We start from the raw sequence: 57,671 nt of genomic DNA on the forward strand, positions 1-57,671 counted from the left end.
TCCCCGATCCAGACGAAATCGCTTTGCATAACCAGATCGCTCCACGGCTCCTTGTTCATTTCTTCCAGCTTCAAATACATGATCGGGCCAATCGTATTAATGGAAGGCGGAGCCCCGATATACACATGGATGCTGTCGATGACAGGCGAGCTGAACGCGGCGCGAAGCAGCGAAGAGGTTACCCGCTCCTCCAGCGTATGGCGCTCGTACGGATCGGCCGGATTGCCGAGCAAATTGATCATATCCTGGTTGCGGGAGGCGGACAGGGAGATCGATTCGATAAAATTGAACTGCGACTGCAAATGATCGTTCAGCCCTACCAGCATCTTCTCCTGGTAAGACGCGGCGGTTTTCACAATCGATTTCATCGAGAAGTGGTAGCTCGTCCAGACAATGATCATAAGCAGCAAAATAACGAACACCGTAAAGCTGCCGAAATATAAATAGCGAATCGGATATTTTTTGAACAATCGCTCCATTGTAGTCACCTCTGCAGCTTGTGCGGTACTGGTACGCTTAAGGCATAAAACGCGAAAGACCGAAACATACCGCATGAGCGGCACATTTCGGACATCGTGTGAATCAGCCTTTGAGGCCGGAGGTGGCGATCCCTTCTACAATATAGCGCTGGGCTACGAAGAAGATGATCGTTCCCGGCATAATCGACAGGAAAGACATGGCGAACAATTGACCCCAAGGCGTGCTGGACTGCGCATCGACGAATACTTTCAAAGCCAGTCCCACCGTATATTTATCGATCGATTGAATGTAAATCATATGACCCAGGAAATCGTCCCAATTCCACAGGAAGCAGAAGATCGACATCGTCACGAGCGCCGGCACGAGCAGCGGCATAATGATCCGCCAGTAAATGCCAAACGACGTGCAGCCGTCCATCTTGGCCGCTTCGTCCAGTTCATGCGGAATGCCCCGAATGAATTGAACGAGCATGAAGATGAAGAAGGAGCCGCCGATTCCGCCCGCCAGCGCATGGGGAACGATGAACGGCAAATACGAATCGACCCAGCCGAATTTGTTAAACATGACGTACTGCGGAATAATCGTCACCTGGTTCGGCAGCATCAGCGTCAGCAAGACGATGGAGAACCAGAAGTTTTTGAGCGGAAACTTCATGCGGGCGAAGCCGAACGCCACCAGACTGCATGACAAAATCGAGGTAAAAAGCACGCTCAAAATCAGTTTAAACGAGTTGATATAGAAATGTCCGAACGAATAGCCGGTAATCGCGTTCCAGCCGCCGGGAAAATTGTCCAGCGTAGGATGCTTCGGCCAAATATCGGGAGAGGTCAGCTCCGTATTCGTCTTGAATACGGCGCCGAGCCACCAAAATACAGGATAAATGATAATGACGCAAAGAACAACCAGAACGATATGGGAGAGCAGCTTGCCGTTTTTCCGCTTCATCCTATTTGCCCCCTTCCGTCTCGTAATGAACCCATTTCTTCGAAGTCGCAAAGATCAGAAGGGTAACGATGGAGATAATGACCAGCAAGATCCACGCGAGCGCGGAAGCGTACCCCATCTGGTAGCGGCTGAACGCCTTCTCGAACAAGTACAGCGCGTACATATACGTCGATTCCATCGGTCCCCCGTGCGTGATGATGAACGCCTGCGTGAACATTTGGAACGCGCCGATCGTCTGCAAAACAAGATTAAACAAAATGATCGGAGAGAGCATCGGCAACGTCACCGAGAAGAACGTTCTTACCTTTCCCGCCCCGTCCACCGCCGAAGCCTCGTACAGCTCGGAAGGAATCTGCTTGAGCCCCGCCAGAAAAATAACCATCGACGAGCCGAACTGCCACACCGCCAGTATGATCAGCGTCGCCAGCGCGGTTTGCGGGAGGCCGATCCAGTTCTTCCCCTCAATGCCTATCTGAAGCAACAGCTGGTTGATCAATCCGTCCTTGCCGAACAAGTTGCTCCACAGAATGGCCACGGCCACGCTCGCCCCGATCAACGAAGGAAAATAGATGACCGTCCGGTAAATGAACATCCCCCGCAGCTTCATATTCAGCATGATCGCAATCAGCAGCGCTCCCCCCAGCTTTACCGGAACTGCGATAAGAACAAAGAGCAGCGTCGCCTTCAAGGAATTTGTAAATGAAGAGTCGTCGAGAAAAATTTTCTTGTAATTGGCAAGTCCGATCCATTTCTCCGCCTCCAGCAGCGAATAATCGGTGAAGGAGAAATAAAGCGACTGCAGCATCGGCCAAAAGGTCAGAAGAAAGAAGCCGATTAACCACGGAGAAATAAACGCATAGCCTTGCAAAGAAGTAAACCATTGCTTTTCCATTTTCGAAGCTGTTGTTTTCATCTGGTCACCGCCATTTATGTCTTGTTTGTATCTTAAGTATAAAAGGCATGACCGCCGCAAAAAACTAGGTAAACTAATGAATGTTTTAAGAAAACAACAAGTTCGGAAATTCTGCCCTCGTATCTTTCGCTTCTCTAGAAAACGAAGGACCGCCATGATCATATGAATGACCGGCGGTCCTGTAATCGATAATTCCCTGCTATGCCAAGCGCCTGATTTCGTTATACGCCATCAGAAGCGGCGCTACGCCGTGGCCGTTATTATCGGCGATCTGTTCGCCGGAGATGTAGTACTCGAAGCTTCCGTCACGGACAATGCCCGTGTCCGGATTGCGCCCGACACCCGCGCTCTTGCAAATGCCGCCGAGCAGCACCTCGCCGTTCTCCTCGCGGATGTACTGCCGCACGGTGCCGTCGAAAGCGCGCCTGCCGTACACGGCATATTCCTTAGGCAGCATGCCGAGCCGGACGCCCTTCAAGATGCCGTAAGCCATCATCAGCGTCCCGCTCGATTCCAGATAATTGCCGGAGGCATCCCCCTTGTCGACGACCTGGTACCACATCCCGCCGCTATGCTGATACGGCAGCATGCCGTCGACCGTCTCCTGGAGCAGCGCTTTAAGCGGCTCGATATCCGCTTTCTCTCCCTGCAGCAGCTCGTACACGTCGGTCAAGGCCATCGCCCACCAGCCGACGGCGCGGCCCCAGACGTTCGGCGACATGCCGCTTTCCTTGTCGCACCAGAAGATTTCCCGGCTTTCATCGTAAGCGTGATAATAGAGCCCGTTCGCTTCGTTATAAAGAAACTTCCGCACATTGGCGATTTGGTTCAACGTGTCGGAATAATCCTTGGTTTCGGCGAATTGCTTCGTATATTCCGCATAAAACGGCTGACCCATATACAGACCGTCCAGCCAAATTTGGTTCGGATAGTTCTCCTTATGCCAGAAGCTGCCGGAAGGCGTTCGCGGATAAGTCTTCAGCTGATCGTACAGCTGGTCCATCACGAATTTATATTTCGGGTCGTTCTCCTCGCGGTACAGCGGGAACAGCGCCGACGCCATTCGGATCTGATCGATGCTGTAATACGCCGGATCAATCTCGGGAATCCGGCCGTTCTCGTCGTACAGCCGGTCGATAAATTGCTTCGCAAAGCGGTATTCCGCCTGATTGCCCGTTTGCTCGTAGCTGTCCAAATACGCCTTCAATATGCAGCATTCGATATAATGCCAGCGGAGCGAATACCATTTCTCTTCCGCCATGTACTGCTCCTTCAGTTTCTCTACTAACTCGTACGCCACCTGTAACGCACCTCCATCATTCATTGCCGTCTCCGGAAGCGCAGCGTGCAGAAGACGGCTTCCCTTGCGGAAGCGTCTGCCTGTCGGCTGCGCATCCGGATGAACTTCTTTTATTATAAAATAGGGCGGAGGCCGCCGGATGACGGACTTTTTGCGATAAACAATAAAATATTGCAGAAACTAACGATTTGCTCTCTTACAGCTCTACGACCGCCTTGATCACGCCGTTTGCCGGGTTCAGCCAATCCTCGAACCGCTCGATCATCGTATCGAAGCCGGCGCGATGCGTAATGTACGCGTTAATGTCCACCGCGCTGCCAGACAGCGCTTTCATTACAACCTCGAAATCTTCGCGCGTTGCGTTGCGGCTTCCCATCAGCGTCATTTCCCGCTTGTGAAACTCCGGATCGTTAAACCGAATGTCCGCACTCACGAGCCCGACATAGACCAGCTTGCCTCCGTGGGAGACGTATTGGAATGCCGACTCCATCGACTTGGCGTTCCCTGTAGCGTCGAAGACGATCGACGGAAACTCGCCGTCCGTCAGCTCCCGCAGCTGCTCCTGCGGGTTATCCCGCACGTTCACGACCGCGTCGGCGCCGGCCCATTCCCGGCAGAACGCCAGCCGGGCGTCGTTCATATCCATCGCGATGACGCGGGCGCCCCGCTGCTTTGCGATTGCCATAACTCCCAGCCCGATCGGCCCTGCGCCGATGACAAGCACGTTCTCTCCCGGCTGGGGATCGGCGCGTCTGACCGCATGAGCCCCGATGCTGAGCGGCTCCAGAACGGCGGATTGATCCAGCGTCAACCCGTTCGTGACGATCAAATGATCGGCCGGCACGGCAATGAATTCCCGCATGCCGCCGTCGGTATGTACGCCGAGAACGCGCATTTGCGTGCAGCAGTTCGTTTTGCCGCTGCGGCAGGCGATGCAGCTTCCGCATTCCAAATACGGAATGACGGCGACCTGATCGCCGACGGCAATCCCGCGCGCTTCTCCTGCGATCGCTTCCACCGTACCGGACAGCTCATGTCCCAAAATGCGGGGATACGTAAAATACGGCTGATTCCCCTTAAACGCATGCAAATCCGTGCCGCAAATGCCGATTCTTCGGATGCGCACTAAGGCTTCCCCCTGCTGTGGAACGGGCGCTTCCGTTTCCGTTTGGTAAAACTCGTTAATTTCTCTGCATATGATCGTTTTCATCATCCCGGTCTCCCTTCATTTCGCGGTGCTGATTACATTCCTCATTATATTCGTTTAAATCGATTACGTAATTTCGAATTTTGACCCAAACCTAACCGATTTTGATATACAATGGTAAAGGTGATAAACATGCATACGATAATCAAGCAATTTCCCGAGAGCGGCGATTTTCCGTTTCATTTCGTTTACAAAGATACGAAAAGCCCGCAAAACGAGCTGTCCGACCATATGCACGAATGGTATGAAATCGTCTATGTTCACCGGGGCGAAGGCCTCTTTTTTATCGATCAGGCGTTCTATCCGATGGCGGAAGGTGACGTGTTTCTCATTCCGGGCGATACGATACACCGGGCGATGCCGGACAAGCATCATCCGGTCACTTCCTCGATCGTCTATTTCGGCGAGCGGCTGCTTCCCGATATTTCGCTCGGCGAGTCGTTCTCTCTCCCCTTACTGTTCCGTCATATCCAGCATCGTCAAAGCTACAGAGCTTCCCTAGACTTTCACGACCGCAAGCGCTGGGCCCGGCATATCGAGGAAGTGAAGGAGGAATCGGACCGCCGCGGTCAAGGATACCGCTTCGCGCTGCGGCTCATTCTGCATCGCATGCTGCTGGAGCTGGCCCGAAGCGAACGGATGAGCTTCCAGGAATCCGTCCCTCCCGCGCCGACCCGATACCCGTGGCTGCACGAGATGCTGGGGTACATCGACGCGCACTTGGACCGGCCGCTCAGCCTGTCGTCTTTGGCCAAGGAAGCGCTGGTCAGCCCCGAGCATTTCACGCGCGTCTTCAAGCAAATGACCGGTCTGCGCCTGACCGATTATATTCACAGCAAACGCATCGTGAAAGCCAAAAGACTGCTGCGGCACTCGGCGCTGCCTACCCACGAAATAGCGGTGCTGTGCGGCTTCGAATCGCTGCCCCATTTTCACCGCATCTTCAAAAAGCATACCGAGTCGACACCCGCGGCCTGGCGGCGGGCGTCGCGGGGCTGACCGGCTGAGGGAGCCAGCCCGATGGTCTGCCAGAAATAGCGAAGAGCAGGCGCGTAAGCTGCCTGCTCAATCTCAATGTATGGAACTACGTCTGCACAGACGAATGCCATGCTTCTTCAAATTGTTCTCGCTTGGCGTCGAGAACGGCTCTCCGGCCAGACGCTACCCTTAATATCGCGCCACAACCATTTTCTTGCGCGTATAAAATTCGACGCCGTCCTTGCCGTTCGCATGCAGATCGCCGTAGAACGATTTCTTGTAGCCCGAGAACGGGAAGAAAGCCATCGGGGCCGGTACGCCGACGTTGATCCCAAGCATCCCCGCGTCGATATGCTCTCTGTAATGCCGGATCGCCTTGGCGCTATCCGTATAAAGGCAGCCGCCGTTGGCGAACTCGGAAGCGTTGGCGATGTCGATCGCTTCATCCAGCGTTTCCGCCCGGACGATGGACAGCACAGGAGCAAAAATTTCATCCGTCCAAATTTTCATGCCTTGCTTCACATGGTCGAAAATCGTCGGGCCGACGAAATAACCGCTGCCGCCCGCCGCGGGCGCCTCGCGTCCGTCCAGAAGCAGCTGCGCCCCTTCGGCGTCCCCCGCTTCGATATACTGAAGCGTGCGCGCTTTGTGGGAGTCGCGGATGACCGGCCCCAGGAAGACGCCGGCCTGCGAGCCGTCGCCGATCGTCAGCGCCTTGGCGGCCTCGGTCAGACGGCTCACGAGCTCGTCCGCTACGCCGCCTACCGCTACGACGACGGAGGTGGCCATGCAGCGCTCGCCGGCGGAGCCGAAGGAGGCGTTGATGATCTCCTTGACCGCGAGATCGAGGTTTGCATCCGGCATGACGATGGAATGGTTCTTCGCGCCGGCCAGCGCTTGCACCCGTTTGCCGTGAGCGGCCGCCGTCTTGTATACGTACTCGGCTACCGGCTGGGAGCCGACGAAGGAAATCGCGCTCACGCCCGGATGCTCCAGCAGGCCGTTCACGACATCATGCGCGCCGTGGACGATATTGAACACGCCGTCCGGCAGCCCCGCCTCGGTCAGCAGCTCGGCCAGCCGGTTCGCGAGCAGCGGCGTGCGCTCCGACGGCTTCAGCACGAACGTATTGCCGCAGGCAATGGCCAGCGGAAACATCCAGCAGGGCACCATCATCGGGAAGTTGAACGGCGTAATCCCGCCGACGACGCCGACCGGATAGCGATGCATGTTCGACTCCAGTCCTGTAGCAATATCCGGCAGAGTGCTGCCCATCATCAGCGTCGGAGCCCCTGCGGCGAATTCGACGCATTCGATGCCGCGCTGCACTTCGCCGTAAGCTTCGCCGTAGCTTTTGCCGTTCTCCTTCGTGACCAGCTCGGCCAGCGCCTTCCAGTTATCGACCAGCAGCTGCTGGTATTTGAACAAAATGCGCGCTCTTCTCGGAACGGCGACCTGCTTCCATTCTTGGAAAGCTTCCGCGGCTGCCGCCACCGCCCGGTCGACGTCTTCCCGCGTCGACAGCGGTACGGTCGCCAGCGTCTCGCCCGTCGCCGGATTCGGCACGGTCTCGTACCTAGAGGATGCCGATTCCACCCACCGGCCGCCGATAAAATTGTGTAATGCGGGCACCGCCGCTATATGTGTAGGTTGTGTCATCACGAATCTCTCCTTTGTTTAGAAGCCCAAAATGGTAAACTTGCCGAGCGCCGCTTCCTGAACGGCCGCCATCGGCCGCTGGAACAAGCCGATCCGGTCGAACGCCTTCGGCTTCTGCTCCATCTCCTCGCGCAGCGTTTGACCGAAGGCCATGCGCAGCGCCGTGCCGATATTGATCTTGGCGACGCGCGCCGAGGCGAGTCTGCGCAGCTGATCGTCCGGCACCCCGCTGGAGCCGTGGATGACGAGCGGCGTGTCGACCAAGCTCTGGATGCGCTCCAACAGCTCGAAGTCGATGCTCGCCTCCTGCGTCTCCATCCGGTGCACGGTTCCGACCGATACGGCCACCGCGTCAATCCCCGTCTCGCGTACGAACTGCCGGACCTCGTCCGGGTCGGACAGCTGATGCTTCATCGCAATCGACGGATCGCTGTAGCCGACGGAGCCGATCTCCGCTTCCACCGAGATGCCGCGTTCATGCGCGTAATCGACGATTTCCTTCGTCCGGCGGATGTTCTCCTCCAGCGGCAGCTGAGAGCCGTCGTACATGACGGAGCTGAAGCCGTGCTCGATCGCCGAGGAGCAAACCTCGAAATCTTTGCCGTGATCGAGGTGCACGCAGACCGGAACGGAAGCGCTGCGGGCCGCCTGCAGCATCAGCGGCGCCAGGTAAGCGAGCGGCATATGCTGAATCGCCGGAATGTTGGCGGCCAGAATGACGGGAGCTCCTTTGGTCTCCGCCGCCCGAATGACCGGAATGATATCCTCATAGCCGAATATATTGAACGCCGGCACCGCATAATCCTTGGCTGCGGCTTCGTCGGCGAGCTGTTTCAATGTGACCAGCATGGTCGTATCTCCCCTTCTTGATCGTTTCGATCTCTCCAACGGACGCGCCGCTGCCGCTATTTAGGCCTATACCGGCCCTGTAACGGCTCTTAACGGCTCGTATGCTTGTCGATTACGGCTTGAATTTCTTCCGCCGTCGGCATCGCGTCCGAGCAGCTGTGGCTGGAAACAACGATGGATGCGGAAGCCGCCCCGAACTGCTGGCTGCGCGAAATGTCCCAGCCGTTCATCAAGCCGTAGATGAAAGCTCCCGCGAACGAATCGCCGGCGCCGAACGTCTTGACGACATTGGCCGGGAAGGTCGTGCCCGTGAAGCTTTGCCCGTCCTTCGTGAAGGCGACCGAGCCGTCTCCGCCGTGCTTGACCAGCACGATCTTGGCATGATGCGCAAACCAGCGGTCGGCCGTCGCCTGATCGTCTTTTTGCAGCGGCCCGTAAGGCGCTTCGAGCAGATCGAACTCTTCTCTGCCGCCCAGAATGACGTCGCTCTTCTCCGCCACGAGAGCGCAGTAGATGCCGGTTTCTTCACGGGATGACCACGAATAAGGGCGGTAATCGATATCGAAGAAGACGACGACCCGATGCTTTCTCGCCAGCTCCACCGCTTTGAACACGGCTTCCCGGGAAGGGCTCGCCGCAAGCGCGGTGCCGGAGATCATGATCGCTTTGGCGTTCTTGATATATTCCTCGCGGATATCGGCGGGCTCCAGCTTCAAGTCGGCCACATTATCGCGGTACATCAGAATGCTGCAATCGGTAGGCGATTTGATCTCGGTAAAAGCAAGCCCGGTCACCGTGCCCGACTTGTCGGTAATGACGTTCGACGTGTCGATGCCGCGATCCTCCAAATACTTCGTAATGAAGCGCCCGTGCTGATCGTCGGACACGCGGCCGATAAAGCCGGAGGCTTTGCCCAGTCTCGCTACGGCAATCGTAATATTGGCGGGCGAGCCGCCGACATATTTGGTAAACGTTCTCGTCTCTTCCATCGGACGGTGAATTTCGTTCGCGTTCAAATCGATGCACAACCGGCCCAAGCCGATAAAATCCATCGGACGGCTCTCTTCAAACGTAATCAAGCTCATATTCGGCCTCCTCGTTCACTCGTTTATCGTTACTTCCAGCTTTCAAAAATCCATTCATGATCGGTATCGTTCTTGAATTTCCACGTTCTGACCGGCCCGGCCATGACGTTCAAATAATACAGGTCATAGCCCGGAGGCGCCGAGACCGGATGATAGCCCCTCGGAACGAGCACGGCATCCCCGTTGCTTACAGCCAGCGTTTCGTCCAGCGAACGGTCGTCCGTATATACCCGCTGGATGGCAAAACCGTGCTCGGGCTGTACTTTATGATAATACGTTTCTTCCAAATACGACTCTTCCGGAAGCCGCTCCTCGTCATGCTTATGCGGGGGATAGCTCGACCAGTGGCCGCTTGGCGTCAGCACCTCGACGACGAGCAGACTGTCCGCCGGCTCCTGCTCGGGGAGAATTTGATGAATGCGCCGCTCGGCGCTGCCTTTGCCGCGAATTTCGACCTCAATCTGCGACGGGGCGATCAGTCTCGCTGCGTACGTTCCTTTGCCGGGAGCTCTGCACACGGCCAGCTCCAGCGCCGTCAACGCTTCAACCTCGTAACGGTCGCCGGACGGGACATAGACCGCATAAGGCGGAATTTGCTCGAATACGCTCATCCGCTCGCCGATGCTCTCCCAGCGCTCTTGCTCCGTCGAGACGTTCCCCTTGCCGCCGATGAGCACGAGGCATACTTCCTCGTCCCCCGTCTCCTGCTGCAGCCGCTGTCCGGCCTCCAGCCGGAACACTTCAAAGCCTACATACCGCCAGCCCGCCGATTCAGGCGTAATGCGCAGCACGCTACCGTCCGATGCGGGTGCCGCGCTGCTTACGATCAACTCGCTTTTTGCCATTGCCGTCTCCTCCTTCATTCCGGTGCTCCATTGTCCGTATCCTTCCGTCCCGCACATCTATCCGTTTTTTTGGCGAACGCTTAATAACATGGTGAAAAACGCCCGCTTCGCATGCGAAAGCATCCTCCGATCGCTCTTGTCCCCGGATTTCTTGAATAGGTAAGCCCGTGTAACGGGTGAAATCCGAGAACAAAGGCGAACGCTTCGCTTCTCCGGATTGCTCTCGCTTGCTTCGCTCGCTTGTTCACCCGCCGTTTAAGGCTCGCCGTTTCTCTAATTCTCTAATGGATATTAACCAACACTGACCTCGATCTCGCTCAGCTTCACGGGTCTGCCTTCCGTCAGCGATACTTTGGCCGCATAGGCGATCTTTTCCGCCTGGAAAGCGTCGTTGCCGTCTACCGGCACCGGCTGTCCGTTCAAGACGCTGTCGATAAACTGGCGCGTCTCGTCGATATACGAATCGTGATACCGCTCAAGGAAAAAATATTTCGGATTGTCGCGGACAACGCCGTCCTTCGTGCTGATCTCCGCCGTCGTCGGATGATCGTTCTGCACGCCTATGCTCCCTTCCGAGCCGAACACCTCGACCCGCTGATCGTAGCCGTATACCGCCTTCCGGCTGTTGTCGATAACGCCGAGCGCGCCGCTCGCAAACTTCAGGCTGATGACCGCCGTGTCGATATCCCCCAGCTCCCCGATCACCGGATCGACGAGCACTGCGCCCTGCGCGTAAACCTCGGTCACCTCGCTGCCCGACAAATAGCGGGCCATATCGAAATCGTGGATCGCCATGTCCATGAACAAACCGCCGGACACCTTGATGTAGTCGCTGCTTGGAGGCGCCGGATCGCGCGACGTAATTTTGATCAAATGCGGATCGCCGATGCGGCCGGCTTGCACCAGTTCGCGCACCCGTTTGAAATTATGATCGAATCTGCGGTTGAACCCCGTCTGCAAGACGACGCCCGCCTGCCGCACCTCTTCCAGCGCCGCCGCCGTTTGACGATAGTCAAGACTGATCGGCTTTTCGCAAAAAATATGTTTGCCCGCTCTGGCCGCTTCGGTAATAAAAGGAACATGAGTATTGGTCGATGAGCAAATAAAGACGGCTTGAATTTCCGGGTCCTGCATAATGTCCTTATAATTGTCCGTAACGGCCGCAATGCCGAGACCGGCGGCCCAGCCGCGCAGTTCGTCCGTCACATAAACGTCCGAGATAATGCGAATGTCGGCGCGGCCGTTGCGCGTCAGATGCTCCGCATGCAGCCGCCCGATTCTTCCGGCGCCGATAATGCCAATGATTAGCTTCTCCATAGTATGACCTCACTGTCGTTCGAATGGGGTTAAGCGCTTAATCTTTCTGCATAAAGCAATAACTCGTTATCTTCCCTTGTCGTTCCCCGGCAGGCTCCGCCTTGTTTATACAGGCATCGCTTGCAAGTAATCCTTGGCCTTCTGAGCGTATTCCACCGGATCGGCGATCGCCGGGTCCTGCTCCGCCTCGATAATCATCCAGCCTTCATAGCCGCGGGCCGCCAGCTCGCTGAAGATCGGTTTGAAATCGATGCAGCCGTCGCCGGGTACGGTGAATATGCCTCGGCGCACCGCTTCTCTGAAGCGAATGCCCTCCCGGCGCTTCCAATCCAGCACATCCTGACGAATATCCTTCAGATGAATATAGCGAATCCGGTCGTAATACGTGCGAAGGATGTGCAGCGGATCGCTGCCGCCGAAGTAAGCGTGACCCGTATCGTACAGCATATGGACCAGCTGCGGATCGGTCGATTCCATCAACCGGGCAATTTCTTCCCCGCTCTCCACCACGGTTTCTCCGTGATAGTGGTACACGAGCTGCATCCCGTTATCCCGGCAGTAGCGTCCCGCTTCGTTCAGCCCTTCGGCCATATGCTTCCACTGCTCGTCGGTCAGCGGCTCGATACGGACCGAGTTGTTCTTCAGATCCTCGAAGGCGTTGCCCGTTTCGCAGGTGACGACGTATCGGCAGCCCATCGCTTTCAGAAAATCCGCATGCTCGCGGAACGATTGCAGCTCCTCTTCCCGGCGCTCCGGCTGGCTGAAGTGGACCGATTTCCACTGCGACGTCAGCACCATATGATGGCGGTCCAGCAGCTCCTTGAGCTGCTTCGTATCGCGCGGAAACTTGCGGCAAAACTCCGTTCCTTCAAAGCCTAGCCGGGACATGTCTCCAAGCACCTGCTCCGCCGTGTAATGATCGCCGAGCTCCATAATATCTTCGTTGACCCAGTTGATGGCCGAGATCCCGTACTTCACATTCATGGAAAAAGGCTCCTCTCTTTGATTGGCAACCGCGGGCGAACCGCGTCCGCACTGTTTCACGTTTCTAAGAAATGTGACGATCGATTGGCGTCCTGCGGTCGGGTCGATAGAGACTTCTGCTTGCGGAAACCTCTGCCGATCGCCGACCATCCTCTTATCCCGACCGCTTTACCATTTGGGCACCGTGCTCAATTTTGCCTGCAGCTCCTCGTAAGACCGCTTCACGCCGTCCATCTCGGATACTTCGGCCACCCCTACATGCCACCACGATTCGTAGCCGTCCGTATTGGTGCCCGGCAGCACTTTAATATCGATCAGGGTCGTGACCTGCCCTCCTTTGGCTTTCTCCAGCGCATCCCGCAGCTCTTCCACCGTTCGCGCCGAATACGACTTGGCCCCGAGACTGCGGGCATGCGCCGCAAAATCAATCGGCATATAATCGCCGCTCAGCTGCGCCGTCTCCTCCGAGCGAGAGCGGAATTCATTGCCGAAGCTGCCGCTGCCGTGTCCCCGCTGCAAGTTATGAATGCATTGGAAACCATGATTGTCGAACAGCACAATCGTAATCTTCCGTCCTTCCTGCAGGCTCGTCACCAGCTCCGAATGAAGCATCAGATAGCTGCCGTCGCCGACCAAAGCGTATACTTCGCGGTCCGGCTCGGCCAGCTTAATGCCGAAAGCGCCGGCGACCTCATAGCCCATGCAGGAGAAACCGTATTCCATATGATACGTCTTCGGCTGCGTCGTTCTCCAGACGCGGTGCAGGTCGCCCGGCAGACTGCCCGCGGCGCAGACGATAACGTCGCGTTCACCAAGGAAGCCGTTGATTTCTCCCAGCACGCGGGTTTGCGCCAAGCCGTCCGCCCGTTCGATACTATACAGCCGGTCGACTTCACCGTCCCACTCCCGCTTCCAATCGGACAGCTCCTCCGGACTGTAAGCCGAAGCATAGCCTTGCGCCTTAAGCTCCGCAGCAATCGCCTGCAGCGCCTCGCGGGCATCGGCCGTCACATAAGTGCCGTCCAGCTTGTAAGCGTCCAGCCCGCTTACATTGATATTCAGAAACTCGACGCCCTCCCGGGAAAACGCCGTCTTCGACGCCGTAGAGAAGTCGGACATCCGCGTCCCTACGCCGATGATCAGATCGGCCTCAGCCGCCAGCCGGTTCGCCGCCAGCGTTCCCGTTACCCCGACGCCGCCGAAGCTAAGCGGATGCTGCCAGGAGATCGCGCTTTTGCCTGCCTGCGTCTCGGTTACGGGGATGCGGAACGCTTCCGCGAACTGCCTCAGCTCCTCGGTGGCGAGCGAGTAGTGAACGCCGCCTCCGCACACGATCAGCGGCCGCTTCTTGCCGCGGATCAGCTCCGCCGCGCGGGCGACAGCCGACGCCGCCGCGGGCTTGCGGTCGATATGATGGACCCGCTTGGCCAGAAATTCCGCCGGATAGTCGTAGGCTTCACACTGCACATCCTGCGGCAGGCACAGCGTGACGGCCCCCGTCTCCGCCGGATCGGCGAGCACGCGCATCGCCTGGAGCGCAGCCGTCATCAGCTGCTCGGGACGATTGATGCGGTCCCAATATTTGCTCACCGGCTTGAACGCGTCGTTCGCCGTCACCGTATAATCCAGCGGATACTCCACCTGCTGGAGCACCGGATCGGGCTGCCGGCTGGCAAATACATCCCCGGGCAAGAGCAGCAGAGGAATCCGGTTCACCGTAGCTACGCCTGCAGCGGTAACCATATTAAGCGCGCCCGGCCCGATCGACGACGTGCAGGCGAACATCTCCAGCCGGTTTTTCTGCTTTGCGTAAGCGATTGCAGCATGAGCCATACCCTGCTCGTTTTTCCCTTGAATAAACGTTATTTCATCCTTGTACTGCTCAAGCGCCTGGCCGAGCCCCGTCACGTTGCCGTGGCCGAAAATCCCCATAACGCCCTTGAACATTTTGTGCTCGGTACCGTCGATTTCGATGTACTGGTTATTCAAAAACTGAAGCAACGCCTGGGCCATCGTTAATGTGACCGTTTTCATAAACCGCTCCTCCGCCTTGTTAAATTAAGCGCTTCACCTAAACAATATATTGCATAACGACAGTAAACATTCTTGAAAATAATGAAAATCGAACTCCATCAGGTTAAGCGCTTTCCCTTAGTTCAAATTTATACCATAATCAGGTTCGTTGTCAATGAGAAATTAGGCCTTTCTTTATCGTCATGACAGAACAAATCCCCCAAAAGTGACGTGATGCACTGAAGCTTATTCCGTCCGCATCCAGCCTAAGCTGGATCGGCGTCTAACAATTCCTCTGGGCTGTGCATCATTTCCTAAACATTAAAAAAAGCACCCTCCCGCATAGGCGAAAAGGGTGCTTCGGACTTCGCTTTGTTACTGTTTGCTTGCCGCTTCGGCGCTAATCCGTTCTATGAACTGCCCGATACTCATCGCACCGAGATCGCCGCCAATGCGGCCCCGGACCGCGGCTTGCCCGCTCTGCTTCTCGCTTTCCCCGAGCACGAGCATGTACGGCACCTTCTCCAGTTGGGCCTCGCGGATTTTGTAACCGAGCTTCTCGCTGCGGACATCGACCTCGACGCGTATACCGGCGTCTTCCAGCCGTTTTTTCACCTGCAGCGCATAATCGATGTAATTGTCGGACACGGGCAGCAGCTTCGCCTGAACCGGCGCCAGCCACACCGGGAACGCCCCGCTGAAATGCTCCGTCAAAATGCCGATAAACCGGTCGATCGAGCCGTATATCGCCCGGTGAATGACCACCGGTCTATGCTTCTGATTGTCTTCGCCGATATAGCTCAAATCGAATTTCTCCGGCATCTGGAAATCGAGCTGGATCGTCCCGCACTGCCAGCTGCGTCCGATCGCATCGAGAATATGAAAGTCGATCTTCGGCCCGTAGAACGCGCCGTCGCCTTCGTTCAAACGGTACTCGATGCCGCGGTGCTCAAGCACGTTCCGCAGCGACGTTTCCGCTTGCTGCCACAGCTCCTCCGAACCCATCGAGTCGTCGGGGCGCGTAGACAGCTCGATTCTGTACGCAAAGCCGAAGACGGCGTACATCCGGTCGATCAGCGCGATGACGCGGCCGATCTCTTCTTCGATCTGATCCGGCCGCACGAACAAATGCGCGTCGTCTTGGCAGAACGTGCGCACGCGCATCATCCCGTTCAAAGCGCCGGAATATTCATGCCGATGTACTTGGCCGAACTCCGAAATCCGGATCGGCAGCTCGCGGTACGAATGCAGGCTGTTTTTGAAAATAAGCATATGCCCCGGGCAGTTCATCGGCTTGAGCGCAAATCTCGTATCGTCGACTTCCGTAAAGTACATGTTTTCATGGTAGTGATCCCAATGCCCCGACTGCTCCCACAGCCTCTGGTTCATCATGAACGGCGTGCGGACCTCGTCGTAGCCGTGCTTCTGCTGCATCTCCCGGGAATAGTCTTCCAGCTGCGTGCGGATCGCCATCCCTTTGGGCAAGTAAAACGGCATGCCCGGCGCCTCCTCCGAGAACATAAAGAGCTGAAGCTCCTTGCCGAGCTTGCGGTGGTCGCGCTTCTTCGCCTCTTCCAGCAGATGCAGATGCTCCTCCAGCTGGGCTTTCTTAGGGAAAGCCGTTCCGTAAATGCGCTGCAGCATCTTGTTGTTCGAATCGCCGCGCCAATAAGCGCCGGCTACGTTTTGCAGCTTGAAGGCTTTAATCCGGCCTGTCGACGGCAGATGCGGCCCGCGGCACAAGTCGAAAAACTCCCCTTGATCGTATATCGAGATCTCCGAATCCTCCGGCAAATCGCGAATCAGCTCCAGCTTCAGCGGGTCGCTCAGCTCCTCGAACGTGCGGATCGCTTCCTCCCGGCTCACTTCGCGGCGGACGATCGGCAGATTTTCCTCGGCAATCCGCTCCATCTCCCGCTCGATTGCTTCGAGATCGTCCGTCGACAGCGGCTTCTCGATATCGATGTCGTAATAAAATCCGTCCGCGATAACCGGTCCGATACCGAGCTTCACGGCCTTCTGTCCGTAAATCCGCTTGATCGCCTGCGCCATCAAATGCGCCGTGCTGTGCCGGTACACTTCAAGCCCCTCGGGGCTGTCCAGCACAACGATCTGCACCTCGCTGTCCTCCTCGATCGGCCGGTTCAAATCGACCAGTCTGCCGTTCAGCTTGCCTGCCACGGCCTGCTTTTTCAAGCTTGAACTGATGGATTCGGCCACTTGCTCGATCGTGGTCCCCCGTTCAAACTCCTTAACTGCTCCATCCGGCAAAGTGACTTTCATCCTCATGGCATAGCCTCCGTTCATTTTGATAAGATTTTTTCACCGCACTTGTATATGTGAACGCAAAAAAACGCATCTCTCCCAAGGGACGAGTGCGTTCAAGCTCGTGGTTCCACCCTGATTCGAACTTGTACTTTATCCGCCGTGCCGCCCGTACGCTGCCGCAATCATGCGCATAAAAAGTGCAAGTTCCTCAAGCATCCGGTAACGCGGATGAGACGGTAGTGCCTACTGCTGCAAATCAGGGGGACCGCAGGGTTCGGCATCACGGCTGCAAAGGGGTAATTTACGCTTCCGGTCGCTGAAGGAGCTCGCACCTAACCTCCTCTCTCTGACAGCCCTTGAAGGAAACCATGTCTTTGGTCATCGCCTGAATATGATATTGGTTCATTATTATACGGACCGAATTTGAAAAGGTCAAGCGGGGCATACAATTTATTTTATGGAAACCGCGCCGAGCCCCATCCAATAAGAATTTAAATTGAAGGTAAATATTCCCAAACACCGGCCGTTATAGTATTCTAAAAACAAGCTTCACATTCATGCCGTAACCTATAACCGCTTAGGAGGTGCCTTCCCATGAAGCCGCAATCCGACCGCCTGAACCAGGCTGTCCGTAAGATACAATCTTTCATCCGCCGGCTAAGGCAGATGACGATCGACCTCGGTTAATACAGGTACGGCGGCGGCAAGCTTGCTCATCGCCGGTCTGGCCCGCACATCATCGCATTGGATAACGAGTGGCGATCCAAACAAGCTGCCGCCCTTTCGCCGCACGCATCCTAAGCCACCGCACTATGAGGTTACGGCCGCTTCGGCGTCAGAATCCCTTACGTCAACGCCGCGGTTGAGCCGCGGACGACCAGTTCCGGCATCAGCACGACCCGCTGCCGCATCGACTTCTCTCCCTTGATCTCCTGCATGAGCAAATCCATCGCCTGACGGCCGATTTCCTGAATCGGCTGGGCTACCGTCGTCAGCGGCGGATCGATGATCGTCGCCAAAATCGTGTTGTCGAAGCCGACGACCGAGAGCTGCCGCGGCAGCTGCAAACCGCGCTCGCGGGCGGCTTGAATCGCGCCGATGGCGAGCAGGTCGTTGCAGGCGAAGACGGCCGTCGGCGGCTCGCCCAGTTCAAGCAGCCGGCGCATCGCTTCCTTGCCGCTGTCCACGGTAAATTCGCCGGCGGCGATCAGCCGCTCGTCCGAGGCGACGCCCGCCTCCGCCATCGCCTGCTTGCAGCCGCGAATCCGCTCTCGGTTGCTCATCGTGTTCACGTCCTCCGCCAATATCGCAATGCGCCTATGCCCCAGACCGGTCAGATGGCTCCCCGCCTGGTATCCGCCGAGAAAATCGTCCACCATCACCGTATCGACGGCAAGCGCCGGCATTTCCCCGGTAATCAGCGTGATCGGCACATGCTGCTGAATCAGCTTCTTGAGAAACAGATCCTTCTCCGTACGGGTCGCCACGATGACGCCGTCCACCCGCTTTTGCGTCAGCAAAGAGAAATATTTGATCTCCCTGTCGGGATCGTTATCCGTGCTGCAAATAAACACGTTGAATCCGTACTCATGCCCCCGGTCTTCCACCGCCCGGGCAATTTCCGCAAAAAACGGGTTCGCCAGATCGGGCAGCGTGAGTCCCACGGTAAACGTGCTTTTGCCGGTCAGCGCGGAGGCCACCATGCTCGGCTGATATTTCAGCTGCTCCATAATATTCGTAACATGCTTTCTAGTTTTATCGCTGATGCGGCCCGTGCCGTTAATCACCTTCGACACCGTTGCAATCGAAACCCCGGCGGCTTGAGCGACATCATAGATGGTCGGCTTCATTCGCTGCTCCTTTCAAGCTCTCCGTACAATACAAGCTCATGCTTTACGTTTTTATTGTCTATCATACGACATGAGGACAAGCGCTGTAAACGCCAAGGTGAGCGCTTACCCTAATTTTCCTTGAACCGGCGGAATCAGCGCAACAACAAAAGGCAACCGTATGACAAGAAGTCATATGATTGCCTTGATTTTATTATGTAAAAATTTTACATTTATCCCGTGGGGCGTACTCTATCCTCAGAATAAACGATCCCAAAGAAAAAGTCTACTCTTTTTTATCCATTTCTTTTATAGTGAAGCTGCCGCTTCCGCGGGGCGGCCAGTGCTTAGTCAAATACACGCCTCTGCCACAAATCGTATAAAAAAAGGAGCAACCGTTATGCAGACAAGAAATCTCGGAACGCTGCAAGTATCCGCCATCGGCCTCGGCTGCATGGGCATGTCCGAATTTTACGGCGCGGCCGACGATACGCAATCCGCAGCCGTCATTCTTCAAGCTCTGGAGCATGGTATCCATATGTTCGATACGGCGGATCTGTACGGCGTCGGCGGCTCGAATGAACTCCTTCTGGGCGCGGCTCTCCGGGGCCGCCGCTCCGAAGCAATCATAGCGACCAAGTTCGGCGTTATGCGCGACCAGCACGGCCGCGTGCTCGGCATGAACGGGCGGCCCGAATATGTCAGGCAAGCGGCCGAAGCGAGCTTGCGCCGGCTGGGAACGGATTATATCGATCTGTATTACCAGCATATGCCCGATCCGGACGTACCTATCGAAGAAACGGTAGGCGCTATGAGCGAGTTGGTTACGGAAGGGAAGGTGCGTTATCTTGGACTCTCGAATGTCGATGCGGATACCCTGATAAGGGCGAGCCGCATTCATCCCATCGCCGCGCTGCAATCGGAGTATTCGTTATGGAGCCGCGAGATCGAAGCGCTGCTTCCGGCGGCGCGCAAGCTGGGGACCGGTATCGTAGCTTACAGTCCGCTCGGCAAAGGATTTTTGTCCGGACAGATCAAGCGGTACGAGGATTTCGCCGAGGACGATATCCGGCGTCATTTTTCCAGATTTCAAGGAGATAACTTCCGCTATAATCTGGAGCTTGTTTCCGTACTGGAGCAGATTGCCCGGGAAAAGGACGCCACTTCCGCGCAAGTCGCGCTAGCCTGGATTCTGCGGCAAGGACATGACATCGTACCGATACCGGGAACCAAACGGCCGGCTTATTTGCTGGAAAATATAAAATCGCTGGAGCTCACGCTGGAGCCCGGAGATTTGGAGCGGATCGACCGGATGGCCGGCCGGATCAAAGGAGATTTCGACGTTACGGGCGACACTCTGGATACGCTCGAAGCTGCCGACGCTTCGGATAACGAATAACCCGGCACATACAGCTTCCCGCCCCGCCCGCTTCGAACGCCATAAAGCCATGCGGCACAATTAGGGACGGCTTCTGTACTCTACAGACAGTGCCGTTCTTCCTTGCTGCATGGCCTTTTTTAGGCGAACGATAATGCTACTGCTATTTTCAATCGAAATAAATCGGGTTCGTCAGCGCAGCCACCAGCAGCCGGCCCGCCTCGGCAAAATACCTGCGCACCTCGACGCGGCAAAACTTCAACCCCGCCGCATCCAGCGTTAGCGCGGCCGCATCGCCGTCATCCGCCGCGTACGTCTCCTCCTTCACAAGCCCCTGCTCGCCGATCCAGCGCACAAGGTCTCCGGCCTGAAGGCCTCGCGCATGCAGCGCGACGCAGCCCGCCTGCTCCCGCTCGCCCGCCGGAACCGCGTCCCCGGTCCGGTACGGCCCGCAGCGCAGCTCCAGGAACGGCCCGTCCGGCGCGAACGACAAGCATACATGCCCGCAGCCGGCGGCATCCAGAATCCCCTGCGCCGTCCTCGTCTCCGCGTACACCCATGTGCACGGCATCGCGTGCCGCACGTGCGGGTCGGGGCGGTGCACGTCGCTGCCTCCGACCGCGACCAATCGGCGGCCGCTCGCCAGCTGCCGCTGCCACCACTGCAGCGCCCGCTCGTTGCGCTCGGCCCACGGGCCGTTCCACACTTCGACCCAATCGTAGTCGACGTCGAAATCCCATTCCCACGGACAGTACTCGCAGTGGGGATGGTTCAGCACGATCCGCGCCCCGCGCTCGCGGGCGGTGCGCAGCCGCTCGTTGACATCGGCCTGATCGCTCACGCGGAAATCGTCCAGCGGATCGGCAACGCCGAGAAAGTTGCTGTGGCCGTAATTGGTCGTGAACTCCATCCCCGGAATCATCACGACGGACGCGCCGCGCGGGTAAGCCTCATTTTGACTGCATGTATTATGATCGGTCATCGCGATGAAATCGCAGCCGAGCCGCTCCATGATCGCGGCATTGTCCTCCAGCGTATATTTGCCGTCGCTGTGTACGCTGTGCGTATGCAGATCGCCCTTCAGCCAGCGCGGCGCAGACAAGCTGACGGTCACCGTAACCGTCACTTCGCAGCCTTCCTCCGGCACCCGGTAGGCGTTATGCAGCACCGCCCAAGCGCCGGGCGCAAGCTTGCCGGGCATATACCCCGGCGTCGCCCGTTCGAGGCCGATCCGAAACCCGGTGCGCGCGCCGCCGCTCCAGCCCCGGACTCTTGCCGCATCCCGCACGCCGAGGTCAATGACGGCTTTGGCCTCGCCGAACGATTCGACCGAATAAGCGACGGTCAGCTCCTCCGCCCGTTCCGGCATTTCGAACGGAATCTCGATATAGGCTCCCTGCTCGCCGGGGGCGATTCTGCGTTGGATGACGCGCCGTACCGTGTGCTCCCCGGCTGTAGCTTCCGTATGATGCTCTGCCATAAGACCTGTCTCCTCTTCTTCCCATTTGCTCTAAAAGGGTGGTGAAAAGTCCGCTGCGGCTTCCAGTTGATCCTCCATCCGCCGTTGAAATCGGATTACTTGGATTATTTTCCCATATTCCCATAGAGAGAATCCGTTTTCAAAGGCGAACGCTTCGCTGGCTTTTTCACCCTGTTTCTAATCCATCCGCACGACGGCGACGATCGGATAATGGTCCGACGGATAAGCGCCGTCCACCTGCGAGCGCTCGACCAGCGTCCTTACGACCTGCGCGTTCGGGGAGACGAAAATATAATCAATCGGCTCGCCCTCCGAGCCGCCCCGGAAGCTGTGCGCCGTCAGGCCCGGCTGCCCGTCCAGCGCCGTATAAGCGTCGGTAAGCCAGCCCTTCGGCCCGTCTTCCTCCGTCTGCCCCCGCAAATAACGGATCGGCCGATCGCCCGGAGCGCTGTTCATATCCCCCATCACGATCACGGGTGCGGAGCTGCCTGCTCTATGCTTGGCGACATAATCCCAAATGACCTTCACCCCGTTATCCCGCGCTTCCTGGCTGTAATGGTCGAGATGGGTGTTGAACACGGCGAATTCGCGCCCGTTCTCCCGGTCCCGAAAGACCGCCCAGGTGCACATTCTCGGAAAATAGCTGTTCCAGCTCTTCGAAGCCGCCGTCTCCGGATTCTCCGACAGCCAGAAGTGCCCCTGCTGCTCCGCCGTCAGCCTATCCTTACGGTAAAAGATCGCGCAATGCTCGTCCTCACGCCCGCCGAACCGGCCCATGCCGACCCAGTCGTAATCCTCCAGCTGCCCGTGCAGCTCGGTCAGCATCGATGCATATCCTTCCTGCGTCCCGACCACAACCGGTGCGTGCGCCTTGATCATTCCGGCCGCGCGCTCTATCCGGTTCGGCCAGGCGTTATCCCCGTCGCTCGGCGTATTGCAGCGCAAATTAAACGTCATCATCGTATAGTCCATGGAATGCTTCTCTCCTTTTTCAAAGTCCGCTGCGGCCCCTTGCGATATGGACCGCCGGAGTTATTCCTTCACCGATCCGAGCATAATGCCGTGAATAAAATATTTTTGCAAAAACGGATACACCACCAGAATCGGAACCATGGAGACGACGATTTTGGCGGCGTTCAGCGTCTTATCCGACACCTTCATCAGCAGCTCCGCCTGCGATGAATCCAGCTCCACGATGTTCAGATTGACGACGAGCTGCTGAATATACGTCTGCAGCGGATAATTTTCCGCGCTGCGCATAAAGATCATCCCGTCAAAAAACGCGTTCCAATGCCCGACGATGCTAAACAGCGTCACGGTGGCGAGCGACGGCAGAGACAGCGGCACGAATACTTTGACCATCATGTACCACGGCCCCGCTCCGTCCATATATCCCGCATCGCTCAGCTCCTTGGGCATGTTGCGGAAGAAATTCATCAGCAAAATGACGTTGAACACCGGCACCGCTCCGGGCAGCACCAGCGCCCAAATCGTATTGAACAGCCCGAGCCCTTTCACCGTCAAATACAGCGGAATGATGCCCCCGCTAAACAGCATCGTGAAGAGCATAAACCACATGTACACGTTGCGGTGTGGGAATTCCTTGCTGCTTCTCGACAGCGGATACGCCATCAGAATCGTCAGCGCGAAGTTGATCGCGCCGCCGACCAGCACTCTTTTGACCGAAACGAAGAACGAATTGAGAAAATGCGGCTCCTCCATAATTCTCCGGTACGATTCCACATTAAAGCCTACCGGCCAAAATTTGACGAAGCCCCCGGCCGCAGCCGCATTGTCGCTGAACGATACGGAGAACGTATGTAGAACGGGCGCGAGGGAGACGATCGAGATCAGCACCATAACAAGCAGCAGCAAAGCTTCGGCCAAGCGGGCCGAAACGGTTTTATTCCGAACCATCAATCATTCACCTGCTTTATCTAGAAGATGCGGTAATTGGCGTATTTATAAGCGACGCGGTAGGAGACGATGATCAGCATGAAGCCGATGACCGACTTCAGCAGGCTGACGGCGGTAGCGAAGCCGTATTGGGCCTGCACGAGTCCTACCCGGTACACGTAAGTGTCGATAATATCCCCGGATTCGTAAACGAGCGGGTTATACAAGTTGAAGATTTGATCGAAGCCCGCATTCAGCACGTTGCCGATGCTGAGCGTCGCGAGCAGCACGACCGTAGGCACAAGAGAAGGCAGCGTAATGTAGAACAGCTGCTGCAGCCGGTTCGCCCCGTCCATTTCGGCCGCTTCGTACAAGGAGGGGTTGATGCCCGCCAAGGCGGCCAAATAAATAATGGCGGCAAAGCCGAATTCCTTCCAGATGTCGCTGCTGACGATAATCGCCGGAAACCACCGGTTGCTGGCGAGAAACAATATCGGCTCGTGCCCCGCCGCCTTCACCAGCTGGTTGAAGAAGCCGTCGAGCGACAGCATATCGATGACGACGCCAGCCAAAATAACCCAGGACAAAAAATGCGGCAAATAAACGATCGTTTGCACCCAGCGCTTGAACATCATAAAGCGGACTTCGTTCAGCAAAATGGCGAAAATAAGCGGGATGACCAAATGCGCGACAATTTTGCAGACGGCGATAAACACAGTGTTGTAAAAGATCAGCCCGCTGTCCTTAATTTGAAACATGTAGGTAAAGTTTTCCAAGCCGATCCACGGCGAATCCCAAATGCCGCGGCCGATCTTGAAATCCTGGAACGCGATAACGACCCCGAACATCGGCACGATATGAAAAACGATCAGAAACAAAACGCCCGGCAGCAGCATCAGATGATAATGCTTGTAATACGATTTAATGTTCATGTCTCACCTCGGGTGATTAGAAAGAAAGCACCGCCGTTCGCAGGAGGTGCTTCTTTCCCAGTCAGGAATGTTATTTCTTCGCCTTATTGATTTCGTCGACGACTTCTTTCGTAATCTCGTCGCCGCCTTGCGATTTCCAGTCGGTGACGAACTGGTCGAACGAGTCGAGCGGCTGCTCGCCCATCACGATTTTGAAGAACGTTTCCTTCTCCAGCTTTTGCAGGTTGGCCCATTTACGTTCCATCGTCTTCGTCACGGCCGTGTACTCACCGTAAATTTTGTTCATATTGGACTTGAGCAAGTCGGCGGGAGCCGTATATCCGTAGTAGCCGGACCAATCCTTCAAATCGGCCTTCGGATTTTTCTTATCGCGCATCGCCTTGTCGTACAGCTCTTTCATCTCCGGACTGAGCTCTTCCGGCTTCGTCGTGCCGTCAAGCGCTTTCTTAAGCGTATCGGCTTTGCGCTCCACCGCATCGGCGTAATCGAAGGTCGCATTGCCGATCGGCCAGTATTCCGCGCTGACGGAGAAGTCCAGCTTGAGCGCGTCCGGATCGGCCTTGCGCTGGGCGGCGATAAACGTATTGGCGTAAATCATCGCAGCTTCGGGATTTTTCATGCCTTTCTTGACGACGATGAACGAGTTACTGACCGGAATCATCAGCGTGTTGACCGTTCCCTTGGCGTCCGGGATCAAATAAGGAACGAAATCAACCTTCGGATCGTTCTTGATCGCATCGGCGATCAGACCGCCCGACCACCACGGACCGAAGAAGATGCCGGCTTTGCCGCCGACGACCACCTGGTTCGGGTCTTTGCGCAGCGCGAACTCCTTGTCGATGAGGCCCGCGGAATACATCTCGCGCAGCTTGCCGAGAGCCTGCTTCGTCTCCGGCAGTATCGACGCATAGACGATATTGCCTTTGCTGTCCTTGATCCAGTTGCCCGGGTAGGCGTCATACGCCTGGAAGAAGCCTTTGAAATCGATCCGCTGCGCCTTGGCGGGCACCGTCAGCGAGCTTTCCGAGCCGGCCAGCCCGATCGTATCCGCTTGGCCGTTGCCGTCCGGGTCCTTCTCGACGAAGGCTTTGGCGATGGCGATGACGTCATCCATCGTTTTGGGCGGCTGCAAGCCTAATTTGTCCATCCAGTCTTTGCGCACCCATACCATGCTGGCGGCGTCGGCCTGAACGCTAATGTTCGGAATGCCCATCAGCTTGCCTTTATACGTCGCCTTCTCCAGCGCCTTGTTGCCGGTGGACGCATACAGCTCCTTGGTCAGCGGAGACGCGTACTGCTCGTATACCTTACTGAGATCTTCGATTTGGCCCGCGTCGGCCAAGGCGAGGAACATCTGCTCGTTGACCAGCATCACATCGGGCAGATCGTTGCTGGCAACGGCCAGCTTCATCTTTTGATCGTAATCCTGGCCGGACGCATACCATAAAATTTTGAAATTAATGTTCGTCTTGTCCGAAATATATTTCATATACTGGTTGCTTTCCACCGTATCGCCGGCGGGGAGCTTGGCGCCCGCGCTGACGCTCTTGAAGGTGGTTACCTCGATCGGACTCGGCATTTTGAACGGATCGGCTTTGGCCCCGGCAGCCTGATCCGCCGGTTTATTCGTCTCCGCAGGTTTGCCTGTTCCTTCGTTATTGCCCGAGCATGCCGTCATGACCAGCGTCAAGGCCGCTATCGCGAGCACAGCTTGTTTCTTTCTCATACTTCCCCTCCTCAGTAATGTTCTGCCCCTTGAATATCCGACTTCCTCTTTAATCATAAAGAAAAAAGAAGACGACCAGGTCAGATTGTGTCTCGCATTGAGGCACAAATCATCTCTGGATCGTCTTCTCCGGCACAGCCTAGTAGACGAAATTGCACTTTATGGGAGACGATTTGCGACCTCGTGCTCCATTTTGCGAAATTCGCTCGGCAGCACGCCGGCAATATCCCGGAATACTTTGCCGAAATATTTCTCGTTGGGATAACCCGATTGCGTAGCGATCCAGCCGATCGTCTTCTCCGTGCGCGCGAGCAGCTCCTTAGCGCGGTTGACTCTCATCTCCCGGATATAGTCGTTGAACGTCTTGCCTACGATATCGCGGAAGCAGCGGCTGAAGTAGCTGCGGCTCATATTGACCCGGCGCGCCACGTCCGGCAGATGCAGCTCCTCCTGCAGCTCCTCGTGGATGATCTGCACGGCCTTGGTCACGCAAGCCTTCACCTCGGCGGAATACGGCCCTTCCTCTTCGCCATCCTCCTTCAAGGCGCCGGGCAGCTCCAGCCTGTCGGCGGCAGGCGCAAGCTCCTTCATCTTGCCGACGATACGCTTTAGCACTTCGCCCATATGCTCATGCTCCAGCTCGACCTTCGTAATATAATCCAGCGCGCCCAAGCGGAGCGCCTCCTGAATGAACTCGAAATCCTGATGAAACGTCAGCACCACCATCGCTACGTCGCGGTACCGCTCCTTCACCGCCCGCATCAAATCCAGGCCCGACATCACCGGCATCGCCAAATCCGTAATCAGCAGGTCCACCTGGGTATGCTCCAGAAACTCCAACGCTTTTCGGCCGTTGCCCGCTTCCCCGACAACCTCCAGGCCGTAATCGCTCCATGGCATCATGGAAATAAACCCTTTGCGCACCAAATGATCGTCGTCTACAACCAGCACTTTCATCATTGATCCCGCACCTCCTGTTAGTGTCCTGTACATGACGTCTGCTTCCCCGGCAGCATGCTCACCGATCGAACCTGCGGCCGAATACGCTTTTACTTCGCAAGAGCGGTTGCCGCTTCCGCTGCCGGAAGACGCAGCCGGATCGTCGTCCCCGCCCCTTTGGCGCTTTCGATATGAAAGCTCGCCTCCGGCCCAAACTGGAACTTCACCATACGGTACACATATTGCAGCCCGATGCCGAGCCCGACCATTCTACGCTCCGCGTTGTCCTCCTGCATGAGCCGGTCGATGTCCTCTTGGGCCATCCCTTCCCCGTTGTCCTTAACTTCAATGACGATATGCGCAGGTCCGTCTTCCCGGACAACGACCTCAATGGCCCCTTGATCCTCCATGCCGTGGTACAGCGCGTTCTCAACCAGCGGCTGCAAAATAAACCGCGGGATCGGCAGCTCCAGCACATTCGGATGGGCCCGGATATGAACGTCGAATTCAAAATGATACCGGATTCCCTGCAGCTCGACATATTGCTTCAGAGCATCGATCTCGTCGCGTATGCGGGCGGGACCTCCCTTGCCGAGATTATAATAAAGCACTTTATTGAGCATCGATACGAGCCGGTCGATTTCCTTCTGCCCGTTGGCGCGGGCCAGCCAGCGAACCGTATCCAGCGTATTGTGAATAAAGTGCGGATTAATCTGCGTCATCAGCTTCTCCACTTCAAGCAGCGCTTTGCTCTTCTCCTTCCGCTCCACCTCTCCGATCAGCTCGAAGATGCGGCTGCGCATATCGGCGAACTCCCGGTAAATGACCGCGAATTCGGTAATACGGGACTGTCTTGTCGGGAAAAATTCGTAATTATGCTTCACATTGCGGATATCTGCGTTCAATGTATTCAAAGGGCGGTAAACGGCGCGCCAGATCAGCCAGGCCAGCAACCCGCTCACAGCCAGCGTTAGCACGGCAAACAGGGCGAACTGCTTGATCCAGCGGTTAATCTCCTGCTTGTAAACCGATTGAGGGACGGCCGCCATCACCTTCCACGATTGATTGCTTGTCTCTTCGAACATATAATATTTGCCGGAAGGCGCTTCCTTCATCTTGGCCGACAAGGCGCTGGAGCCGATGGGGAAATCCTCCGTATTTTCGCTGTAAACGACCTTCCCGTTATTGTCCACGATCAGGTGAACCAAATGGCCGCCGAACTGGTCGTTGTCCTTAATAATGCTCTCGGCCAGCTTGAAATTGGTTTCTATATAGACGTACACATCGTCGCGGCCCGGCAGCTCGACCTTGCGCAGAATCGACAGCACTTCATTGCCGTCGATCGGATTCAACGACCGGTGCGGGCCGTAATACGTAATTTTATCGAAGCGAATCAGCACCGGAAGCTTCAAAATATCCACGTCGCGGACATTAAAGTTCTCGAACAGCTTCTGATCGTCGTCGGCGAAATAATAGAACATCAGCCCAAGCGTCGGATTCGTAAAATGAATCAGGCTCAGCTCGCTGCGAATATCGTCGTTCAGCCGTTTTTTCTCGTAGGTGTCGGCGGATAAATAGCTTTCCAGGCTTTTGCCCACCCTCCCGTCAAACGCAAGCTGCTGGGAAGTATGATTGAGCTGGCCTATCGTATCCTCGAGCGAAATCCGCACCTGATGCAAATTGCTCTGCACGCCGCCTTCCGCCTTGTTCTGCAAAATGGCGTACATGGAAAAGTAAGAAATGCTGCCGATTAATATAAGCGGCGTCAGCGAGCTGATAAATAAAATAACGATCAGCTGGTATTTCAGCGAATAAGGCTTGGAATAGTCGTTGCGCCATAAAGGGAATCTCATCGATGTTCAGCCTCGCTTTACGAAACGTTAATAAAGCGCTTTCATAATCGCTTTATTATGCTCTTTACTTGCCGCAGCCCGAAATTACCGGGGCCGCTTCTTGCACGACTCCCGGAAGACTAGCTTCGCCCGGACCGTATGCTGGCGCACGACATCGGCATTCTCCATTTTCTCCATCAAAATTTGCGCCGCCTGCGCGCCCAGCATTTCGGCCGACAGCTCGACGCATGTGAGCGGAGGCGTCATCTCCTGCGCCAGTCTCGCGTCATTGCTGAGCGCAATGACTGACAAATCGTCGGGCACGTTCAGCCCCAGCTCCCTCGCCGCCCTCAGCACGCCCAGCGCCACCCGGTCCGTATCGGCTACGACGGCCGTATAGCTCCGGCTCTTCATCGTCTCCAGAACCGCGCGGTATCCGTACTCCGTAGGGCTGCGATGCAGCTCGCGGGAATAGTTCATCACCTGCTCGGGCGGCAGCGGCATGCCTTGCTCCGCCAGCGCCGCGGCAAGCCCGCGCTCCCGGTCGAAGGCTACCGTCATATCCGACGAGGCATTCAGGAACAAGATCGACTCATGGCCGATCGAGAGCAAGTACCGTCCCACTTCGCAGGCCAGTTCGGCATTGTCGTTATCCACATAGCTGACGCCCGGGTCCATCGGGTCCGGCCGTCCCACCAGCACAAGCGGCATCCCGATCTGACGGTACATCTCGATGCGCAGGTCTTCCCTGCGCGGATTCAGCATGATGACCCCGTCCACCGGGTCTACCGTGAATTGGTTCGGATCGTCATGCTCGGGCAGCGTATCCAGCAGCACCCGAAACCCGTGCTTGGCGCATTCGTTCAAGACGCCGTTGATCATTTGAATTTCAAACTGCGACATCATCCCTTCCTTCGGAATCGGCATCCTGAGACCGGCGATCATCGTCTTGCGGATCGCCAAGCTTCTCGCTATATGATTCGGATAATAACCGAGCTGTCGGGCCGCCTCGAATACGCGTTTGGTCGCTTCGGGACCGATCGGCCGTTTTTTGCTGAACACATTCGATACCGTCCCTTTGGAAACCCCTGCCAGCTTGGCGACATCGTCAATGGTGGCCATCCTTGACGCACCTCCTCTCCGGGTCGGCCGGATGCGCCGTCCCTATTAAACCGGTTTAACCTTTCTCTACTTTATTATATAGAGCCCAAAATCGGCTTACAACCGTTTTTGCCGGGCTGAAGATTAAGTTTCGGTAAATCTCATACTACCATAGTTTTGGCGGCGGCCGCCTCCATATGTACAAAAAAAATGACCTCCTATGGAAATGGAAGTCATTCGAAGTCATGTTTGATGCCGAATTTGCGCGGCCTTAAGCTTCCGGCAGCACGCGGTAGCAGGAGGGGGCCATGCCGGCAAATGAGATCGCATCTTGCAAGCAGCGATGCGGGGCCGGATTTCCAGCCGCATCCTCTATCCGCACCGGCTGCTTCGCCCGGATTCATATCTCTCCCGCTCTGGTCGTACGGACCGACGCCTGTACCAGCTCGCTCTTCTCCCAGGCGATGTCGATCTCGAAGCCTCCGCGGGCTTTCAAGCCTTTGACGCTGCCGCTGGGCCAAGCGGCCGGAAGCGCGGGCAGCAGACGGATCACTCCCTCATGGCTTTGCAGCAGCATTTCGGCGATGCCCGCCGCGCCTCCGAAATTGCCGTCGATTTGGAAGGGCGGATGGTTATCCAGCAAATTCGGCAGCGTCGATTTCCTCAGCAGCTCCTTCACGTGGAACCAGGCTTGCTCCCCGTCCGCGAGCCTCGCCCAGAAATTAATGATCCACGCCCGGCTCCAGCCGGTATGCCCTCCCCCGTGAGCCAAGCGCCGCTCCAGCGTGGCGCGGGCGGCCGCCGCCCATTCCGGCGTCCGATCCGGACTGATCTGCGTGCCCGGATGCAGCGCGAACAGCTGCGATATATGCCGGTGGCCGGGATCTTGTTCCTCGTAATCCTCCAGCCATTCCTGAATTTGCCCGTATTGGCCGACGCGAATCGGCCCAGCTTGCGCAGCGCCTCCGACAGCTCGGAACGGAAGGCTTCGTCGACGCCGAGAATCCGGGAGGCATCGACGCACGCGCTGAACAGCTCATGCAGTATTTGGCTGTCCATGGCCGATCCGCAGCAGAGCGTGCCGGATTCGCCGTTCGGCAACATATAACGGTTTTCCGGCGAAACCGAAGGCGAAGTAACCAATTGTCCTTGCGCGTCTTCGATCAGAAAATCGAGAAAAAACTGCGCGGCTTCCTTCATCGTCTCATAAGACCGCTTGAGAAAAGCGCCGTCTTGTGTGAAGCTGTAATGCTCCCATAAATGAAGGCAGAGCCAGGCCGCGCCCATCGTCCAATACGCGGCAAAAAAGCCTGCAACCGCAGGCTCTTTGCCGGACGCCGCCTAAATCGCTTTATGCCGGCAGCTGAATATGGAATACCGTTCCTTTGCCTTCGTGGCTCTCCACATGAATATGGCCCCCGTGCTCGTGGATCGTCGTGAACACCTGAGTGAGCCCCATGCCGATGCCGTCGTCCTTCGTTGTGAAAAAAGGCGTCCCGAGCAGTCTGATCTTCGATGCCGGAATCCCCTTGCCCGTATCGCTGATTTTAATATGGACCATATCGTTTTTGAAAAAATGCTCGATCGTAATCTCGCCTTTGCCGTCTATCGCTTCTATCGCATTTTTTAGCAGGTTGAAAAACGCCTTCAATATCAGGTTCTTCTTCCCGCGAATCTCCCTGTCGGTGTCGCTGAACAGTTTATGCACCGTCACCTTGTACAGCTTCTCCTGGAACAGGAAAATGAGAGATTCCAGCTCGGAGCACAGATGAATCGAGACGTCGGGCTCGTTGTTCAGATCGGGCTTCGCCACCTGCAGCAGGTTGTTCAGCGTCTTGATCGCGTTGTCCAGCTCGTCGACGATGACCGGCAAATACGAATGGTTCAGCTCCTTCTCCAGCAGCTGGACGAAGCCCTTGACGGCCGTCAGCGGATTGCGCACCTCATGCGCGATGCCTGCCGCCATCTGCCCGATGGAAGACAGCTTCTCCAGATTGTGCAATCTCCGTTCCGTCAGCTTCCGTTGGGTAATGTTTCTGACAATGACCTGGGCAAGCCTCTGCTGTTCCATATGGTACGGGGCGAGCATAACCTCCACATCGATCAATTCCCCGTCCGCCCTGACCATGCGCTGCTCCATCAGCTCGCTCGCTTCGCCCCTCAGCACGCTTTCCAGTTGATTGCCGATACTATAATGATAATCGGGATGCAAAAACCGGTGAAACAATTCGCCGATAATTTGCTCAGGATATTGCAGTCCCAGCAAGTCGAAGCCGGCTTGATTGACGTAGATGACTTTATGATCCTGCAGCACAAAATAGCTGTCCAGCGAATACTTGACTAGTTGATAAAAGTCCAAATTCGATTTTCCAAAGGTCAATGGGTTCAGCTCCTTATGAGCAGTGAAGCCAAGCTTTCGCTGCTCCAACTCATTCTCCAAAATAAACCTAAAGTCATCGCCTAAATTCTCTTGTATGCATTTCGAATATACCTCAACTAGTTCTTGGTCGCTAAATTTCCTGAGCATGATCGAATCCCCGCTTACTCACAATCTTCGGATAGATACTATATTATAGCATATTCCCCGCTGTTTATTGAGAGATTAACAAGATTACCCTATGGAAAAAAATGATATAAATCCCACTTCGCTTTGCAGCGATCCGGCTGGCAGAACCAATCCCCCAAAAGTGACGTGATGCTCTGAAGCTTATTCCGTCCGCATCCAGCCTAAGCTGGATCGGCGTCTAACCCTTCCTCTGGGATCGTTCTAGGGGTAGACTTTCCTTTCGGGGGAGAACCCGGATTTCCACAGGAACTTGCTGTGCATCATTTCCTAAACAACGACAAAGAACCTTGCGGGGATGCAAGGTTCTCTGCAGTTAGCGGCCGCTTTTAGAATTGCGCATGAATCAACTGCTCCAGCAAGTTTTGTTCTTCCTTATTCTGCTCTACAAGCTTGCCGAGCAGCTCTTGATCCGCTTTCCCCGCCCTGGCAAGCGCCGCCAGGTACCAACGGGCGATCGCCTGCTGAATCGGCTCCTCCAGCCGCCCGTCCATCCCCAGCTTCAATGCTGCGGCCGCTTCCGTATATTGCCCCTCTATGTACAGCATCTGCCCTGTAGAAATCGCCATGGCCGGAGTAACCTCGAAGGATTTGCCGAGGTTGATCGTTTTGGGCATATCGTCAAGCTGCTTTCTCTTCAGCAAAAATTGGCGGAACAGCTCCGTCCCTAGCGTGCGGTGCCGCTTTGCGGCAGCCTGATCGTGATGCTCAAGCCGCTCCTTCTCGCTTAATTGAAACCGGAGCTCCATGGCTCTTTCATACATCGTTTGGTCCCACGGAAAACGGCCCAGCGCTTCATCCGCAATCGTCAAAGCTTGGTCGAGATCCTGTTGCCGCACGGCGCGGTTCCATCTTGCTTCAAGCAGCTCCTTGGACAACGGCTCCACTCTTTGCAGCTGCGCCATCCAATTACCGGCTTCCTGATCGAAGCGCTCATCCTTGGTTTGCTCATAACCGAGCTCCAGCAAATTCATGAGCAGCAGCATATACCCGGGATTGTCGGGCTGCTTGCGCAATGCTTCCTGCATCAGTCCCGCCGTCTCCTTGACGTCGATCTCGCTTTGACCCGACAAGCTGTTCACCGCGCTCTGCATCGTCCGTCCGCCGGATACATACGACGCCCCCGTGATCAGCACAAATATCGCTGCTGCGGCCAGCAGTACGCTGTAGGCCGCAGCCGGCTTCGCGTTGCCGACACTCCAACGTCTGACCCGCTTGTCCGTTGCAGAGCTTTCTCCGAGCCTCTCTCCCCCAATGGCGGCCATGCCGCCCAAGCAAAGAAAAACGACGGAAGCGAGATAAACAAAGCTTAAATCGAAATCTATCGCACTATGCAAGAGCAAGGCTCCGGCGGCGATCGCATAGAACAAATGCGGCTCTTGCCAAGCTCCCAAGCGGCTTATCGCCCGTATGTAACGAATCGCCGTATAGAGGAATAACGCGAGGAAGGCAAGCACTCCCGCCGTCCCCTGCTCGACCCACAGCTGCAAAATAAAATTATGCGCCTGACGGCTTGTGTACGGATAGCTCTGATACGTCGGATATAACGCGGACCAAGCGCCGCCTCCGGCACCGAATACGGGGTAGTCGCGGATGATTTTGAGCGAATCCATATAGAACACGCCGCGCTCCAGAACGCTGTGCTGCTGAAAGTCGATGCTGCGAATCCGCTGTTCCAGCGTACGGGGCAGCAAATTCAGCAGCGGGCTGTCCGACGCCGCCAGGAACACAGCGGCAGCGCCAAGCAGCGCAAGCGCGGCCGGAAGCGTCCAACGCCGACTCCATAAGGGAGCCGGCTTATGTTCTTGCTCGCCGCCGGCGACGATCGCGTCCCCGCCCGGCCGAAGCTTCGGCAAACGCAGCAAAACGACATGCTGCAAACCGACGCTGACGAGCGCCGCCGCCAAGGATGCGCCGAGCAGCATGCCCCAGCTTGGCCATAGCGGCGCCGGAGCGGCATGCTGCTGAACCGTTAACGCCGTCTCGGTAACGGAGGTCAGCAGGCACAGCATCCCTATCGCCGCCGCGCCCGCATGCAGAAGCAGCAGCAGCTGTCTGGAGACCGGCAGCAGAAACAGCAGCAGCCAGAGAATGAGCGGCAGCATCAATAATGCGCCCCGCGACAATGTCAGCATAAGCGACAGCAGGGCGGGAACGAGCATAACGGCGTGGAGCAGGGATACCCATTGATTCCTCGCCGTAACCGCTCCGTACGCGGCGCAGGCAATGACAAGCAGCAAAAATCCCGCATTGGCATTCGGATATTGAAACACGGAGCTTAGCCTTAATCCGTACGATTCCACCATTACGGCTCCGTTGTAATGCACGTTGCCGAATAAATTAAGCAAGCCGTACACGACAATCGCATAGCTGCTGAACGCCACAAACTGCGGCAGCAGCTTGCGGCCAGCGGGATGGAGCGTAATGAGCAGCCCGAGCAAAAACATCGCCGCATACAAAACCTGCACCTGGATCAGCAAAAAACCGTAATGTAAAGACACCGCTTGAAAATAAGAGCACAGCGCGCTGACAGGCAGCAGCCATACTAGAATCACGGCGGCCGTATGCTTGCCCAGCTGATCGCGGTATTTCCATACATATACGGCCATGGCCAGCATGACAAACGAGATCAGCAGGAGCGTGCTTTGAATCGGCAATTCATACGACAAATTCACCCGCGGATCGCCCTCGACGCGCGCCGCCAAAAACAACCCCCTCTGAAATGGCGCTGCCAGCAAATACAGCCCGGCAAACAAAATTAACAATCCGTACATCATGACGCTTCGCTCTTCACCGCGGCGTGACGGCACAGCCAGCCCCCGGCTGCGGTATTTATGCTCCGTTAACATCAGACGACAACCCCCAACCATTTATGAACCTGTTCGACGGTTCGATTCTACATAGTTAGACGCTGCGTTTTGCGTTTCAGTTTCCTTATTTACCAAAATTTTATAACCGTCGCCATTTAACGACTAAGCGAGAACAGAGCCCCCCATTATTTGCCGTGCTACGGTTTCTTGCCGCAAAAAATCGGCCGTTCCTAGGGAACGACCGATTCGGTAAGAGGATATGATGGAGTTATTACGGCTTTACATCGTAAATTTTGTACAGATCGTCAAGCATAAGATTGGCTGCCTTTACGCCGCCCGCCGTATTCCAAGTCGTATCGCTGACTTTCGTCAGTTTGTTGTTTTTCACGACTTTCAGATTTTGCCAGAGAGGGTCGTTCATCCATTCCTGCTCCTGCTTCGTCCCTTTGCCGTCGCCGGTTTCGTAAGTGAAGTAGAAGACGCGGTCGGCGGCGTCCAGCTCAGGCAAACGTTCTTTGGTAATATCCTCGAACGCCTTCTCGTCGCTCTTCGGATCGGAACGAGGAAAACCGATTTGTTTGAAAATAACCCCGGAGAACATATCGCCGTAATAGAATCTCGTCTTGCCGCCCATAAAACGAACGACGGCTATTTTTTCCTTCAGCTTGTCGCCGGCTTTGCTCTTGAAGTCTTCGATACGCTTGTCGAAAGCGGCGATAACTTGATCGCCTTCTTGTTTCTTATTCAGCGTGTCGGCGTACAGCTTGAAATTCTCTTTCCACTCGCCGCGCAGCGTCTCGGAGTAGACGGTTGGGGCAATCGCCTTCAATTGATCGTAAATTTTCTCGTGGCGCATTTTGTTGCCGATGATCAGATCCGGCTTAAGCGAAGCGATCAGCTCGAGGTTCGGCTGGGATTCCGCACCCAAAACAGTCACGCCTTCCATATCGGCTTTAATATGATCGAACCACGGATTGCCTACATACGATTGTACCGCCCCGACAGGCTTGATGCCCAGCGCCAGCAGCGCTTCCGTTCCTTCGTCCGTCAAAATAACGACCTTCTTCGGATGCGCCGGAACTTCCGTTTCGCCCATCGCATGTTTAATTTTACGCGGAGCGTCCGAAGCCGCCGCTTGCGCTCCTTGCTTATTGTCCGCAGCGCCTTGCTGAGCCGGCTCCTTCGAGCCGCAAGCGGCAAGAAAAACGGACAGCATTAAAATAACAGCAAGCAACGTTGCTGATCTCATCCGAAATGATTTGTTTTGGTAAAGCATTCTGTCTAGACCTCCTGTAATCTCATCATCTGATAATGATTCTCATTAACATTGTCAATAGTACTTGAATGCCGGGTAGTTGTCAATCTCTTTTTCAGACGCGTGCCCCTTCCCTGTGCCGCGAACGGCAAATCCCCCGGCTCCTGCATCAGGAAAACCGAGGGATTCGCTTGCGTCAACCAACCGTATTTATTTGCTGTACATGCGGTAAACCAGTACGGCCGCTTCGGCGCGGGTCGTCGGATCGAGCGGATGAATCCGCCCGCCGCTGCCTTCAAGCAGCGACTCGCGAGTCATCGCGCTGACATCGGCCGCGGCGTACGAAGCGACGTCGGCCTTGTCGGCGTACATCGATAAATCCGCAGAGTCCCCAGCGGCGCCCAGCTTGCCTGCGGCCCGCAGCGCCCGGGCGGAGATAACCATCATGTCCTGCCGCGTGATGCTCTGATTCGGATTAAACTCTCCGTTAGCCTGTCCTTCTACGATACCGAGCGCCTTCGCCGCCGATACCGCTTCATAGTAATAATCCGCAGGCCGCACATCGTCGAACGACGGGCCCGGCTGGGCCGTAAGCCCGAGCGCTCTCATCAGCAGCAGCGTGAAATCGGCTCGGGTAACGCGGCTGCCCGGTTCAAACGTCGTATCGCTCGTGCCATCGATCACGCCTTTGGCCGCCATCGCTTCAACCGCTTTTTGCGCCCATTCGTATCCAGTCATGTCGCTGAACGATTTGGATACCCAAACAACCGCGAATAGGCTGAAATGGTTCGTTGTAAATACGACTTGACCGGAAGCTGCGTCATAACGGCCGCTCGGTACCGGAATCGGCGTTCCCGCTCCATCCAGATACCACACCGTAAGATGCTCGGGACTGCCCAGCTCTTCGGCCGCAGGCTGGTAAGGCAAAGCGATCCGTACCTTCGCCGCCGCGCTGCTCCATGCCAGCTGCTTGCCGCCGACCCACAGGCTTACGTCAACCGCAGGACGGCCGCCGATATGACGCTGCACGTCAGCGGACAGCTTGGACGTATCCGCCTGAGCCAGGCGGATCGAAATCGTCTGCGCACTGCCGGTATCGGTGCCGGCGAGCATATTGCCCGGGAGAGTGATCGTGCCGAATTCCGTTACGATCACAATGCTTGTCGAAGCTCCTCCCTCGGTCAGAACAGCCTTGGGCAGCTCCTGCATATAAGCTTCGGCTCCCTCCACCTTCGGCAGTTGGATGGTAACGACGGTTTGGCCCGCAGCTTCCAATAGTTTCTCTAGCTCTTCTTGGCTTACCGAAGCGACAGCCGTGCCGGTTGCCGGGTCGAGCGTAGGCTGCGGCTTCAGAACGCCGTCCGCCTCCGCTGCGCCTTCGCCCGTCGTGACGCCGCCCGATCCGCCCGATCCGCCCGAGCCCGTTCCTCCGGAGCTTCCTTTATTCGCAAGAACGACGGACAATCCGAAGCTCTTGCTGGCGGTTAGCGTGCCGTCGCTTACCGTGACCGTAACGTTCGTCTTGCCGGTTACGCCCGAAACGGGAGTAATCGTCATCGTGCGTTTGGCCCCCTCACCGCCGAAGGAGAGTCCCATATCCGGCACGATCTCTTTATTATCTGCGGAAGCGGATAGTACAAGCGCCGCCGGATCGGTCTCGGCATCGCCGACGGTCAGTTCCAACTCCAGCGACGACTGCTTCGTGGTCATCGTCTGATCGGCCAAGCCCGACAGCGTCGGCGCCGTATTCTCCGGCTGCGGCTCATCCTTTTTCAACACGTTCAGCTTGAAGCTGCCGCTTGTCGTCAATTCGCCGTCGCTTACGCTAATCGTGATGACGGCTACACCCGACCTGTCTTCATTAGGCGTGATTTTCACCGTACGTTGACCGCCGTTTCCTCCAAGTGCAATGCCCGTATCCGCTACTAGTTCCTGGTTATCCGAAGTTGCCTTGATTGCCAGCTTCTCGGCGGGCGTCTCTGCATCGGATACTTTAAAACTTATAGACGCAGTGCTCTCGTTCATATAGATCGTCTGATCGGCCAAGCCCGACAGCGTCGGCGCCGTATTGGCAAAGCCGAATTCCGTTTGCGCTTGCAGAGTTCCGTCGGAAGCGCTGACCTTATAAAGCCCGGGCAAGCTTTTATCCTTGAGCCGGAACGACAACTCCAAACGACCGTCCTCTCCTGCCTGTACCTGATCTACATATTCGACCGCTTGCGCGGGAGTCAGCACTTTTAGCGCAACTTCTTTTCCCGGAGTAAAACTGCCGGTCAACGTTACCGTTCCCGAAGATTTATCCAGCGATGCCTGAAGCGACGCTGTCAAAGCCGCCGCTGACGCGCCTGCCGGAATGCCGGCAACGGCGAGCATCAGTACAACAGCCGTAAGCAAAGATATAAATCGTTTCAACCTTCTTACGCCTCCTTATGGCCAAGTGATTTCATTTGAACTAGAGTTATGTTCTCTTCCAGACTGTCCCGAAGATCGGCATATTGCCGAAAGTACTGTCATTGCATGGGAAATGCATACCTAGACGGACAACATCGGGACAACCCGTTGTTCCCGCCCGCCAGTTCCAGATAAGCTTGGGACAAGAGCCTTGCCATCTGTCGGTGCGCGAACATTGCCGCCGCTTCATTCCGACTTTGTAAGACCGTCATGGGCAGATGGGTTATTTTGCCCCTGCAGCATACAAGGTGAATATCGGCCGGCAACAATTCGGTTGCAAGCGCATACATAATATGCGGCCCGAGCCGGCTCGGCGGCGGATCGCCGACGCATATCGACGTCCGTCAGCCCCAGCAGGCACTGAACCTGGCGCATGAACCAGCCTGCACAACAAAAAAGCCAGCTTCGTAAACCGCTTGCTTCGGCAACGATGCGCCTTTCTGCATAAACATACATATTCGCGCCCCGCTTGGGAAATCCTGCAATTGCAAACGCTTGCTCTCCCTTTTTCTGCACAAAAAAACACCTCTATCCGAGGTGTTGTTGCCAAACGAAACGTTTCCGAAGCCGGATACCTAATCGAACAACGGCGTCGACAAATAGCGCTCGCCGTGATCGGGCAAGATGACGACGATGTTCTTGCCTTCATTCTCAGGCCGCTTGGCCAGCTGCGCCGCGGCATAGATAGCCGCTCCAGAGGAAATCCCGACGAGCAGCCCTTCCGTCTTGGCGACGGTGCGCACCGTATCGAAGGCTTCCTCGGTCTTTACCTTGTAAATCTCGTCGACAATGCCGCCGTTAAACACGCCGGGGATAAATCCCGCCCCAAGTCCTTGCAGCTGATGCGCTCCGCGCTTGCCGCCGGACAATACCGGCGAATCGAACGGCTCGACCGCAACGACCTGAACCGACGGTTTTCTTTGCTTCAGCACTTCGCCGACGCCGGTAATCGTGCCGCCGGTACCGACCCCGCTGACGAAAATATCGACAGTTCCGTCGGTATCCCGCCATATTTCCTCCGCCGTCGTCACCCGGTGAATTTGCGGGTTGGCCGGATTGTCGAACTGCTGCGGAATGAACGAATTCGGTATGGACGCCGCCAACTCCTCCGCCTTTCTCATCGCTCCCGGCATGCCTTCCGCGGCCGGGGTCAGCACCAGCTCGGCTCCCAGCGCCTGAAGAATTTTGCGCCGCTCGATACTGAACGATTCCGGCAGCGTAATGATCAGCTTGTAGCCCAGAGCTACCGCGGCGAAGGCCAAGCCGATGCCGGTATTGCCGCTCGTCGGCTCGATAATGACGGAATCTTTGGTAATAAGCCCCTTCTCTTCCGCGTCCTTAATCATAGCGTAGCCGATCCGGTCCTTCACGCTTCCAGCCGGATTGAAATATTCCAGCTTGGCGATCAGCTTCGCGGGAAGCTGCTGCTGCTGATTATATTTGACAAGCTCCAGAAGAGGCGTGTTGCCTATCAAATCGGTTAAATTACGGGCGATGTTGGTCATGTTGAATCCTCCGGTTATTGATAAATATAATTATTACCTATCGATTAAGTATGTAATGAAATTTTATCATCATTAACATGGAATGTAAAATTTATTGAAAACAGCTCAACCCTCGAATCCCGTAACCGTGCGATGGTATAGCGCTAAAAACGCCGACTTCCCCTGAGAAAGCATCTTCCAAGCGCTCCTGTAAACAACATCCCTATCATTGCCGATTGCCCCGCGCATCATGCGTGAAACGGCCCCGCCCCTCCCCGGATCGAAAAAAGCCAATTCCGGCGCATACGACAAGGCAAAAGCGAACTAGCCCCTTCGGGGCCTGTAAGGTCCGCCAAAGGGGCTTGCTTATCGCTTCGCGCTGCGATTATTTAGGCATAAGCCGAGTCGATACGCCGATCCGGTTCCATGCGTTGATCGTAACGATCTGCATAATAATTTCGCTGATCTGCTTGTCGGTAAAAAAGCGCTGCATCTCTTCAAACACTTCATCAGGCACATGCGTCTCGGCGACCAGCGTAATCGACTCCGTCAAAGCGAGCACCGCGCGCTCTTCGTCGCTGAAGTACGGCGTCTCTCTCCAGGCGTTCAAAGCGTAAATCCGCTGTTCCGTCTCGCCCATTTCGCGGGCGTCTCGCGTATGCATATCGATGCAGAATGCGCAGGAATTAAGCTGCGAAGCCCGGATTTTGATAAGCTCCTTCAGCTTCTTGTCAATAGTCGTACCGGCCGTGTATTTCTCAAGACCGAGCATCGCTTGATAGGCCTCGGGATTGACTTGATACATGTTAAATCTCGTTTTCATCGAAAGCTCCTCCTCATCCCTTCGCGGGATTGTGATTGTCCGTTCATGAATAAAGACAATCGGGGAGCTTTTTTGTGACATTTGCGAAAAAAAATTTGTGCAGCTTCCTTTAGAAGCGTGGTGAAAAAGTCCGCTGCGGGTCCATTTGATCCTCCAATCGCTGTTGCAAACGGATTCTTTGGATTGTTTTTTCGTTTTTCTGTGGAGAGAATCCGTGTTCAAAGGCGAACGCTTACGCTTTTCCAGATTCAAATGGCTCCTCCGCTCTTTCTTCACCACGCTTTTAGGAGTCTGTCCGACGAAACAGGAAAAGCATAGTTTCGTCGCGAAACTTAACTGTAATCTGTTTATCTGGTAAAAAAGGGTGTGTGGTTTATGGCAAAATTTAAATCTTACTCCACGGAACAAGGTGAATTGTTTCCGATGTATTTGAGCGATTGGATCCCTGAAGATCATTTAGTGCGGCTTGTTAGCGACATCGTGGATCAGTTAGATCTCACGGTCATGACAAATCGGTATTCCCATCGCGGAGAAGAAGCCTATCACCCCGCCATGCTTTTGAAGTTATGGTTCTATGGCTATGCTACGGGTGTGTTCACCTCCCGGACCCTTCGTCAGGCTATGGATGAAAATATTCCTTTTCGTTGGCTATGTGGCGGCCATCGACCGGATTTCCGTACGCTCAGCGATTTTCGAAAGGATCACCTCGAATCATTACCGGGACTTTTCAAACAAGTGGTACACATCGCCATACAGCTAGGGTACGTGTCCCTCGGTCATGTCAGCATCGATGGTTCGAAGCTGAAAGCCCATGCATCGAAGCATAAGTCGATGTCGCGAGATCGGATGAACCAGGAAATCGAGCGTCTGGAAAAGGAAATCCGCGAAGCTCTCGAGCAAGCCGGCCAGATAGACGACCAAGAGAACGAAGAGCCCCTTTCGCTGTTGCCGGAATCGGTGACCAATCGCCAATCCCGACTTGAAAAAATCAGAGAGGCGCTCAGACAGTTGGAAGCTCGCAAACCGGTAGAGGAATCGAAGACACCGGACAAAGATCAATTTAACTTTACCGATCCAGATTCCCAAATCATGGATACGAAAACCCAAGGCGTCATCCAAGGATATAATCCGCAAATTGCCGTAGATGCGGATCAGGGATTCATCGTCGGACTGCAGATGAACCCTAGCAGCAGCGACCAACACCAATTCCAGCCGGTGCTCGGTTCCATCCGCAACATAACGGGAAAGGTGCCCGAGAAAGTGAGTGCGGACGCAGGGTACTTTAGTGCGGACAACATTCAGGCGGCGACGAAGGCCGAGACCGACGCCTACATCGCGGCAACCCGTGAAAACAAGCAGCACGGGAATCCGTACGATAAAACCAACTTTACGTATATCCCGGAAACGGATACCTATGTGTGCCCAGCGGGACAAACGCTGATCCACAAGTACACATACTATGAAAAGGATCCTCAAAAAGCGACTCAATGGGTGTATATGAGCGATGCCTGCCTGACCTGCCCGTTTCAAAAGGACTGCGTTAAGTCCGGATCCGGTAAACGAAGGGTCAAACGCAATGAAGGCGATCCGATCCGAGAAGCCATGAGAACCAAAGTGCAAAGCGATGCCGGTAAAGACATTTACCGGTTACGTAAAGCCATCGTGGAACCCGCGTGGGGGCAAATGAAAGAATGTCAGGGCTTTCGTCAGTTTCACCTCCGTGGCGAAGATAAGGTTGAGGGTGAGTTCGTCCTTTTGGCTTTAAGCTATAATTTAAGAAAGCTTCATTCTGCCAAATATCCCAAACCATCCACGGTGTATAAACGGGAGAGGTCTGCCCAAAAACGTAAAAAAGCGGCGTAACTCCCACAAAGGCAAAGAAAGACACAGTGATTATACTCAAATCGTGATGAAAAATCATTTGAAAACCGAGTCTTACTCCGAAGGGACCTACAAAAGTAACTCCGTCGGACAGACTCTTAGAGAGATGGTGAAAAATGCCCACTGCGCATGCGAAAGCATCTTCCGATCGCTCTTGTTCCCGGATTTCTCGAATAGGAAAGCCCGTGAAACGGGGAAAATCCGTCTACAAAGGCGGTCACTTCTTCACCACGCCATTAAGCTCCCGCCGAGTACGATACGGCGGCTTTCTTGCGGCGGATCATCAGCACGTAGCAGAGAATCGCTCCGACATCCGCCGCGGCGATCACAATCCCCATCGGCACGGCCGTTTCGCCTCCGCCCAGACCGACCAACGGGGCGACGATGCCCCCCGAGACGAACGACAAGAGACCGAGCAGCGCCGAGGCGCTGCCTGCGGCTTTCGCCTGGTTTTGCATCGCCAGCGCGAACGAGGTCGAGCTGACGATCCCGACGCTCGAAACGACGAAGAACAAAGGCACCAGAATAGCCGCAAGCCCCGCTCCCGCGAGAATCATAATGAGCAGCGTCACTCCGCCGAGCGAGGCCAGCAGAAGACCTGCGATGAGCAGCTTCGTCTCCCCGACCCGTCCGGCCAGTCTGCCGGTAACTTGGCTGGCAATAATAATGCCGAAGCCGTTAATCGCAAAAAACAGGCTGTACAATTGCGGAGAAGCGCCGAAAATATTTTGGATCACAAACGGCGAACCGGATATATAAGCGAACATCGCCGACATGACGCAGCCCTGCGCGAGAGCATACCCCATAAACGTCCGGTCGCTTAGCAAACCGCGGAACGTCTTCAGCGTATTGCCGATGCCGCCCTGGGATCTGCGCTCCGCCGGCAGCGTTTCGGGCAGGCCGAGCGATACGGCCAGCAGCATCAGGACGCCGAATGCACATAGCACGATGAACACGCCCGGCCACTCCGTAACGCGCAGCAGCTGACCCCCTGCTACAGGAGCGAAGATCGGAGCTACGCCGTTGACGAGCATTAATAGCGTAAAAAACTTTGTCAGCTCCACGCCAGAGTACATATCGCGTACGACGGCGCGGGAGATGACGATGCCTGCGGCTCCCGCCAATCCTTGAATAAAGCGAAGCCCGATCAGAACCCAGATCGAAGGGCTGAAGGCGCATAGCAGCGAAGCGATCATGTAGACGGTCAATCCCGCGATCAGCGGCTTGCGCCTTCCCCTTACGTCACTGAGAGGACCCGCCAGCAGCTGCCCGAGCGATAATCCGAGCAGGCAGAACGTCAAGCTGAGCTGAGCCAGCGAAGTGTTCGTGCGCAGATCGTCGGCCAAGGTCGGCAGCGCAGGCAAGTACATATCGATGGACAGCGGTCCGAACGAGGCCAACGCACCGAGAATCAGCGCCATCCGAAGCCGGCCGTAACGCGGCGTATTTGCGGTAATATCTTTGGAAGAGCTCATGGGAAGCAAATCCCCGCCTTTCAATAATAGGATGAATTCATTGGTAAAGCGGGCATCTGAGGCTTTAACCGTTCTTTTGCGGCGGCAGCGCCTGCAAATCGCTTTGCATCTGCAGCAGCAAGCGGCGGAAGAGCAGCTTCTCTTCCAGACTGAAGTTGCCGAAGCACGCCTCCTCTATCGTTCGCAGCGCTTCCTTGACCTTCCCCGTGGCCATGCGCCCTTTCTCGGTTAAGTAAACCCGGGACACCCGCTGATCCTCGGGATCGGTCCGCCGCTCCAGGAGCCCGGCTTTCTCCATCCGGGTAATCATGACGGTGAGCGTGGCCGGCTGAATGTTGATCTTCTGCGCGAGCTCCTTCTGGATTTGCCCGTCCTGCTCGGCAAGGCGCAGCAAAAGAGGCGGCTGGCCGGGATAAACGTCGTATTCCTGAATCAGCCGGTCGACATTATGCCGGTGGAGCTTCAGCACGCTCTTCATCAAATGCGTCAGAGAATCGGAGTGCTTATAGTCCAAAGCTGCATCCCCCCTTATTTAATTAGCTAACTAATCAAATGCTAGTGTAGAGGATTGAGCCGGGGCAGTCAATACTTTCGTCAAAGAAATCTGTTTAGTTTTCGTAAAGTTTAGGTGAGTTTCGGCTATGTCTGAGAGGCGGAAAATTCGCTAAGCTAATGGTATCGGCAGCAGCCCTTTGCCTTTGCAGCGATGCGGGGCGCGGATCTGGCCGCAATCCTTCCAAGGAGGTGAAAGTCGTTCCGGCGCATACAGCGCCGCAGTAGTTGCGAGTCACGAAGAACTCAAGCTTATTTTAAGTCCAGCGGTATGATGTCAAGTCCCCGAATCGGTCGAATTGGAAATTTTCTTGGCTGTAACAGCTGGGAGTGCCGAAAAAAGGACAGCTCAAACTGAACCCAGCGAAAAATCGAGATAATATCCAGATTTTAACTGGGAATTATGCCAGGGACTTTAGCAAAGGAGGCGTTAATCCTTCGCAGGCGTCACCTTCTTCCGTGGCGTATAGAGTTGGCCGTTGCGTAGCAGCACATCGACCAGACGCACAAGCTTTCTTGCGGTTAAGACGAGGGCGCGTTTATGTTGGTGCTTGGGCACTTCCTTGTATTTCTTCCGGTAGTACTCGCCGAATTCTTCATCGCGGTTCTTTACCGAGTTGGCAGCTTCAACGAGGTAATAGCGAAGGAATCGGTTGCTGGATTTAATCCGTTTGGTGTCTTCGGCTTCAAAGGCGCCAGACTGGCTCTTGCGCCAGGTGAGGCCAGCATACTTGGCGACAGCGGCTTGGTCGCTAAAGCGCTCGATGTCACCGATCTCGGCAAGGATGCCAGCGGCATAGACGCGATCAATGCCGGGAACAGAACGCAGGCACAGGGAGCCAGGGATCGTCTCGAGAATTTGCTCAATCGCCTTGTCCAAATCCTTGAGCTGAGCCTGGATGCTCCGGATTGCTTGAATGGATGTACCCAGCACAAGATCAATGGAATCCTCGACGACTTTGGACAGCCGGTAAGAGGCTCTGGCCGCTTTCTGAATGCAGCGCGCGACGTTCTCGGGATCCGGGAAGCGATTGCGCCCCTTGTCCCGCAAGTAGTCGGCCAGATCGCCGACATCCATCGTCGCGATGTCGTCCAGACTGTACTTTTCAGAGAGCATCTCAAGGATGGCATGGCCGAACACCGAGCTCTCGACTTCGGTCGTGAAGGCATTGCACTTGTAGAACAGGTTTTGCAAGAAGTACTGTTTCTCGCGCGTCAGGTTATGGATCAAGTGAAACCGCATGCGCGTTAAACGCTGGAGCGCAACATACTGCTCCTGCATGACAATGGTGGTTGTCAGCCGCCCGAAGCGCAGACGGTCCGCAATCACCCAGGCATCAAGCCGGTCGGTTTTATTCAGGTCGGGATAGGTTTCTCGGAACTTGCTGACCAACTTTGGATTCATGGTAAAGACCTTGGTATGGCGCTCCTGGAGTGTAGGGTCACTATGCAGGTACATGGCGGGATGCCAGCTGTAGACCGAGGTCGATTCAAGCCCAATGTGAATCTCGGAGACCGCGTGCTTGTCCGCTAAGGCAACGATGCGATCTCGCAGATGAGCAGCCCCCTCCAGATTGTTTTTCACTGTGAGGGTCTCGAGCTTATCCCCGTCTGTGTTCATGAAACACGTTTCCAGTTCTTTCGAACTGACGTCAATACCGACAAAAAGCGTCAAATGGAATTTCCTCCTTTCGATGAGGGATGCAGGGAATAGACTCTCCGGGATGCCTCCGGCGCACGCGCAGATCAATCACCCTCGCCTATAAGAACACGCTTCGGTCCATGAGCTGCCCTGGCTTGCTAGGCCAGGCATGGGGTGCCGAAGGGAACGGCCAGCGGGTCAGAAGCTCAGACACGTACCGGAGAAACAGACTTAGAAATGTAGACGTGCTACAGGAGGAGAAAGAATTTCCCCGATAGATCCCTATGATCTATTGTCCAGAGGCATGCGGGAAAGTCCAGTCCCTTTTGCAATTTTCAAGGTGCGATTTACTGGAAATCGAAAAGTTTGCGGCCAGTTCCCATGGGAACTGGAAATCGGCTTAAAACTTGGTTCTAGAAATACTATACGAGGAGGATGAATAATGCCAAGCAAACGCAAGACATTGATCCTACGGCTCAGAAGCAAATCGCTGTCCTTATCCGTTATTTTTTTACTGTGCTTTACGCTGGTTCCGTTGTTTACCGTCTCCACCGCCTTCGCCGCGACCACGACGGTGCCTGCGGGCGACGTCGCGGCGCTACGCAGCGCCTTGGCCTCCGCTCAGCCCGGCGACATTATCGAAGTATCGGGCACCTATTCGATTTCGGACGGCACCATCAGCACTTCTGTAAGCGGTTCCGCGAACAACTACATTACCCTGCGCGGCACGGGAAGCGGCGCCACCCTCAATTACACGGCTTCCGCCGGCAACGCAGCGTTCTACATCAAAAATAATTACTACAAGATGGAGAACATTACGATCAACTCCAACTCCAATTCGAATAAAGGGCTGCTCATCGAAGCGTCCCACGGCTATATTACGAACGTTACGGTCAAAAACACCAAAGCCGAAGGCTTTAAAATCCGCAAAAACAGCCAATATTGGCTGCTCACCAACTGTCTCGCGCAGTATACCGGCCAAAGCGGCAAATACGGCGAAGGCTACTATGTAGGCGACGCGGATCAAAACTGGACGACGGCTCCGAACGCCGACCAGAGCGGCTATATTACCTTCCTGAACAGCAACGCGTTCCAAACGAAAAACGACGGCTTCGACTTCAAGGAAGGCACGCATCATATTAAAGTCATCGGCGCCGACATCGACTTCAACAACACCGTTCCCGAATCGACCGTAGGCAACAACGGCCTGTTCATCCGCGCCAACAACGTCCAGGTGATCAATACGACGATCAAGAACAATGCCGGAACCGGCCAAGCGGTGCGCGGCAATAAAATGACGGCTTCCGACGGCAATTCCTACGGCAGCAATCTGGAGATGAAGGCGCTATCCGGTGTCAATCTGGCCGGTGCCTTGATCTATACAAGCTTTACTAACAACAAGTTGTTTACCGACTACTCGATGACGAGCGTCTCGGGAGGCTTGTACGCCTCCGGCTCGAATACGGCTACCTCCGCGAGCCCTTCCTCGTTCACGGAGATGACGTGGAGCGGCGAAGGCGGAGACGTGTACGGCGCCGGAACCGCCGTCAATCTGGCCCTGAACAAGACGGCTTCGGCCTCCACCGAATGGAGCAGCACGTATGCGGCCGGCAAGGCGGTCGACGGCTCCACCGGCACCCGCTGGGCTTCCGCTTCCGGCACCAGCGCCGGACAATGGCTGCGCGTCGACCTCGGTTCCAGCCAAACCTACAGCAAAGTCGTCATCAAGGAGACGAATTTCGCCAATATTACTTCGTTCAAGCTGCAATCGTCCGCGGACGGCACCAATTTCTCCGACATTGCAAGCGGCACGACGATCGGCGCCTCCAAGACGATCACCTTCTCTCCCGTGACGTCGCGCTACATCCGGCTCTATGTCGTATCCGCCTCGGATGAAGCCAACGTCAACGAGTTTGAGGTTTACGCCAATTAGGTGATCCCGCCCGAACGTTGGTCCGGCCTGCTCACCGGCGGTACAAAATAAGAACGCAGCGCAAGCCGGCCTTCTCAGGGAGTCCCTGAAACGGCCGGCTTGTTCGCGCTGCCGGGCTGTACGCGCGGCTAAGCCGAAGCTTGCAGGCTCCCGGCCGCCGCGGCGCCGTTTACAGCATAAACCGGTACCCCGCTCCCCACACCGTGTCGATATATTGCGGCTTTGACGGGTCCAGCTCGATTTTCTCGCGGATTTTGCGGATATGAACCGTCACCGTAGGGCTGTCGCCGTTCGAGTCCATCCCCCATATATGCTCGAACAGCTGCTCCTTGTTGAACACCCGGTTCGGATTGGACGCCAGAAACGCCAGCAAATCGAACTCCTTGGTCGTGAACACAACTTCCCGCCCGTTCACGTAAACGCGCCGGGACGCCTTGTCGATCAGCAGTCCGCGAATGCGAATTTCTTCGCTCTTCTGCCCGCGATGCCCGAGCAGACGCTCGTAGCGCGACAGATGGGCCTTGACCCGAGCTACGAGCTCCCCCGGGCTGAACGGCTTGATGATATAATCGTCCGCACCGAGCCCCAGGCCGCGAATTTTATCGATGTCCTCCTTCTTGGCCGACACCATCAAAATCGGGATGTCGTGCTTGTCGCGGATTTTGCGGCATATTTCAAAGCCGTCCACCTTGGGCAGCATCAGATCCAGTATGACCAGATCGTAATCGCCGGTTAGCGCCTGCTGCAGCCCCGTATCGCCGCTATGCTCCATCTGCACGGCAAATCCGTTTATCTCCAAATAATCTCTCTCCAGCTCGGCTATGCTCGCTTCATCCTCGATGATCAATATGCGGCTGCTCATGGCCTTCTCCTCCCGACCTGTCGTCCTTTCGTTTATCCAGCGTAAACCAGATAACCGTCCCTTTTCCTGGCTCGCTCCGGGCGCCGATCACGCCGCCGTGGCCCTCGATAATTTGCTTGGCGATGGAGAGCCCCAGGCCGCTGCCGCCGGTGCTTGCATTCCGCGAACGGTCCGCCCGGTAAAACCGGTCAAAAATATGCGGCAGCGACTCCGCGGCAATGCCTTGACCGTTATCCTCGACCTCCACGATATAATGCTCCCCCGCATCCGCTATGCGCAGACGGATCGTTCCATGCTCTTTATCCATATATTTCATGGCGTTTTCAATCATATTGACCAGCACCCGCTTAAGCTGGTCGCGGTCTGCGGCCGTCCAGGCCTCAGCAAGCCCCGGCTCCGTGACAAACCGGAAGGAAACGCCCTGCTTTTCGATATCCATTTGCAGCTCATCCGTGCAATCCTGCAGAAAGGCGATCAGATCCACAGGTTCAAAATGAAACGGTTGGCTGTTCAAATCCAGCTTCGAGAACAGAAACAGCTCGTCAATCAGCCGGTCCAGCTGCATCGATTTGGTATGAATGGTCCTAACGTATTTATCCAGCTTCTCGGGCGTGTTCGTCACGCCGTCGATAATGCCTTCGACATATCCTTTGATCGCCGTAATCGGCGTTTTGAGATCGTGAGAAATGTTGGAAATCAGTTCCTTGCGGTTTTCCTCGTACTGCAGCTGGCGTTCGACGGACTCCTTCAGCCTGCTGCGCATTTGCTCGAAGGAGGCGGCCAGCTCGCCGATTTCATCCTTCGACTCCGGTTTGACTGCAAAATCGAGATGGCCTTCCTTGATTTGGTCGGCGGCTTTCTTCAAAGAACGCAGCGGCCGGATGATGCTTCGCGAAACGAAGTAAGTGAGCAGGCCGTTGGTCAGCACCAAAATCGCCAGCAGGGAAAGTAAAAACAAGCTGAAATAGCGGTGCGCGAACCGACCCAATACATTGAAATCCATCGCCATAAAGACGCTGCCCCGGCTGCCGTCGGAAAAGACCGTGTCCTGCTGCTGCGCGATGAACCAGCCGCTTCGCCCCTCTTCCTTCCGCTCCCATCTCCCGGACTTCTCCATCGGGGAATTCGCCTCTCCGTACGCGGGCAAACGGTTCAGCAGACCGGATTCGGCCAGCTTCGGCGAAGCGAAGCGCACATCGTCTTCTTTGCGCACGATCAGCTCCATATTAATCGCATTCAGACTCTCCTCCAGCCCGGCCTGGACGGCGGAGTCGAGCAGCGAATCGGGATTGTCCCTGCTGCGCAGCTGGATTTCGGCCTCCACGGCGGACTGCTGCTTGAGAATCGCCCCGATCGGGTTCATATGGCTGCCGTTCAGCTTATATACCGATCTGACGTCGCCCAGCAGCGCGACGATCAGGATCATAACGGCAATGCCCAGCAGAACGAGCGGAACGAGCAGCATGGCAATATAGGATAACACCAGACGAACCCGGATGGACACGCGCGTTCAACCCCTACAATTGTTTTTTATCGTAGATGAAATACCCTGCCGAAAAGCAAATCAAACCCCATCCCGCCAGCAGCGAAGCAATGCCGAAAATTTTGCCCCAAGCGACCGCTCCGCCGATCCACAGCATATACCAATCGGTATAATCGGTCGGCGAGTAAACGACGAATTGCGGATACAGCAGACCGGCCAGCTTGGCGAGCCCGTACAGCAAAATGCAGAGGGTCAGCGCCCCGCTGCCGCTTTTGAACCCTTGCGCCAGCAGCATCGCCGCAAAGCCGATAGCCGCAAGCGGAACGACAGCCGCGCCGTAGGCGAGCAAGCTCTGCGTCAGCCCGGCCGCTCTGCCGCTGCCGCCAGCCTCAAGGAAGAAGGACGCCAAGACGGAAGAAAGCAGACCCAACGCGATAAAGATACAAATGTAGAGTACCATTGAAACATGCTTGGAAGCAAAAATATTCAACCGGGTGACCGGCCAGGTCAGAACAAGCTTCGCCGTCCCGTTCTCCAGTTCGCCGGGAAACATATCGGACGCAGCCATAAAAATAAAGAGCGGCAGCAGCAGACCGGCGAATAAGCCCAGCATCCAGATCGGAAAATCTGCGGCCGTCGCCGCCGTCACCCCGAGGCCGCTCTGAAACCGGGACACCAGGATAGCTCCCGCGGCGGGAAGAAGCGCCGTCAGCGCCATGAAACATAGCGATTTTCTGCGCAAACAGAGCTTGATCATTTCGTTAATAACGTTCGCTTTAAAGCCGGACATGCGCTCGCTCCCTCCTTTCCTCTCTCGCCAGCGCGACAAAATAATGCTCCAACGTCGGATGCTGCTCGCTGACGAGCTCGCTCATCAGCCCTTCGCGAACGAGCTTGCCGTTATAAATCATGCCGACCCGGTTGCAGATCAGCTCCATTTCGTGAATGAGGTGGCTGGAGATGAAGAACGTCATTTGTTCTTCCCGCGCCAGCCTCACGATCAGCTCCCGCATATCGACCATGCCTTCAATGTCGAGCCCGTTCGTCGGCTCGTCGAGGATCAGAAGCTCCGGCTTGGACAGCAAGGCGGAAGCTAGGCCGAGCCTCTGCTTCATGCCGAGCGAATAGCGCCCGACCTTCTCATGCTTGAAGCCGCCAAGCCCGACCAGCTCCAGCGCCTCGTCGATGCGGCTTTTGCGCAGCTCGGGATAGTAGCGCAGCACCATCTCCAGATTGCGGTAAGCGCTGAAGTCGTTATAAGCTTCCGGCCGTTCAATCAGCACGCCGACGCGGCGCATCGCCTTCTCGTAATCCGCGGCTATGTCGCAGCCGAACAGGCGCACCTTGCCCCGGTCGGCCCTGCACAGGTTGACCATGATCTTCATGACGGTCGTTTTGCCCGCTCCGTTCGGCCCCAGGAAGCCGTATATATCGCCGCGGCGCACTTGGAACCCGACATCGCGAATGCCTCTTTGATTCGGATACATTTTCGTCAAGCCTTCGGCTTCGATAACCATATCCATCCGCTGTTTCGCCCCTTCTCATTCATATGGACCGACGGGAGACGGCAGGAGCATGTCCGCGCAGCCCCCGTCGTCATGCTCCGCCGCCCGCTCTAACCGGTCGGCTCTTTATTCCCCGTGATGACGGCCAATGCTTGCCTTGTCGACGGTATGCACTTCCTTGCCCGTCAGATCGACCCGATCGGGCGTCGTTGCGTCGAATCCGGACAAACCGACCTGCACGTCGATGACGACTTCATGCGCGGCTCCCTGATCATCCTTGCCGGACAGCGTCACTTGAACCTTCTGCCCGGAAATGCGGTTCTGGCTGTCCACGTCGGCGTTCATATCGACCTGCTCGATCCGTATGTCCTTGGTCAGCTTCGGAAAGCTATCCTTCAGCTTCGCCAGCTCCGTACCGAAAGGCTGCTGTGAAAGCTGCCGGTCCGCGTGCTGACCGCTCGAAGCCGCTTTGACGGCGAAGGAGCTGACCGCATTGACTACGGCAGGGACCTGGCTTGCGCCAAGCTGGAAGCCGATATGCTTCGTCCCGTCCGCTTGCGGCTCCACCGTGACATAATCTTTCAAGGGGCCTACCAGCGCGTCGATCAAATTTTCTTTTTCCTTGGCGAAATCATCCGCGCCGGCCTCCCGGTCCTTCTTGCTCCAACGGTTTGCTTTCTCCTGATCCGAGCCGATCATATTGTAAACATCGCTGCTGCCGGCTTTCACGATGCTTTTGCCGTCCTGCCGGTAGAACGATACCGTCTCCTCCGCAGCGTTTCCCTTAATATTCACGCTGCCGCTGGCGGCCTGCGCCGTCTTATCGGCTTTCACCACGGATGTGACGTCGAGCAGCCTGCTGCCGTTATCCTGCACGGACAGCGTCATCTGCTCCGTTACGTTATGCGCCCCGGCAGTCGCTTTGATCGCGGCTTTATAAGCGTCGTATCCCGCCGCGTCGCCGACTCCGGCGAACGCCGACGTTACGAACAGCGCGCTCCCCAGCGTCAATCCCGCGCCGACTCCGATCCATTTTTTGCTCATCTTCATTTCCTCCTCAAGTTAAGTTCGAAAGCGTCTCTTGCCTTCTCCATCATCTTACCCCCGAGGTATAAACTCGGGGTGAACCCGCTCTAAACCGGCTATTAAAAGAATCTTAAAATTTTCTAAAAACGTGGTGAAAAAGTCCGCGGCGTCCATTTGATCCTCCAATCGCTGATGAAATCGCTCTTTTTTCACTACGCTTTTAAACTGTGCAAAATAATACCGTACCGCCTATCTTGACATGAAACCTGACGGTGTCATAATAGACATCAGAATGCAAAGGAATTGAGAAGCCGATCTGAATCCAAACGGGAGGAACGATACATGGATAACCAATCGCCGTCGGCATTGCCGGATATTCGCCAGACGCTGGTGCTGAACGCGCCCATTCAGAAAGTATGGGATGCCGTCGCCACCGCCGAAGGCATCGCCGCCTGGTTTATGCCTAACAATTTTCAGCCTGTACTGGGCTATGAGTTTCAATTAAATGCCGGACCGTTCGGGGATTCCCCCTGCACAGTGACCGAGCTTGATCCGCCGAACCGGCTAACCTTTCGCTGGGGCAAAGATTGGACCGTCACCTTCGAGCTTATTCAGCGGGAAGACAAGACGGAATTTACGCTTATTCACGGCGGCTGGGATGCGGATAAGCTGACCGAATTCGGCGAGACGCACCGGCTTGTGCGCGACAGAATGTCCGGCGGCTGGGTCGGATTGCAAAAAAAGCTGCAAGCTTATGTCGAGGGTTAATATGGCGGCTCCGTCACCTAAGCACGATGTGTTTCAGGCGATCGCCGATCCGACCCGCCGCAGCCTGCTGCAGCTGCTTGTCGACCGGGAGATGCCGGTTACCGCGATCAGCGGCCATTTCCCGATGAGCCGGACCGCCGTCTCGAAGCATTTGCGCATTTTGGCCGACGCCGGTCTTGTTAAGGAACGGAAGGTCGGCCGCGAGACGAGATACCGGCTCGAGCCGGAGCCGCTGCTCGAATTGAAGCGCTGGCTGTCGTTTTACGAGCGTTACTGGGAGAATAAAATGTCCGCGCTCAAGCGCTATGTGGAAGCGGAGGAGCCGGGCAGCGGAGCGGATCGCGCAGCCGGACGCCTGGGCGAAGACGGGGACTAGGCGGGCGCCGCCCGCTTCCCTCGCGAATCACCGAGCGCTGCGCATCCAACGCAGCCCTCGCACTAATGATGAAACGAAACCTCCGTCGTCACGGCGATCGTGACCAGACGGAGGTTTTTTTGCCGATTCGCCCACCCCCGCACCATATGCAGAGCAGCTGCGGTCCGCGGTGGATAACTCGGCGCCCGGCGTCGATGCTTGTGCATGATTATAACCGGGATGGACAAAGATGCGAATCTGGGGATAACTCGCTATGTGGATATGTTTATAAATATACACGGAATTATGCACAACAAGGCTTTGAAACCTGTTAGTATTGTGGATAATACTGTTTATAAGTCGGATAACTGCCTGCCTTGTTCTTCCTAATGACGGATCGTGTCGAAAAAACGCGAAAACGCCTTCATTTTATGTTAAAATAGACGTACTTCCAATCATCGCTTACAAAAGGCGGGAAATTCCTTGACGATCTTGCTCATAGTGCTCATGCTCGCGGCCATTGTGCTGTTCATTACCAAGTCGCGCAATCCGTCCGCCTATTGGATGGGCTTTGTCCTCGTAGGCTGGTTTCTCAGCATGGCCGGACTCATCCTGTTTATCGCCAAATACGGCGGGTTTTACTATAAAGTGAACATCGTTCTGTTCTTCAACGACAGCATCCGCAACTTCCTGCTGGATCTGCCGATCAAGATCGAAGGCATCAGCCGCATGATAACGATCGGGCGTTCCCTCTTCGTCTTCAGTCTCATCGGACTGTCCGTCACTCTCTTCTACTACCGCCCTTTCAAGCAGCTGTGGAAAATTTTTGCGCTCAACACGCTGTTTCCGCTCGCCAACATTGTTTTCTACGATCCGGTTGTGTACAAATGGGCGCTGACCGCGCTCGACCGCAGCTTCACCTATACGATCGGCTGGGTGACCCGCGGCTGGCTCGTCGTCTCGCTGCTCGTCTCGCTTGCGCTGATGATTCAGAAATACCGCAAAATGACGGTGCCTTGGGTCAAGAAGCAGAGCAAGCATATTTTATACGGCGTGTTTTCCCTGGTGCTCTTCTACTTTTATCTCGGATTCATGGGTCCTCTGCAAGTATTCGACGTGCGCACTTATTATGTGCTCTATTCCGATTTTTCCAACTTCAATCCGCCGCTGACGCTGTTCGGCTGGTACGCCAGCATCGGCTTTACCGGTGTCCTGTCGCTCATCAGCATTTTATCCATTTGGCGCTATACGGAAGTGGAGAAATCGATGGGCAAGAGCGATCTGCAGCTGCAGCGCAAGCTGAACACGGCCAATATGGGGGCGCGCGTCTTCACCCATGCGATCAAAAACCAGCTGATTATGATTCAGCTGCTCATCCAGCAGGCCAAGCAGCAGACGGCTGCGGCTGCCGGGCAAGAGGGCGCCTCGAACGGCCCGCAAGAGACGCTGAACAAAGCGGGCGATATCGTCACGCATACGCTCGGCAGGCTCGACCAGCTGTACAACTCGTTCAAGACGAATCAGCTGCAGCTGCGGGCGGTATCCGTTCGAACGCTGATCGGCCTTACGCTGGAGCGGCTTACCGCGCTTCCTACTCATATCGCGCTGGAGACGGAGCTGCCTCCGGAAGAGGCGATGGTGCTGGCCGATGTCGAGCATTTGTCCGAAGCGCTGTACAATCTGCTCATTAATGCGGTCGAAGCGATCGACGAGGAGAAGCGAGGCTTGGTTCGCGTGCACGGCTATGTCGAAGAGAGCTGGGTCATCATCCAGATTATCGATAACGGACCCGGCATTGAGCCGGAGCTGCTGGAGGCGATCTTCGATCCTTTTTACACAAGCAAAAACACGACGAAAAACTGGGGTATCGGCTTGTCCTACAGCAAGCATGTCGTGATGGGCCATTACGGCCGGATACATGTGGAGAGCAAGCGGCGCGAAGGCAGCGTCTTTCAGGTGATTTTGCCGCTGTATGTGCTTAAACCTTAAAACAGGGGAGATGAATGGGACGATGACGACACCGATTCGGGTCATTGTGGCGGAGGATCTCGACGTGCTGAGGGATCATTTCTGCGAGCTGATCTCGCGGGAACGCGATATGGAGATCGTAGCGCAGGCGTCGAGCGGCAAGCAGGTGCTGCAGCTGCTGCAGGAGAAGCAGGCGGACATCATTGTGATGGACATCGAGATGGATATGAAGCATGACGGCATTATTACGGCGCAGAAGGTGCTGCTGCAGTACCCGTATATGAAAATCGTATTTTTGACCGTTCACGAGGATGACGAGACGGTGTTCAACGCCTTCGAGACGGGGGCTGTCGATTACGTGCTGAAGACCAGTTCGCCCGAGGAGATCATAAGCAGCATCCGCAACGCTTACGACGGCATCGTCCTGATCCGGCCGGAATTTTCGTATAAGATCAAGAACGAGTTTTCCCGCATCCGCCGCAACGAGGAGAGCTTGCTGAAGGCGACGATTATTTTGTCGCAGATGACTCCGACCGAGCTGGAAATTCTCGAGTTGCTGCTTAAGGACATGAAGGTCGCGGAAATCGCCAAATACCGGCAGGTCGAGCTGTCGACGATCAAATCGCAGATCAACATGATCCTCAAAAAATTCAACAAGAAGCGATCCAAGGAAGTGACGGCGATGCTGCGCGATCTGAACGTGCAGCAGCTCATTCATAAAGTGCGCGGCGGAAGCTGAAATCGTCCCGAAAAAGCCATTGACCCCAGGCGAGGTTCAATGATAAGATTGAAAAAATTTACTTGTCGAGCCTGTCCAAAAACGATCCAAGGGGGAATCAATGAAGTGGCTACGTATTATTTGGAACCGTCCCGCACGTT

Annotated in this window: 46 protein-coding genes and 2 pseudogenes (2 of these 48 cut by a window edge); 9 read left to right on the plus strand and 39 right to left on the minus strand. The window is 55.7% G+C overall.

Annotated features, from left to right (window positions below):
• The 5 genes from SK3146_RS13365 to SK3146_RS13385 form a co-directional block, all read right to left on the minus strand.
• Positions 1 to 479 carry the start of a cache domain-containing sensor histidine kinase gene (locus SK3146_RS13365; protein ID WP_249865506.1) on the minus strand. The gene continues 1,309 nt to the left of window position 1, outside the view, so 479 of the gene's 1,788 nt are visible here — the first part of the coding sequence; its start codon is at positions 477 to 479; the stop codon falls past the left edge of the window.
• 103 nt (positions 480 to 582) lie between these two features.
• A complete protein-coding gene (locus SK3146_RS13370; RefSeq protein ID WP_249865507.1) occupies positions 583 to 1,425 on the minus strand; it encodes a carbohydrate ABC transporter permease in 843 nt (280 codons plus the stop codon).
• Position 1,426: 1 nt separating this feature from the next.
• A complete protein-coding gene (locus SK3146_RS13375) occupies positions 1,427 to 2,338 on the minus strand; it encodes a carbohydrate ABC transporter permease (RefSeq protein WP_249865508.1) in 912 nt (303 codons plus the stop codon).
• A gap of 199 nt (positions 2,339 to 2,537) precedes the next feature.
• Positions 2,538 to 3,638 (minus strand): glycoside hydrolase family 88/105 protein, encoded by a 1,101-nt coding sequence (locus SK3146_RS13380; RefSeq protein ID WP_249865509.1) that lies wholly within the window; start codon positions 3,636 to 3,638, stop codon positions 2,538 to 2,540.
• A 196-nt stretch (positions 3,639 to 3,834) separates the two neighbouring features.
• Positions 3,835 to 4,848 carry a zinc-binding alcohol dehydrogenase family protein gene (locus SK3146_RS13385; protein ID WP_249866288.1) on the minus strand — a complete coding sequence of 338 codons (1,014 nt, stop codon included), beginning with the start codon at positions 4,846 to 4,848 and terminating at the stop codon, positions 3,835 to 3,837.
• A 129-nt stretch (positions 4,849 to 4,977) separates the two neighbouring features.
• Here SK3146_RS13385 and SK3146_RS13390 point away from each other — a divergent pair, with 129 nt between their 5' ends.
• Positions 4,978 to 5,844, plus strand: a complete 867-nt coding sequence (locus SK3146_RS13390; RefSeq protein WP_249865510.1) for a helix-turn-helix domain-containing protein — start codon at positions 4,978 to 4,980, stop codon at positions 5,842 to 5,844.
• 168 nt (positions 5,845 to 6,012) lie between these two features.
• Here the strand turns inward: SK3146_RS13390 and SK3146_RS13395 are convergent, their stop codons facing one another.
• The 9 genes from SK3146_RS13395 to SK3146_RS13435 all read right to left on the minus strand — a co-directional run bounded on the left by SK3146_RS13395 (position 6,013) and on the right by SK3146_RS13435 (position 18,693).
• Entirely contained in the window at positions 6,013 to 7,482 is a 1,470-nt protein-coding gene (locus tag SK3146_RS13395; protein WP_283942819.1) for a CoA-acylating methylmalonate-semialdehyde dehydrogenase, read from the minus strand.
• 18 nt (positions 7,483 to 7,500) lie between these two features.
• Positions 7,501 to 8,331 carry a class II fructose-bisphosphate aldolase gene (locus SK3146_RS13400; protein ID WP_249865511.1) on the minus strand — a complete coding sequence of 277 codons (831 nt, stop codon included), beginning with the start codon at positions 8,329 to 8,331 and terminating at the stop codon, positions 7,501 to 7,503.
• Between the two features lie 89 nt (positions 8,332 to 8,420).
• Complete coding sequence (gene iolC, locus SK3146_RS13405) at positions 8,421 to 9,416, minus strand: 5-dehydro-2-deoxygluconokinase (RefSeq protein ID WP_249865512.1); 996 nt, start codon at positions 9,414 to 9,416, stop codon at positions 8,421 to 8,423.
• Positions 9,417 to 9,445: 29 nt separating this feature from the next.
• Positions 9,446 to 10,261, minus strand: a complete 816-nt coding sequence (iolB, locus tag SK3146_RS13410) for a 5-deoxy-glucuronate isomerase (RefSeq protein WP_249865513.1) — start codon at positions 10,259 to 10,261, stop codon at positions 9,446 to 9,448.
• 291 nt (positions 10,262 to 10,552) lie between these two features.
• On the minus strand, positions 10,553 to 11,578 hold the full coding sequence (gene iolG, locus SK3146_RS13415; protein WP_249865514.1) for an inositol 2-dehydrogenase: 1,026 nt from the start codon (positions 11,576 to 11,578) through the stop codon (positions 10,553 to 10,555).
• Positions 11,579 to 11,683: 105 nt separating this feature from the next.
• Positions 11,684 to 12,562, minus strand: coding sequence for a myo-inosose-2 dehydratase (gene iolE, locus SK3146_RS13420; RefSeq protein ID WP_249865515.1), 879 nt, complete (start codon positions 12,560 to 12,562; stop codon positions 11,684 to 11,686).
• Between the two features lie 168 nt (positions 12,563 to 12,730).
• Positions 12,731 to 14,596, minus strand: coding sequence for a 3D-(3,5/4)-trihydroxycyclohexane-1,2-dione acylhydrolase (decyclizing) (gene iolD, locus SK3146_RS13425; protein ID WP_249865516.1), 1,866 nt, complete (start codon positions 14,594 to 14,596; stop codon positions 12,731 to 12,733).
• Between the two features lie 354 nt (positions 14,597 to 14,950).
• Positions 14,951 to 16,864: a threonine--tRNA ligase gene (gene thrS, locus SK3146_RS13430; protein WP_249865517.1), complete on the minus strand. Its 1,914-nt coding sequence runs from the start codon at positions 16,862 to 16,864 to the stop codon at positions 14,951 to 14,953.
• An 824-nt stretch (positions 16,865 to 17,688) separates the two neighbouring features.
• The gene (locus SK3146_RS13435) at positions 17,689 to 18,693 is read right to left on the minus strand and encodes a LacI family DNA-binding transcriptional regulator (RefSeq protein WP_249865518.1); all 1,005 of its coding nucleotides are present in this window, start codon (positions 18,691 to 18,693) and stop codon (positions 17,689 to 17,691) included.
• A gap of 379 nt (positions 18,694 to 19,072) precedes the next feature.
• On the opposite strand from SK3146_RS13435, the gene SK3146_RS13440 reads away from it, so the two are divergent.
• Positions 19,073 to 20,071, plus strand: a complete 999-nt coding sequence (locus tag SK3146_RS13440) for an aldo/keto reductase (RefSeq protein WP_249865519.1) — start codon at positions 19,073 to 19,075, stop codon at positions 20,069 to 20,071.
• Positions 20,072 to 20,219: 148 nt separating this feature from the next.
• Here SK3146_RS13440 and SK3146_RS13445 read toward each other — a convergent pair whose 3' ends face one another.
• From SK3146_RS13445 to SK3146_RS13515, 17 genes and pseudogenes are all read right to left on the minus strand, one after another.
• The gene (locus SK3146_RS13445) at positions 20,220 to 21,530 is read right to left on the minus strand and encodes a CehA/McbA family metallohydrolase (RefSeq protein WP_249865520.1); all 1,311 of its coding nucleotides are present in this window, start codon (positions 21,528 to 21,530) and stop codon (positions 20,220 to 20,222) included.
• A 177-nt stretch (positions 21,531 to 21,707) separates the two neighbouring features.
• Positions 21,708 to 22,502: an endonuclease/exonuclease/phosphatase family protein gene (locus SK3146_RS13450; RefSeq protein ID WP_249865521.1), complete on the minus strand. Its 795-nt coding sequence runs from the start codon at positions 22,500 to 22,502 to the stop codon at positions 21,708 to 21,710.
• A 60-nt stretch (positions 22,503 to 22,562) separates the two neighbouring features.
• Complete coding sequence (locus SK3146_RS13455) at positions 22,563 to 23,447, minus strand: carbohydrate ABC transporter permease (RefSeq protein WP_249865522.1); 885 nt, start codon at positions 23,445 to 23,447, stop codon at positions 22,563 to 22,565.
• Between the two features lie 20 nt (positions 23,448 to 23,467).
• Positions 23,468 to 24,358 carry an ABC transporter permease gene (locus SK3146_RS13460; RefSeq protein ID WP_249865523.1) on the minus strand — a complete coding sequence of 297 codons (891 nt, stop codon included), beginning with the start codon at positions 24,356 to 24,358 and terminating at the stop codon, positions 23,468 to 23,470.
• 70 nt (positions 24,359 to 24,428) lie between these two features.
• The gene (locus tag SK3146_RS13465; protein WP_249865524.1) at positions 24,429 to 26,084 is read right to left on the minus strand and encodes an extracellular solute-binding protein; all 1,656 of its coding nucleotides are present in this window, start codon (positions 26,082 to 26,084) and stop codon (positions 24,429 to 24,431) included.
• 159 nt (positions 26,085 to 26,243) lie between these two features.
• Complete coding sequence (locus tag SK3146_RS13470) at positions 26,244 to 27,044, minus strand: response regulator transcription factor (protein WP_249865525.1); 801 nt, start codon at positions 27,042 to 27,044, stop codon at positions 26,244 to 26,246.
• An 89-nt stretch (positions 27,045 to 27,133) separates the two neighbouring features.
• Complete coding sequence (locus SK3146_RS13475) at positions 27,134 to 28,876, minus strand: sensor histidine kinase (RefSeq protein WP_249865526.1); 1,743 nt, start codon at positions 28,874 to 28,876, stop codon at positions 27,134 to 27,136.
• Positions 28,877 to 28,960: 84 nt separating this feature from the next.
• The gene (locus SK3146_RS13480) at positions 28,961 to 29,977 is read right to left on the minus strand and encodes a LacI family DNA-binding transcriptional regulator (RefSeq protein WP_249865527.1); all 1,017 of its coding nucleotides are present in this window, start codon (positions 29,975 to 29,977) and stop codon (positions 28,961 to 28,963) included.
• A gap of 379 nt (positions 29,978 to 30,356) precedes the next feature.
• A complete protein-coding gene (locus SK3146_RS35275; protein ID WP_434006897.1) occupies positions 30,357 to 30,533 on the minus strand; it encodes a glycoside hydrolase family 95-like protein in 177 nt (58 codons plus the stop codon).
• Positions 30,534 to 30,587: 54 nt separating this feature from the next.
• Positions 30,588 to 31,243: pseudogene (locus SK3146_RS13485) on the minus strand (glycosyl hydrolase family 95 catalytic domain-containing protein); the annotation flags it as partial.
• 64 nt (positions 31,244 to 31,307) lie between these two features.
• Positions 31,308 to 32,336 (minus strand): two-component system sensor histidine kinase NtrB, encoded by a 1,029-nt coding sequence (locus SK3146_RS13490; protein WP_249865528.1) that lies wholly within the window; start codon positions 32,334 to 32,336, stop codon positions 31,308 to 31,310.
• Positions 32,337 to 32,411: 75 nt separating this feature from the next.
• Positions 32,412 to 32,483, minus strand: a pseudogene (locus SK3146_RS35280) (hypothetical protein); the annotation flags it as partial.
• Positions 32,484 to 32,848: 365 nt separating this feature from the next.
• On the minus strand, positions 32,849 to 35,368 hold the full coding sequence (locus SK3146_RS13495; protein WP_249865529.1) for an O-antigen ligase family protein: 2,520 nt from the start codon (positions 35,366 to 35,368) through the stop codon (positions 32,849 to 32,851).
• 232 nt (positions 35,369 to 35,600) lie between these two features.
• The gene (locus SK3146_RS13500; RefSeq protein WP_249865530.1) at positions 35,601 to 36,578 is read right to left on the minus strand and encodes an ABC transporter substrate-binding protein; all 978 of its coding nucleotides are present in this window, start codon (positions 36,576 to 36,578) and stop codon (positions 35,601 to 35,603) included.
• Positions 36,579 to 36,794: 216 nt separating this feature from the next.
• Positions 36,795 to 38,996, minus strand: coding sequence for an S-layer homology domain-containing protein (locus SK3146_RS13505; RefSeq protein WP_249865531.1), 2,202 nt, complete (start codon positions 38,994 to 38,996; stop codon positions 36,795 to 36,797).
• Between the two features lie 614 nt (positions 38,997 to 39,610).
• Positions 39,611 to 40,540, minus strand: a complete 930-nt coding sequence (gene cysK / locus SK3146_RS13510) for a cysteine synthase A (RefSeq protein ID WP_249865532.1) — start codon at positions 40,538 to 40,540, stop codon at positions 39,611 to 39,613.
• A 364-nt stretch (positions 40,541 to 40,904) separates the two neighbouring features.
• Positions 40,905 to 41,342 carry a carboxymuconolactone decarboxylase family protein gene (locus SK3146_RS13515; RefSeq protein WP_249865533.1) on the minus strand — a complete coding sequence of 146 codons (438 nt, stop codon included), beginning with the start codon at positions 41,340 to 41,342 and terminating at the stop codon, positions 40,905 to 40,907.
• Positions 41,343 to 41,717: 375 nt separating this feature from the next.
• Between SK3146_RS13515 and SK3146_RS13520 the strand changes: the two genes are divergently transcribed.
• Positions 41,718 to 43,205, plus strand: a complete 1,488-nt coding sequence (locus tag SK3146_RS13520; protein WP_249860275.1) for an IS1182 family transposase — start codon at positions 41,718 to 41,720, stop codon at positions 43,203 to 43,205.
• A gap of 254 nt (positions 43,206 to 43,459) precedes the next feature.
• Here the strand turns inward: SK3146_RS13520 and SK3146_RS13525 are convergent, their stop codons facing one another.
• The 3 genes from SK3146_RS13525 to SK3146_RS13535 all read right to left on the minus strand — a co-directional run bounded on the left by SK3146_RS13525 (position 43,460) and on the right by SK3146_RS13535 (position 46,925).
• Positions 43,460 to 44,698 carry a multidrug effflux MFS transporter gene (locus SK3146_RS13525; RefSeq protein ID WP_249865534.1) on the minus strand — a complete coding sequence of 413 codons (1,239 nt, stop codon included), beginning with the start codon at positions 44,696 to 44,698 and terminating at the stop codon, positions 43,460 to 43,462.
• 64 nt (positions 44,699 to 44,762) lie between these two features.
• Positions 44,763 to 45,212 (minus strand): MarR family winged helix-turn-helix transcriptional regulator, encoded by a 450-nt coding sequence (locus tag SK3146_RS13530; protein ID WP_249865535.1) that lies wholly within the window; start codon positions 45,210 to 45,212, stop codon positions 44,763 to 44,765.
• A 468-nt stretch (positions 45,213 to 45,680) separates the two neighbouring features.
• Positions 45,681 to 46,925 carry an IS110 family RNA-guided transposase gene (locus SK3146_RS13535; RefSeq protein WP_249861151.1) on the minus strand — a complete coding sequence of 415 codons (1,245 nt, stop codon included), beginning with the start codon at positions 46,923 to 46,925 and terminating at the stop codon, positions 45,681 to 45,683.
• Positions 46,926 to 47,334: 409 nt separating this feature from the next.
• On the opposite strand from SK3146_RS13535, the gene SK3146_RS13540 reads away from it, so the two are divergent.
• On the plus strand, positions 47,335 to 48,825 hold the full coding sequence (locus SK3146_RS13540; RefSeq protein ID WP_249865536.1) for a discoidin domain-containing protein: 1,491 nt from the start codon (positions 47,335 to 47,337) through the stop codon (positions 48,823 to 48,825).
• A gap of 169 nt (positions 48,826 to 48,994) precedes the next feature.
• On the opposite strand, the gene SK3146_RS13545 is transcribed toward SK3146_RS13540, so the two are convergent.
• The 5 genes from SK3146_RS13545 to SK3146_RS13565 form a co-directional block, all read right to left on the minus strand.
• Positions 48,995 to 49,687 (minus strand): response regulator transcription factor, encoded by a 693-nt coding sequence (locus tag SK3146_RS13545; protein ID WP_249865537.1) that lies wholly within the window; start codon positions 49,685 to 49,687, stop codon positions 48,995 to 48,997.
• Positions 49,656 to 51,191, minus strand: a complete 1,536-nt coding sequence (locus SK3146_RS13550) for a sensor histidine kinase (protein WP_249865538.1) — start codon at positions 51,189 to 51,191, stop codon at positions 49,656 to 49,658. The genes SK3146_RS13545 and SK3146_RS13550 overlap by 32 nt, the downstream gene beginning before the upstream one ends.
• A gap of 13 nt (positions 51,192 to 51,204) precedes the next feature.
• The gene (locus tag SK3146_RS13555) at positions 51,205 to 51,960 is read right to left on the minus strand and encodes an ABC transporter permease (protein WP_249865539.1); all 756 of its coding nucleotides are present in this window, start codon (positions 51,958 to 51,960) and stop codon (positions 51,205 to 51,207) included.
• The gene (locus SK3146_RS13560; RefSeq protein ID WP_249865540.1) at positions 51,947 to 52,693 is read right to left on the minus strand and encodes an ABC transporter ATP-binding protein; all 747 of its coding nucleotides are present in this window, start codon (positions 52,691 to 52,693) and stop codon (positions 51,947 to 51,949) included. Before SK3146_RS13560 ends, SK3146_RS13555 begins: the two co-directional genes overlap by 14 nt.
• 108 nt (positions 52,694 to 52,801) lie before the next feature.
• The gene (locus SK3146_RS13565) at positions 52,802 to 53,719 is read right to left on the minus strand and encodes a hypothetical protein (RefSeq protein ID WP_249865541.1); all 918 of its coding nucleotides are present in this window, start codon (positions 53,717 to 53,719) and stop codon (positions 52,802 to 52,804) included.
• A 324-nt stretch (positions 53,720 to 54,043) separates the two neighbouring features.
• On the opposite strand from SK3146_RS13565, the gene SK3146_RS13570 reads away from it, so the two are divergent.
• The 5 genes from SK3146_RS13570 to SK3146_RS13590 all read left to right on the plus strand — a co-directional run.
• The gene (locus SK3146_RS13570; protein WP_249865542.1) at positions 54,044 to 54,469 is read left to right on the plus strand and encodes an SRPBCC family protein; all 426 of its coding nucleotides are present in this window, start codon (positions 54,044 to 54,046) and stop codon (positions 54,467 to 54,469) included.
• Between the two features lies 1 nt (position 54,470).
• Positions 54,471 to 54,845, plus strand: coding sequence for an ArsR/SmtB family transcription factor (locus SK3146_RS13575; protein WP_249865543.1), 375 nt, complete (start codon positions 54,471 to 54,473; stop codon positions 54,843 to 54,845).
• Positions 54,846 to 55,307: 462 nt separating this feature from the next.
• Positions 55,308 to 56,813 carry a sensor histidine kinase gene (locus tag SK3146_RS13580; RefSeq protein WP_249865544.1) on the plus strand — a complete coding sequence of 502 codons (1,506 nt, stop codon included), beginning with the start codon at positions 55,308 to 55,310 and terminating at the stop codon, positions 56,811 to 56,813.
• 22 nt (positions 56,814 to 56,835) lie between these two features.
• Positions 56,836 to 57,531, plus strand: coding sequence for a response regulator (locus tag SK3146_RS13585; RefSeq protein WP_249865545.1), 696 nt, complete (start codon positions 56,836 to 56,838; stop codon positions 57,529 to 57,531).
• A gap of 105 nt (positions 57,532 to 57,636) precedes the next feature.
• A protein-coding gene (locus tag SK3146_RS13590; RefSeq protein WP_249865546.1) for an IMP dehydrogenase crosses the window boundary here: on the plus strand, positions 57,637 to 57,671 show its beginning. Its footprint extends 1,465 nt past the window's final position; the window shows 35 of its 1,500 coding nt (coding positions 1-35); its start codon is at positions 57,637 to 57,639; its stop codon lies beyond the right edge, outside the window.

Origin of the sequence: Paenibacillus konkukensis (assembly GCF_023523925.1) — a bacterium.
Taxonomy (GTDB): Bacteria; Bacillota; Bacilli; order Paenibacillales; family NBRC-103111; genus Paenibacillus_S; species Paenibacillus_S doosanensis.

What these genes read in the sequence shown, in the direction of transcription:
- SK3146_RS13370 (WP_249865507.1), bottom strand. Translation starts at nt 1,425, where the DNA reads ATGAAGCGGAAAAACGGCAAGCTGCTCTCCCATATCGTTCTGGTTGTT.
- SK3146_RS13375 (WP_249865508.1), bottom strand. Translation starts at nt 2,338, where the DNA reads ATGAAAACAACAGCTTCGAAAATGGAAAAGCAATGGTTTACTTCTTTG.
- SK3146_RS13385 (WP_249866288.1), bottom strand. Translation starts at nt 4,848, where the DNA reads ATGAAAACGATCATATGCAGAGAAATTAACGAGTTTTACCAAACGGAA.
- SK3146_RS13390 (WP_249865510.1), top strand. Translation starts at nt 4,978, where the DNA reads ATGCATACGATAATCAAGCAATTTCCCGAGAGCGGCGATTTTCCGTTT.
- SK3146_RS13395 (WP_283942819.1), bottom strand. Translation starts at nt 7,482, where the DNA reads ATGACACAACCTACACATATAGCGGCGGTGCCCGCATTACACAATTTT.
- SK3146_RS13400 (WP_249865511.1), bottom strand. Translation starts at nt 8,331, where the DNA reads ATGCTGGTCACATTGAAACAGCTCGCCGACGAAGCCGCAGCCAAGGAT.
- iolC (WP_249865512.1), bottom strand. Translation starts at nt 9,416, where the DNA reads ATGAGCTTGATTACGTTTGAAGAGAGCCGTCCGATGGATTTTATCGGC.
- iolB (WP_249865513.1), bottom strand. Translation starts at nt 10,261, where the DNA reads ATGGCAAAAAGCGAGTTGATCGTAAGCAGCGCGGCACCCGCATCGGAC.
- iolG (WP_249865514.1), bottom strand. Translation starts at nt 11,578, where the DNA reads ATGGAGAAGCTAATCATTGGCATTATCGGCGCCGGAAGAATCGGGCGG.
- iolE (WP_249865515.1), bottom strand. Translation starts at nt 12,562, where the DNA reads ATGAATGTGAAGTACGGGATCTCGGCCATCAACTGGGTCAACGAAGAT.
- iolD (WP_249865516.1), bottom strand. Translation starts at nt 14,596, where the DNA reads ATGAAAACGGTCACATTAACGATGGCCCAGGCGTTGCTTCAGTTTTTG.
- thrS (WP_249865517.1), bottom strand. Translation starts at nt 16,864, where the DNA reads ATGAGGATGAAAGTCACTTTGCCGGATGGAGCAGTTAAGGAGTTTGAA.
- SK3146_RS13435 (WP_249865518.1), bottom strand. Translation starts at nt 18,693, where the DNA reads ATGAAGCCGACCATCTATGATGTCGCTCAAGCCGCCGGGGTTTCGATT.
- SK3146_RS13440 (WP_249865519.1), top strand. Translation starts at nt 19,073, where the DNA reads ATGCAGACAAGAAATCTCGGAACGCTGCAAGTATCCGCCATCGGCCTC.
- SK3146_RS13445 (WP_249865520.1), bottom strand. Translation starts at nt 21,530, where the DNA reads ATGGCAGAGCATCATACGGAAGCTACAGCCGGGGAGCACACGGTACGG.
- SK3146_RS13450 (WP_249865521.1), bottom strand. Translation starts at nt 22,502, where the DNA reads ATGGACTATACGATGATGACGTTTAATTTGCGCTGCAATACGCCGAGC.
- SK3146_RS13455 (WP_249865522.1), bottom strand. Translation starts at nt 23,447, where the DNA reads ATGGTTCGGAATAAAACCGTTTCGGCCCGCTTGGCCGAAGCTTTGCTG.
- SK3146_RS13460 (WP_249865523.1), bottom strand. Translation starts at nt 24,358, where the DNA reads ATGAACATTAAATCGTATTACAAGCATTATCATCTGATGCTGCTGCCG.
- SK3146_RS13465 (WP_249865524.1), bottom strand. Translation starts at nt 26,084, where the DNA reads ATGAGAAAGAAACAAGCTGTGCTCGCGATAGCGGCCTTGACGCTGGTC.
- SK3146_RS13470 (WP_249865525.1), bottom strand. Translation starts at nt 27,044, where the DNA reads ATGATGAAAGTGCTGGTTGTAGACGACGATCATTTGGTGCGCAAAGGG.
- SK3146_RS13475 (WP_249865526.1), bottom strand. Translation starts at nt 28,876, where the DNA reads ATGAGATTCCCTTTATGGCGCAACGACTATTCCAAGCCTTATTCGCTG.
- SK3146_RS13480 (WP_249865527.1), bottom strand. Translation starts at nt 29,977, where the DNA reads ATGGCCACCATTGACGATGTCGCCAAGCTGGCAGGGGTTTCCAAAGGG.
- SK3146_RS35275 (WP_434006897.1), bottom strand. Translation starts at nt 30,533, where the DNA reads ATGCTGCTGCAAAGCCATGAGGGAGTGATCCGTCTGCTGCCCGCGCTT.
- SK3146_RS13495 (WP_249865529.1), bottom strand. Translation starts at nt 35,368, where the DNA reads ATGTTAACGGAGCATAAATACCGCAGCCGGGGGCTGGCTGTGCCGTCA.
- SK3146_RS13500 (WP_249865530.1), bottom strand. Translation starts at nt 36,578, where the DNA reads ATGAGATCAGCAACGTTGCTTGCTGTTATTTTAATGCTGTCCGTTTTT.
- cysK (WP_249865532.1), bottom strand. Translation starts at nt 40,540, where the DNA reads ATGACCAACATCGCCCGTAATTTAACCGATTTGATAGGCAACACGCCT.
- SK3146_RS13515 (WP_249865533.1), bottom strand. Translation starts at nt 41,342, where the DNA reads ATGAAAACGAGATTTAACATGTATCAAGTCAATCCCGAGGCCTATCAA.
- SK3146_RS13520 (WP_249860275.1), top strand. Translation starts at nt 41,718, where the DNA reads ATGGCAAAATTTAAATCTTACTCCACGGAACAAGGTGAATTGTTTCCG.
- SK3146_RS13525 (WP_249865534.1), bottom strand. Translation starts at nt 44,698, where the DNA reads ATGAGCTCTTCCAAAGATATTACCGCAAATACGCCGCGTTACGGCCGG.
- SK3146_RS13540 (WP_249865536.1), top strand. Translation starts at nt 47,335, where the DNA reads ATGCCAAGCAAACGCAAGACATTGATCCTACGGCTCAGAAGCAAATCG.
- SK3146_RS13545 (WP_249865537.1), bottom strand. Translation starts at nt 49,687, where the DNA reads ATGAGCAGCCGCATATTGATCATCGAGGATGAAGCGAGCATAGCCGAG.
- SK3146_RS13555 (WP_249865539.1), bottom strand. Translation starts at nt 51,960, where the DNA reads ATGTCCGGCTTTAAAGCGAACGTTATTAACGAAATGATCAAGCTCTGT.
- SK3146_RS13560 (WP_249865540.1), bottom strand. Translation starts at nt 52,693, where the DNA reads ATGGATATGGTTATCGAAGCCGAAGGCTTGACGAAAATGTATCCGAAT.
- SK3146_RS13565 (WP_249865541.1), bottom strand. Translation starts at nt 53,719, where the DNA reads ATGAGCAAAAAATGGATCGGAGTCGGCGCGGGATTGACGCTGGGGAGC.
- SK3146_RS13570 (WP_249865542.1), top strand. Translation starts at nt 54,044, where the DNA reads ATGGATAACCAATCGCCGTCGGCATTGCCGGATATTCGCCAGACGCTG.
- SK3146_RS13575 (WP_249865543.1), top strand. Translation starts at nt 54,471, where the DNA reads ATGGCGGCTCCGTCACCTAAGCACGATGTGTTTCAGGCGATCGCCGAT.
- SK3146_RS13585 (WP_249865545.1), top strand. Translation starts at nt 56,836, where the DNA reads ATGACGACACCGATTCGGGTCATTGTGGCGGAGGATCTCGACGTGCTG.